General features: G+C 72.1%; 53 protein-coding genes (2 of these 53 only partly in view). 25 read left to right on the forward strand and 28 right to left on the reverse strand.

Features of this window, described 5'->3' with window-relative positions; all coding sequences use genetic code 11:
* The 3 genes from QSK39_RS46010 to QSK39_RS46020 form a co-directional block, all read left to right on the forward strand.
* On the forward strand, nt 1-137 hold the final stretch of the coding sequence (locus QSK39_RS46010) for a DUF6223 family protein (RefSeq protein ID WP_285484133.1). 235 nt of this gene lie to the left of the window's left edge; the window shows 137 of its 372 coding nt (coding positions 236-372); its start codon lies beyond the left edge, outside the window; the stop codon is at nt 135-137.
* A 79-nt stretch (nt 138-216) separates the two neighbouring features.
* The gene (locus tag QSK39_RS46015) at nt 217-1,398 is read left to right on the forward strand and encodes an NAD(P)/FAD-dependent oxidoreductase (protein ID WP_285484134.1); all 1,182 of its coding nucleotides are present in this window, start codon (nt 217-219) and stop codon (nt 1,396-1,398) included.
* Nucleotides 1,399-1,408: 10 nt separating this feature from the next.
* Nucleotides 1,409-2,347 (forward strand): sigma-70 family RNA polymerase sigma factor, encoded by a 939-nt coding sequence (locus QSK39_RS46020; RefSeq protein ID WP_285484136.1) that lies wholly within the window; start codon nt 1,409-1,411, stop codon nt 2,345-2,347.
* Between the two features lie 31 nt (nt 2,348-2,378).
* On the opposite strand, the gene QSK39_RS46025 is transcribed toward QSK39_RS46020, so the two are convergent.
* Both QSK39_RS46025 and QSK39_RS46030 read right to left on the reverse strand, forming a co-directional pair.
* Entirely contained in the window at nt 2,379-2,540 is a 162-nt protein-coding gene (locus QSK39_RS46025; protein ID WP_285484137.1) for a hypothetical protein, read from the reverse strand.
* Nucleotides 2,537-3,988 (reverse strand): DNA-binding protein, encoded by a 1,452-nt coding sequence (locus QSK39_RS46030; RefSeq protein WP_285484138.1) that lies wholly within the window; start codon nt 3,986-3,988, stop codon nt 2,537-2,539. Before QSK39_RS46030 ends, QSK39_RS46025 begins: the two co-directional genes overlap by 4 nt.
* Nucleotides 3,989-4,309: 321 nt before the next feature.
* Here QSK39_RS46030 and QSK39_RS46035 point away from each other — a divergent pair, with 321 nt between their 5' ends.
* Nucleotides 4,310-5,704 (forward strand): DNA-binding protein, encoded by a 1,395-nt coding sequence (locus QSK39_RS46035; RefSeq protein ID WP_285484139.1) that lies wholly within the window; start codon nt 4,310-4,312, stop codon nt 5,702-5,704.
* A gap of 8 nt (nt 5,705-5,712) precedes the next feature.
* Here QSK39_RS46035 and QSK39_RS46040 read toward each other — a convergent pair whose 3' ends face one another.
* The 11 genes from QSK39_RS46040 to QSK39_RS46085 form a co-directional block, all read right to left on the reverse strand.
* Nucleotides 5,713-5,886 carry a recombination activating protein 1 gene (locus tag QSK39_RS46040; protein ID WP_285484140.1) on the reverse strand — a complete coding sequence of 58 codons (174 nt, stop codon included), beginning with the start codon at nt 5,884-5,886 and terminating at the stop codon, nt 5,713-5,715.
* 75 nt (nt 5,887-5,961) lie between these two features.
* Complete coding sequence (locus QSK39_RS46045; RefSeq protein WP_285484141.1) at nt 5,962-7,644, reverse strand: PQQ-dependent dehydrogenase, methanol/ethanol family; 1,683 nt, start codon at nt 7,642-7,644, stop codon at nt 5,962-5,964.
* Nucleotides 7,645-7,660: 16 nt separating this feature from the next.
* Nucleotides 7,661-8,116: an MSMEG_3727 family PQQ-associated protein gene (locus tag QSK39_RS46050; protein WP_285484142.1), complete on the reverse strand. Its 456-nt coding sequence runs from the start codon at nt 8,114-8,116 to the stop codon at nt 7,661-7,663.
* A 137-nt stretch (nt 8,117-8,253) separates the two neighbouring features.
* The gene (katG, locus tag QSK39_RS46055; RefSeq protein ID WP_285484143.1) at nt 8,254-10,461 is read right to left on the reverse strand and encodes a catalase/peroxidase HPI; all 2,208 of its coding nucleotides are present in this window, start codon (nt 10,459-10,461) and stop codon (nt 8,254-8,256) included.
* A 23-nt stretch (nt 10,462-10,484) separates the two neighbouring features.
* The gene (locus tag QSK39_RS46060; RefSeq protein ID WP_285484144.1) at nt 10,485-11,033 is read right to left on the reverse strand and encodes a manganese efflux pump MntP; all 549 of its coding nucleotides are present in this window, start codon (nt 11,031-11,033) and stop codon (nt 10,485-10,487) included.
* A gap of 89 nt (nt 11,034-11,122) precedes the next feature.
* A complete protein-coding gene (gene pqqA, locus QSK39_RS53205) occupies nt 11,123-11,197 on the reverse strand; it encodes a pyrroloquinoline quinone precursor peptide PqqA (RefSeq protein ID WP_353051126.1) in 75 nt (24 codons plus the stop codon).
* Nucleotides 11,198-11,318: 121 nt separating this feature from the next.
* Nucleotides 11,319-12,428, reverse strand: a complete 1,110-nt coding sequence (gene pqqE, locus QSK39_RS46065; protein ID WP_285484145.1) for a pyrroloquinoline quinone biosynthesis protein PqqE — start codon at nt 12,426-12,428, stop codon at nt 11,319-11,321.
* The gene (pqqD, locus tag QSK39_RS46070; RefSeq protein WP_285484146.1) at nt 12,425-12,700 is read right to left on the reverse strand and encodes a pyrroloquinoline quinone biosynthesis peptide chaperone PqqD; all 276 of its coding nucleotides are present in this window, start codon (nt 12,698-12,700) and stop codon (nt 12,425-12,427) included. The genes pqqE and pqqD overlap by 4 nt, the downstream gene beginning before the upstream one ends.
* Nucleotides 12,700-13,395, reverse strand: coding sequence for a pyrroloquinoline-quinone synthase PqqC (pqqC, locus tag QSK39_RS46075; protein WP_285484147.1), 696 nt, complete (start codon nt 13,393-13,395; stop codon nt 12,700-12,702). Before pqqC ends, pqqD begins: the two co-directional genes overlap by 1 nt.
* A gap of 138 nt (nt 13,396-13,533) precedes the next feature.
* Complete coding sequence (locus QSK39_RS46080) at nt 13,534-13,956, reverse strand: YkvA family protein (protein ID WP_285484148.1); 423 nt, start codon at nt 13,954-13,956, stop codon at nt 13,534-13,536.
* Entirely contained in the window at nt 13,953-14,531 is a 579-nt protein-coding gene (locus tag QSK39_RS46085; RefSeq protein ID WP_285484149.1) for a Chromate resistance protein ChrB, read from the reverse strand. The genes QSK39_RS46080 and QSK39_RS46085 overlap by 4 nt, the downstream gene beginning before the upstream one ends.
* 284 nt (nt 14,532-14,815) lie before the next feature.
* Here QSK39_RS46085 and QSK39_RS46090 point away from each other — a divergent pair, with 284 nt between their 5' ends.
* Genes QSK39_RS46090 through QSK39_RS46105 form a run of 4 tightly spaced genes read left to right on the forward strand, consistent with a single transcriptional unit; the run spans nt 14,816 to nt 18,645 of the window.
* Nucleotides 14,816-15,754 carry an ABC transporter ATP-binding protein gene (locus QSK39_RS46090; protein WP_285484150.1) on the forward strand — a complete coding sequence of 313 codons (939 nt, stop codon included), beginning with the start codon at nt 14,816-14,818 and terminating at the stop codon, nt 15,752-15,754.
* Nucleotides 15,751-16,590 (forward strand): ABC-2 transporter permease family protein, encoded by an 840-nt coding sequence (locus QSK39_RS46095; RefSeq protein ID WP_285484151.1) that lies wholly within the window; start codon nt 15,751-15,753, stop codon nt 16,588-16,590. The genes QSK39_RS46090 and QSK39_RS46095 overlap by 4 nt, the downstream gene beginning before the upstream one ends.
* Nucleotides 16,591-16,639: 49 nt before the next feature.
* Nucleotides 16,640-17,971 (forward strand): sensor histidine kinase, encoded by a 1,332-nt coding sequence (locus tag QSK39_RS46100; protein ID WP_285484357.1) that lies wholly within the window; start codon nt 16,640-16,642, stop codon nt 17,969-17,971.
* Nucleotides 17,968-18,645 (forward strand): response regulator, encoded by a 678-nt coding sequence (locus QSK39_RS46105; protein ID WP_285484152.1) that lies wholly within the window; start codon nt 17,968-17,970, stop codon nt 18,643-18,645. The genes QSK39_RS46100 and QSK39_RS46105 overlap by 4 nt, the downstream gene beginning before the upstream one ends.
* Here QSK39_RS46105 and QSK39_RS46110 read toward each other — a convergent pair.
* Both QSK39_RS46110 and QSK39_RS46115 read right to left on the reverse strand, forming a co-directional pair.
* Nucleotides 18,606-18,893, reverse strand: a complete 288-nt coding sequence (locus tag QSK39_RS46110) for a hypothetical protein (protein ID WP_285484153.1) — start codon at nt 18,891-18,893, stop codon at nt 18,606-18,608. The genes QSK39_RS46105 and QSK39_RS46110 overlap by 40 nt on opposite strands.
* Nucleotides 18,894-18,909: 16 nt before the next feature.
* Nucleotides 18,910-19,374 carry a DUF1707 SHOCT-like domain-containing protein gene (locus QSK39_RS46115; RefSeq protein WP_285484154.1) on the reverse strand — a complete coding sequence of 155 codons (465 nt, stop codon included), beginning with the start codon at nt 19,372-19,374 and terminating at the stop codon, nt 18,910-18,912.
* Between the two features lie 162 nt (nt 19,375-19,536).
* Here QSK39_RS46115 and QSK39_RS46120 point away from each other — a divergent pair, with 162 nt between their 5' ends.
* From QSK39_RS46120 to QSK39_RS46155, 8 genes are all read left to right on the forward strand, one after another.
* Complete coding sequence (locus QSK39_RS46120) at nt 19,537-20,232, forward strand: response regulator transcription factor (protein WP_285484155.1); 696 nt, start codon at nt 19,537-19,539, stop codon at nt 20,230-20,232.
* Nucleotides 20,229-21,632, forward strand: a complete 1,404-nt coding sequence (locus QSK39_RS46125) for a HAMP domain-containing sensor histidine kinase (protein WP_285484156.1) — start codon at nt 20,229-20,231, stop codon at nt 21,630-21,632. Before QSK39_RS46120 ends, QSK39_RS46125 begins: the two co-directional genes overlap by 4 nt.
* A 56-nt stretch (nt 21,633-21,688) precedes the next feature.
* A complete protein-coding gene (locus QSK39_RS46130) occupies nt 21,689-22,312 on the forward strand; it encodes a DUF998 domain-containing protein (RefSeq protein ID WP_285484157.1) in 624 nt (207 codons plus the stop codon).
* Complete coding sequence (locus QSK39_RS46135) at nt 22,309-24,312, forward strand: glycosyltransferase family 4 protein (RefSeq protein ID WP_285484158.1); 2,004 nt, start codon at nt 22,309-22,311, stop codon at nt 24,310-24,312. The genes QSK39_RS46130 and QSK39_RS46135 overlap by 4 nt, the downstream gene beginning before the upstream one ends.
* Before the next feature lie 78 nt (nt 24,313-24,390).
* Nucleotides 24,391-25,464 carry a LacI family DNA-binding transcriptional regulator gene (locus QSK39_RS46140; RefSeq protein ID WP_285484159.1) on the forward strand — a complete coding sequence of 358 codons (1,074 nt, stop codon included), beginning with the start codon at nt 24,391-24,393 and terminating at the stop codon, nt 25,462-25,464.
* Between the two features lie 431 nt (nt 25,465-25,895).
* Entirely contained in the window at nt 25,896-29,657 is a 3,762-nt protein-coding gene (locus QSK39_RS46145; protein WP_285484160.1) for a GH92 family glycosyl hydrolase, read from the forward strand.
* An 18-nt stretch (nt 29,658-29,675) separates the two neighbouring features.
* Nucleotides 29,676-30,779, forward strand: coding sequence for a DUF5005 domain-containing protein (locus tag QSK39_RS46150; RefSeq protein WP_285484161.1), 1,104 nt, complete (start codon nt 29,676-29,678; stop codon nt 30,777-30,779).
* Between the two features lie 11 nt (nt 30,780-30,790).
* Nucleotides 30,791-34,384, forward strand: coding sequence for a discoidin domain-containing protein (locus tag QSK39_RS46155; RefSeq protein WP_285484162.1), 3,594 nt, complete (start codon nt 30,791-30,793; stop codon nt 34,382-34,384).
* Between the two features lie 12 nt (nt 34,385-34,396).
* Here the strand turns inward: QSK39_RS46155 and QSK39_RS46160 are convergent, their stop codons facing one another.
* Nucleotides 34,397-35,419, reverse strand: a complete 1,023-nt coding sequence (locus QSK39_RS46160; protein ID WP_285484163.1) for a LacI family DNA-binding transcriptional regulator — start codon at nt 35,417-35,419, stop codon at nt 34,397-34,399.
* A gap of 208 nt (nt 35,420-35,627) precedes the next feature.
* On the opposite strand from QSK39_RS46160, the gene QSK39_RS46165 reads away from it, so the two are divergent.
* The 6 genes from QSK39_RS46165 to QSK39_RS46190 are packed head-to-tail and all read left to right on the forward strand — an operon-like array spanning nt 35,628 to nt 43,331.
* Nucleotides 35,628-37,277, forward strand: coding sequence for an ABC transporter substrate-binding protein (locus QSK39_RS46165; protein ID WP_285484164.1), 1,650 nt, complete (start codon nt 35,628-35,630; stop codon nt 37,275-37,277).
* Nucleotides 37,278-38,276, forward strand: a complete 999-nt coding sequence (locus tag QSK39_RS46170; RefSeq protein WP_285484165.1) for an ABC transporter permease — start codon at nt 37,278-37,280, stop codon at nt 38,274-38,276.
* Nucleotides 38,273-39,169, forward strand: a complete 897-nt coding sequence (locus QSK39_RS46175) for an ABC transporter permease (protein WP_285484166.1) — start codon at nt 38,273-38,275, stop codon at nt 39,167-39,169. The genes QSK39_RS46170 and QSK39_RS46175 overlap by 4 nt, the downstream gene beginning before the upstream one ends.
* On the forward strand, nt 39,166-40,152 hold the full coding sequence (locus QSK39_RS46180) for an ABC transporter ATP-binding protein (protein WP_285484167.1): 987 nt from the start codon (nt 39,166-39,168) through the stop codon (nt 40,150-40,152). Before QSK39_RS46175 ends, QSK39_RS46180 begins: the two co-directional genes overlap by 4 nt.
* Complete coding sequence (locus tag QSK39_RS46185) at nt 40,149-40,898, forward strand: ABC transporter ATP-binding protein (protein WP_285484168.1); 750 nt, start codon at nt 40,149-40,151, stop codon at nt 40,896-40,898. Before QSK39_RS46180 ends, QSK39_RS46185 begins: the two co-directional genes overlap by 4 nt.
* Nucleotides 40,899-40,928: 30 nt before the next feature.
* Nucleotides 40,929-43,331, forward strand: a complete 2,403-nt coding sequence (locus tag QSK39_RS46190; RefSeq protein ID WP_285484169.1) for a glycoside hydrolase family 2 protein — start codon at nt 40,929-40,931, stop codon at nt 43,329-43,331.
* A 6-nt stretch (nt 43,332-43,337) separates the two neighbouring features.
* Here the strand turns inward: QSK39_RS46190 and QSK39_RS46195 are convergent, their stop codons facing one another.
* The 3 genes from QSK39_RS46195 to QSK39_RS46205 form a co-directional block, all read right to left on the reverse strand.
* Nucleotides 43,338-43,727 (reverse strand): MmpS family transport accessory protein, encoded by a 390-nt coding sequence (locus tag QSK39_RS46195; protein WP_285484170.1) that lies wholly within the window; start codon nt 43,725-43,727, stop codon nt 43,338-43,340.
* 72 nt (nt 43,728-43,799) lie between these two features.
* The gene (locus QSK39_RS46200) at nt 43,800-44,789 is read right to left on the reverse strand and encodes a glycoside hydrolase family 26 protein (protein WP_285484171.1); all 990 of its coding nucleotides are present in this window, start codon (nt 44,787-44,789) and stop codon (nt 43,800-43,802) included.
* 181 nt (nt 44,790-44,970) lie between these two features.
* On the reverse strand, nt 44,971-45,426 hold the full coding sequence (locus QSK39_RS46205) for a MarR family winged helix-turn-helix transcriptional regulator (RefSeq protein WP_285484172.1): 456 nt from the start codon (nt 45,424-45,426) through the stop codon (nt 44,971-44,973).
* A gap of 91 nt (nt 45,427-45,517) precedes the next feature.
* Here QSK39_RS46205 and QSK39_RS46210 point away from each other — a divergent pair, with 91 nt between their 5' ends.
* Nucleotides 45,518-46,735 (forward strand): amidohydrolase family protein, encoded by a 1,218-nt coding sequence (locus QSK39_RS46210; RefSeq protein WP_285484173.1) that lies wholly within the window; start codon nt 45,518-45,520, stop codon nt 46,733-46,735.
* Here QSK39_RS46210 and QSK39_RS46215 read toward each other — a convergent pair whose 3' ends face one another.
* The 6 genes from QSK39_RS46215 to QSK39_RS46240 all read right to left on the reverse strand — a co-directional run bounded on the left by QSK39_RS46215 (nt 46,736) and on the right by QSK39_RS46240 (nt 52,825).
* Nucleotides 46,736-47,359 (reverse strand): TetR/AcrR family transcriptional regulator, encoded by a 624-nt coding sequence (locus tag QSK39_RS46215; protein WP_285484174.1) that lies wholly within the window; start codon nt 47,357-47,359, stop codon nt 46,736-46,738.
* Nucleotides 47,356-48,621 carry a cytochrome P450 gene (locus QSK39_RS46220; protein WP_285484175.1) on the reverse strand — a complete coding sequence of 422 codons (1,266 nt, stop codon included), beginning with the start codon at nt 48,619-48,621 and terminating at the stop codon, nt 47,356-47,358. Before QSK39_RS46220 ends, QSK39_RS46215 begins: the two co-directional genes overlap by 4 nt.
* Before the next feature lie 99 nt (nt 48,622-48,720).
* The gene (locus QSK39_RS46225; RefSeq protein ID WP_285484176.1) at nt 48,721-50,136 is read right to left on the reverse strand and encodes a dihydrolipoyl dehydrogenase family protein; all 1,416 of its coding nucleotides are present in this window, start codon (nt 50,134-50,136) and stop codon (nt 48,721-48,723) included.
* Nucleotide 50,137: 1 nt separating this feature from the next.
* Nucleotides 50,138-50,698, reverse strand: coding sequence for a hypothetical protein (locus QSK39_RS46230; RefSeq protein WP_285484177.1), 561 nt, complete (start codon nt 50,696-50,698; stop codon nt 50,138-50,140).
* A gap of 457 nt (nt 50,699-51,155) precedes the next feature.
* Nucleotides 51,156-51,749, reverse strand: a complete 594-nt coding sequence (locus QSK39_RS46235; protein ID WP_285484178.1) for a TetR/AcrR family transcriptional regulator — start codon at nt 51,747-51,749, stop codon at nt 51,156-51,158.
* Nucleotides 51,750-51,790: 41 nt separating this feature from the next.
* Nucleotides 51,791-52,825: an aldo/keto reductase gene (locus QSK39_RS46240; RefSeq protein ID WP_285484179.1), complete on the reverse strand. Its 1,035-nt coding sequence runs from the start codon at nt 52,823-52,825 to the stop codon at nt 51,791-51,793.
* A 73-nt stretch (nt 52,826-52,898) separates the two neighbouring features.
* On the opposite strand from QSK39_RS46240, the gene QSK39_RS46245 reads away from it, so the two are divergent.
* On the forward strand, nt 52,899-53,435 hold the full coding sequence (locus QSK39_RS46245) for a TetR/AcrR family transcriptional regulator (RefSeq protein ID WP_285484180.1): 537 nt from the start codon (nt 52,899-52,901) through the stop codon (nt 53,433-53,435).
* Nucleotides 53,436-53,448: 13 nt separating this feature from the next.
* On the opposite strand, the gene QSK39_RS46250 is transcribed toward QSK39_RS46245, so the two are convergent.
* Complete coding sequence (locus tag QSK39_RS46250; RefSeq protein ID WP_285484181.1) at nt 53,449-54,324, reverse strand: helix-turn-helix transcriptional regulator; 876 nt, start codon at nt 54,322-54,324, stop codon at nt 53,449-53,451.
* Nucleotides 54,325-54,425: 101 nt separating this feature from the next.
* Between QSK39_RS46250 and QSK39_RS46255 the strand changes: the two genes are divergently transcribed.
* Entirely contained in the window at nt 54,426-55,205 is a 780-nt protein-coding gene (locus QSK39_RS46255) for an SDR family NAD(P)-dependent oxidoreductase (RefSeq protein WP_285484182.1), read from the forward strand.
* Here QSK39_RS46255 and QSK39_RS46260 read toward each other — a convergent pair.
* Nucleotides 55,180-56,157, reverse strand: coding sequence for an alpha/beta hydrolase fold domain-containing protein (locus tag QSK39_RS46260; RefSeq protein WP_285484183.1), 978 nt, complete (start codon nt 56,155-56,157; stop codon nt 55,180-55,182). The two genes, QSK39_RS46255 and QSK39_RS46260, sit on opposite strands and share 26 nt — an antisense overlap.
* A 14-nt stretch (nt 56,158-56,171) precedes the next feature.
* Nucleotides 56,172-57,013: the 3' portion of an oxidoreductase gene (locus QSK39_RS46265; RefSeq protein WP_285484184.1), read on the reverse strand. 55 nt of this gene lie beyond the right edge of the window; only the last 842 of its 897 coding nucleotides appear in the window; the start codon falls outside the window, past its right edge; its stop codon occupies nt 56,172-56,174.

The following is a 57,013-nucleotide window of genomic DNA, read 5'->3' on the forward strand; positions in this document are numbered from 1 at the left end:
TCGACCTGGCCCTCGCCGACGGTGGTCCCGGCACCGGCAACGGCGTCGTCGGGGGTGCCGTGGCCGTGGTCGCGGGTCTCCTGGCCGGCGTTCTCGGCGGGCTGGCACTGTCGCCGGGCCGTCGCGGCCCAGCGTGACCCACGTCACCGGCCGATGCTGTCAGGGATTCGGGAGCTGTCTCGTTCAGGGGGCACGCGAACGTGACAGGAGCGAACCATGCCGCACCGCATCGTCGTCCTCGGGGCCGGCTACGCCGGGGCCTTCTCCGCCGGTTACCTGGCCCGCCGGCTGCACCCCGGCGATTTCGAGATCACCGTCGTCAACGCCGAACCCGACTTCGTCGAGCGGCTGCGCCTGCACCAGCTCGCCGCCGGGCGGGAACTCCGCCACCGGCCGCTGACCGGGGTGTTCGCCGGCACCGGGATCCGGCTGCGCGTGGCGCGGGTGACCGCCGTCGACGCCGCGCACCGGACCGTCACCGTCGCCGACGGCGAGCGCATCGACTACGACACCCTCCTCTACGCGCTCGGCAGCACCGCCGCCGACCACGGCGTTCCGGGCGTCGGCGAGCACGCCTTCGCCGTGGCCGCACGGCCGTCCGCGCTCCGCCTGCGGGCTCGCCTGGACGAGCTGGGCGAGGACGGGCAGGTGCTGGTGGTCGGCGGCAACCTCACCGCGATCGAGACCGCCACCGAGATCGCCGAATCCCGGCCGGGACTTCGGGTCGGCCTCGCCACCAGCGGCGAACTGGGCGGCTGGCTGGGTGCGAAGGCCCGCCGTCACCTGCTGCGGGCCTTCGACCGGTTCGGCATCGCGGTCCACGAGCACACCACCATCGCGCGTGTCGAGGAGAGCACGGCAGTCGCCGCCGACGGGACCGCCTTCGCCGCCGACGCGACCGTGTGGGCCGCCGGGTTCGCCGTGCCCCCGATCGCCGCCGCCGGTGGCCTCGAGGTGGTGGCCGACGGCCGGATCACCACCGACCGGCAGCTGCGGTCGGTCTCGCACCCGGACGTCTACGTCGCCGGGGACAGCGCTTTCGTCCTCGGCGAGAACGGGCAGCCGCTGCCGATGTCCTGCGCCTCCGCGGGGTTCACCGCGCTGCAGGCGACGGCCGCGATCATCGGCGACCGGACCGGGCGCAAGATCAAGACGACCGCGCTGAGCTACCTCGGCAACCACATCAGCCTCGGCCGCGACGACGGGATCTTCCAGCTGGTCGACGGGGAAGCGCGCGCGAGGCCCGGGGCCCTGTGCGGGCGGCCGGCCGCCCGCGTCAAGGCGGCGGTCCTGGCGGCCAGCGGCTGGGCCATCAGCCGCCCGGGCTTCGGCAGGCCAGGTCACCGGTACCGCTTGGCCACCACCGGAAAGCACTCCCCCGATGTGGTCGCCGCCTAAAGTCGTGCTCATGGACACCGCCGCCGTGGCGCGTTTCGAGGCCAGCCGGGACCGGCTGGCCTCGCTCGCCTACCGCCTGCTCGGCTCGGCCGCCGACGCGGAGGACACGGTGCAGGACGCCTTCCTGCGGTGGCAGGCGGCCGACCGCGGGTACGTCGAGGTGCCCGAGGCGTGGCTGACCAAGATCGTCACCAACCTGGCCCTCGACCGGCTCCGTTCGGCGAAGGTGCGGCGCGAACGCGCGGTCGGCACCTGGCTGCCCGAACCGCTCCTCGACGGCGACCCGATGCTGGGCCCGGCCGACACCGTCGAGCAGCGTGAATCGGTGACCCTGGCGGTGCTGACCCTCATGGAGCGCCTGTCGCCGGCCGAACGAGCCGCTTACGTGCTGCACGAGGCCTTCGCCTACAGCCACGCCGAAATCGCCGGCATCCTCGGCATCAGCGAGTCCGGGAGCCAGCAGCACCTGCACCGGGCCCGCCGCCGGATCGCCGCCGGCCGCGGCACGGACATCGACCACGCCTCGGCGCGCCGGATCGTCGAGGCGTTCGTCGAGGCCGCCTCCTCGGGCCGGACCGAGCGGCTGGTGGCGCTGCTGACCGACGACGCGACCGGCATCTCCGACGGCGCCGGACTGGGGCTGGCGGAGCGGCTGATCCGGTATCCGACCCCGGAACGGATCGCCGGCGCGGTGCGCGCCGGCTTCAAGCCGTCTCCGGCCAAGCGGAGGCTCGCCGGTGGCTCCCCGTCGATCCACGCCGTCGTCGTCAACGCCTGCCCGGCCATGCTCGCCACGCTCGAGGACCGGGTCCTGGGTGTCGTGGTCCTGGAGGTCCGGGCCGGCAAGATCGCCGTGATCCGCGGCATCGCCGCCACGGACCGGCTCGGCCGCCTCACCGGGCAATGGCGGCGGCAGGAACGCGACGCCCCCCTGATCGAATCCTGGTGACCCGCCGGTCTGTCCACTGTGTCCGGTGGGGTCACCAGTAGCGCACCGAGCAGATCCGGCACGGCGCCGACTTGTCGTCGTGCTCGCACAGCGCGCGGCACGCGGCGTCCGACCGCCGGATGTCCGCCAGCCGGCCGCGCAGCCATTCGCGCACGGTCGGCCGGCGGCCGGGAAACGCTTTCCTGGTGGTCACACCCCGAGCAGGCGCCGCAGGTCCGGGGCGTGGCGGCGGGAAACGGGCACGAACTCGTGGCCCCGGGAATCCAGGATCAGGAACAGCTCGCCCTTGATACCGCGCTCGATTTCCGCCACCCGGCGCAGATTGACCAGGAAACGCCGGTGCACCCGGCGGAATCCGCAGGACGCCAGGGAGCGTTCGACGTTGTCCAGGCCGCGGGTCGCGGCCTGGATCCGGCCGCGTTCGGTGACCAGCCAGACGATGTTGCGGTCGGCCTCGGCGTAGCGGATCTCCGACGGCGCCAGCAGGACCAGCCGGTCGTTGCGCATCCCGATGACGCTCCGGGGCAGCGGCCCGAGCTCGTCGTCGGCGCCTCCCCCGTAGGCTTCGCCTTCCCGCACCCCGAACGCGCACAGCATGCCCACGACGTGGTTCGCGTCGACGACCGCCCGCACGGTCACCGGCGTAGGCTCCTCACCGGGGCACACCGGCAGCAGCGCGTACCCGCTCCACTCGGCGCTCCCCCGGACCCGGTCCTTCGCCCACCGCAGCACTTCCGGCAGCCCCGCGATGTCCGGGGTCCACCGCCGCGCCGGTTCGATCGCACCCGCGACGAACGGGGCTTCACCGGCCAGCCCGAGCATCGCGACCGCCGATTCGGTGGCGGCGAGCACGTTTCCCCCGCGATCCATCGCCAGGAACGCACCGCCGGAGTGCGCGCACTTCCGGGTGAACTCGGCGATGACCTTGTCGGCTTCGTGGATGGCGCGCCGGTAGATCTCCTGTTCCACGAAGGCCGCCGCCTTCGTCAGCCACGGGGGCACGAGCTCGGACAGCGCCGCGTTCCACCGCGAAATGTTGATCGACGCGACCGGCGCGCCGGTCACCACGTCGCGGACGGAAGTGCCCGCGCACGCCCAGTGGTGGAACGCTTCGCACCAGTGTTCCGGCCCCGTCACGGTCACCGGGCCGGCCACCTCGAGCGACGTGCCCATCCCGTTGGTGCCGGTGCACTCCTCCGACCACGACGACCACGGCGCGAGGTTGTGCAGTTCGGCGCGCCGTTGCGCGGAGGGGTCGCCCCAGGAGCCGAGGACGCGCCCGTCCCCGTCCGTCACGGTGACGACGGCGCCGTCGCGCTCCACTTCCCGGCCCGCCAGGGCGCCGAGTCCGCCGAGCGCGGTGAAGATCACGCCGTCGTCGCTGCGCCGGTCCTCGTCGCCCTCGGCCCCCGGTGCGACGTCCAGCGTGCGGTCGACGTCGTAGCGGTCCCGGCACCGGTACCAGGAAGCCAGGATCTCGGGCCGCACACCCGTTTCGACGTTTTCGCCCGCCGCGAAGTTCTCCCACGCACGGGCCACTTCCTTCGCCGACGAGGTGGCTGCCAGGGAGCCGGCCGGGACGCGCTCGCGTCCCCCGGGCCGGCGCGGTGCGATCACCAGTGGCGGCACTCTCCCGGTCATCGCGACCTCCTTGTCGCCGGGCGAAGCGTCTCACGACATGTTCACACCGTTCGACCACTTCGCTGTAGAACTACCTGAACGGACGGGTAGGCTGGGAGCAGCAAATCCGGGCCGGCTTCGAGCATATGCCCGGCTGGTGGCGAAACGCCGTCCCGACCGCTGGTGGGTGAATGGCCGCCGCCCGTCATCGCCGCACCACCGTTCGTGGGACGTTCGCCCGCGGTCAGCACGCGCCGCTTGCCCTCGGTCCGATGCCCGGTTTAGCTTGCTACGAAGGCCAATCGCCGCGCCCGGGCCCGACAGACCAAAGGCGGTCTAACCATGGCACAGGTACGCCGGCTCGACCCGCACTCCCGGGGGAGCGGCGGCGCGACGGTGTACCAGGCGTGGGAACGGTTCGCGCGGGGCGGCGACGACCTCAGCGGGGTGCGGCCCGAGATAGCGATTTCCTGGCAGCGGTGCCGGGACCAGTACCGGGTCGACCCGGGCCTGACCGAAGCCCCGGCGGCCGTCGCGGACGTCGGTCACGCGCTGGAGCACGACGTCGTGTTCGCCGAACTCGGCTTCCGCGCCGCTTCGCTGGCGCACGAGGTCGGCACCCTCGGCGGCATGGTGACCATCACCGACGGCACCGGCCGGGTGCTGGCCCAGTGGGGTGACCAGGCCACGCAGGACGTCGCCGCCGAAGCCAACCTGGCGCGGTGGTTCTGCTGGTCCGAGGGCGCCACCGGGACGAACGGCATGGGTACCGCGCTGATGTCCTACGCCCCGGTGCTGATCCGCGGCGCCGAGCACTGGTGCCGGGCGTTCCAGGACTGGACCTGCGCCGGGGTGGCGGTGCGGGACGTGGTGACCCGGGAACCGGTCGCGGTGCTCAACATCTCGTGCTGGCGCGGCGATCTCCCCGGCACGGTGGGGGCCTGGCTCGGCAACGCCGCCACGATGACCCAGCGCATCCTGCGCCGGCGCGCCAAGGACGACGGCGCCGAACTGATGGCCGCCTTCAGCCACGTCCGGTCGGGCTCGAGCGCGGCGCTCGCGGCCGTGGACGCCGCGGGCCGGGTCGTGCTCGCCGACGACACGGCGGGTGTGCTCCTCGGCATCCCGGGCTCCACACCGGCGCCCGATCCCGCGGTGCGGTGGAAACCGGAACTGCCGGAGTTCATCCGGGCCGCCCGCTACGCCGCCGAACAGGCGATGCGCAACCCGGACTGGGCCGGTTCGACGCAGATCTTCACCCGGTTGGCCACCGAACCGACGTCGATCAGCTTCCAGCCGGTGTTCCTGTCCGGGCACCTGGTCGGCAACGTCGTTTCGTTCGGCGTGGCCGAAGGGGATCCGTTGCCCCGGGCGAAAGAGGACGTGCCGCCGCACGTGCAGCCGCACCGGATGGTGGCGACGCGCGAGAACCGCATGGTCCTGCTGTGGCTGCCCGAAGTCTCCTTCGCGCAGTCGGACGGCAACGACGTGTGGCTGTCCACCGACCAGGGACTGCTGCGCTCCGCCTCGCCGGGCCTCGACCGGCTCGAGGCCGAGCTGACCGACTCGGGGTTCCTCCGGGTGCACCGCCAGTACGTGGTGAACCTCAGCCGGATCCGGGAGGTCGAGCGACGGCACAAGGGCGAGCTGTTCCTGGTCATGGACGACGACGCCCAGACCATGGTGCCGGTTTCCCGGCGCAACGCCCCGTCCGTGCGCCGGGCGCTGGAGATCTGACCCGCTGCTCAGCCGCGGTACCGGTGCACGTCACAAACGCAGTACATGAGCCGGCAGGCGAAGCACGCGGGCTTGTCGACGCACGTGATGCAGCGCCCGCAGTGCACCGGCTCGGTGTGCCGCGCGACGTCGTCGGGCCCGTAGCGTTCCCCGCAGTACAGGCACGGCGGCGGCTGGTCCATCACATCACCTCCGGTCCGGTGGCCGAGCCGTCGCCGGGACGACGACGGCTCGGCCACGTCAGCGGCGGTTTCCCGTCACAGGGAGAACACGATCAGCGCGGCCCCGTGTCCCTGACCGGACATGCCGGGGACGATGCCCTCGAGCCAGCCACCCCAGCCGACCGGCACCGCGATGTACTGCTTGCCCTCGACGGTGTAGGTGCTCGGGCTGCTGTGGTGACCGCTGCCGCACTGGAAGCTCCAGAGCTTCTCCCCCGTTTCCGAGTGCAGCGCCAGGAACTCGCCCGCGGGCGTGCCGGCGAACACGACGTTCCCCGCGGTGCTGAGGGTCGACGCGGCCATCGGCATGCTGTTCAGCCGGTGGCGCCACTTCTCTTCACCGTGGGAGTCGAACGCGCTGACCGAGCCGGCCATGTTGTCGATGTCCACCTCGACGGCGGCACCCCAGTAGGGCATGCCCTCCTTGAACTCGCGACGCCGCCGGGTGGCGGTGGCGCCCACGTCGGCCACCGGGACGTAGAACAGGTCGTGGTCCGGGTTGTACGACGCGTGCGTCCATTCCTTCGCGCCGGCCGGGCCGGGGAAGAAGTGGCAGGGTTCGCCTTCCTTGTCCGGGTACTTCCGCGCGGTCACCTTGCCGTCGCGGGTGATGACGCCCCAGTCGATCCGGTCGACGAACGGCGTGACGTGCTGCAGCTCGCCGTCGGTGCGGTCGAGGACGAACATGTACCCGTTCTTGTCGAAGTGGGCCAGCAGCTTCTTGCCGTCCCGCTCGAACAGGGTCATCTCCATCGTGGAGTCGTAGTCCCACAGGTCGTGCGGGGTGAACTGGTAGTGCCACTTGATCTCGCCCGTGTCGACGTCCAGCGCGACCACGCTGTCGGTGTAGAGGTTGTCGCCCTCGCGGACCTCGCCGTCGAAGTCCGGCGCCGGGTTCCCGGTGCCCGCGTAGTAGAGGTTCAGCTCCGGGTCGAAGCTGCCGGTGACCCAGTGGTTCGCGCCGCCGCGCTGCCAGGCCTGGCCGTCGGCGGGCCAGGTCTCCGAACCGGGCTCCCCCGGCTTCGGCACGGTGTAGGTGCGCCAGCGCTGCTCGCCGGTTTCGAGGTCCCAGCAGTCGATGTGGCCGCGGACGCCGTACTCGCCGCCGGAGGAGCCGGTGATGAGCGTGTCCTTGATGACCAGCGGCGCGATCGTGGCGCTCTCGCCCGCCCGCACGTCGCCGATGGCCTTCTGCCAGACCTTCCGCCCGGTGGTGGCGTCGAGCGCGACCAGCTGGGCGTTCTGGGTCACCATGTAGACCTTGCCGTTCGCCACCGCGCAGCCGCGGTTGACGTTGGCGCAGCACAGGGTCACGTCGATCGGGATCGCGTGCTTGTACCGCCACAGCTGCTCGCCGCTCTTCGCGTCGAGCGCCCAGAGCCAGCCGTCCCAGCCGGTGACGAACATGACGCCGTCGACGACCAGCGGGCAGGCCTCGAACGCGTACGTCGAGGTGGAGGCGATCATGCCGCTCGCGCTCGCCTGGAAGATCCAGGCCACCTTCAGATCCTTGACGTTCCCGGCGTTGACCTGGTCGAGCAGGCTGTGCCGCTTGCCGTCGTAGTCGCCGTAGTAGGTGATCCAGTTGTGGGATTCGCCGCGTGCCTGCAGGATGCGCTCGTAGCCGAGGCCGCGCGTCACGTCCGGCGCGCTGTGCGGCAGGTTGGACAGCTTGCTGTGGTCGAACGCCTTGCCGGCGTCGACGTATTCGAGTGTCATGGTGTCTCCTGCCTTTCTACGGCCGCGGCTGGGCGGGTCGGTCGAGCTTGGCTTCCGGCGGCACTTCGCCGGTCACGACGATGGCGGCGGTCAGGCCCCGGCCCTCGTCGTTGCCGGCCGGCGAGCCGTACCAGTAGCAGCCGGGACCGTCCAGTTCGAGGGTCGCGGTGCCCTTCGAGTGGTTCAGCAGTCCGATGAACTGCCGGTCCCCGTTGCTGGGCAGCAGGCAGGCGTGGGTGTTCTTGTCGTCGTTGATGATCGTCAGTTCGAGGACGCCGGAGTGCGGCATGATCAGCACCCCCGGTTCCCACGCCATCGCGTCCTCCCGGATCCGGATGGTCGCTTCCATCGTCCCGTCGGCACGCTCGGTCGCCTTGGCGATCGTGCCGGACCCGAGCACGGCACCGATGGTCGCCTTGTTCTGTCCGCGCAGTTCGGCCAGGAGGTCTTCTCGTTCCTGGGTAGTCGTCATCGGACCTCGCCTCCAGGTGCTGGTTCGCACTCTTGTTGTCCTGCAACGCGTCCGGACTCTACCGCCGGGGACGCCGGCCCGATATCCGTTGCCACAGAACAGCCGTGGTCCACCGTTCGCCCGGCGAGAGGTACCGTTCAGCGCAGGTCGAACCGGTCGAGCTCCATGACCTTCACCCAGGCGCCGACGAAGTCCCGGACGAACTTCCCGCCCGCATCCGCGCTCGCGTAGACCTCCGAAAGCGCTCTCAGCTCGGAGTGCGCACCGAAGAGGAGATCGACCCGGCTCGCGGTCCACTTCACCTCCCCGTTTCTCCGGCCTTCGTAGCTCGCCGTCCAGCGGCGTCCGTCGCCTTTCGGCACCCAATCCGTGGCCATGTCCAGCAGGTTGACGAAGAAGTCGTTCGTCAACGACCCCGGCGCCGCGGTCAGCACTCCCACCGGAGAACCCCCGTGGGTGGCACCGAGCACCCGCAGCCCGCCGACCAGCACGGTCATCTCGGGCGCGCTCAGGTTCAGCAGGCTCGCCCGCTCGACCAGCAGGTGCTCCGGAGGCATCCGGACGCCGTCGCCCAGGTAGTTCCGGAAGCCGTCCGCCCGCGGCCGCAACGCGCCGAACGACTCGACGTCGGTCCAGTCCGGGGTCGCGTCGGTGCGCCCGGGCCGGAACGGAACGCCGGCCTCGTGGCCACCGGCCGCGGCGGCGTGCTCCACCGCGGCACACCCGCCGAGCACGATCAAGTCGGCCATCGAAATCCGTTTGCCGCCTTGCTGGGATGCGTTGAAGCGCTCCTGGATCGCTTCCAGCGCGGGCAGGACGACGTTCAGCTGCCCGGGTTCGTTGACCGGCCAGCCGCGCTGCGGTTCGAGCCGGATCCGCGCGCCGTTGGCCCCGCCGCGCTTGTCGCTGTGGCGGTAGGTCGAAGCCGATGCCCACGCCGTGGCCACGAGCTGCGCGACCGTCAGGCCGGAGCCGAGGATCTCGCGCTTGAGGGCGGTGATGTCGCCGGCGTCGACCAGTTCGTGGTCCACCACCGGCACCGGGTCCTGCCAGAGCAGCCGTTCGGCCGGGACGAGCGGGCCCAGGTACCGCTCGATCGGGCCCATGTCGAGGTGCGTCAGCTTGAACCAGGCCCGCGCGAACGCGTCCTCGAACTGGTCCGGGTGCTCCAGGAACCGCCGCGAAATCGCCGCGTAGACCGGATCCTCCTGCAACGAGAGGTCCGTGGTGAGCATGACCGGGTGGTGTTTCGTGTCCGGGTCGAAGGGGTCCGGCACGGTGCCTTCACCCCGGCCGTCGCTCGGGATCCACTGCCACAGCCCCGCCGGGCTGAGCTCGACGTCCCATTTGTACTCGAAGAGCGTCTCGAAGAACGTGTGGTCCCACTCGACGGGCGTGCGCGTCCACATCCCCTCCAGTCCGCTGGTGACCGTGTCCGCCGCGATGCCGCTGCCGTGCCCGCCGCGCCAGCCCAGGCCCTGCGCGGTGACCGGCGCGGCCTCGGGTTCGGGACCGCAGACGACGTTCGGGTCCGCCGGGCCGTGGGTCTTGCCGAAGGTGTGCCCGCCCGCGATGAGCGCCACCGTTTCCTCGTCGCCCAGCCCCATCCGCTTGAACGTCTCCCGGATGTCGCGGGCCGCGAGCCGCGGGTCGGGGTTGGTGGCCGGGCCCTGCGGGTCGACGTAGATCAGCCCCATCTCGGTGGCCGCCAGCGGCTCGTCGAGATCGCGCAGGCCGCTGTAGCGCTCTTCGGCCAGCCACTTGCGTTCCGGGCCCCAGTACGTCTCGTCGGGCTCCCACACCTCGGCCCGGCCGCCGCCGAACCCGAACGTCCGGAAGCCCATCGACTCCAGGGCCCGGTTGCCCGCGAAGACCATCAGGTCCGCCCAGGAGATCCGGCGCCCGTACTTCTGTTTCACCGGCCACAGCAGCCGGCGTGCCTTGTCCAGGTTGCGGTTGTCCGGCCAGCTGTTCACCGGGGCGAAGCGCTGCATCCCGGCACTGGCACCGCCCCGGCCGTCGCTGACGCGGTAGGTGCCCGCGGCGTGCCAGGCCATCCGCAGCACGAGCGGGCCGTAGTGGCCGAATTCGGCGGGCCACCAGTCCTGTGACGTCGTCAGCACCTCGTCGACGTCCCGAGCCAGTGCGTCGAGATCCAGCGTCGCGAACTGCGCGGCGTAGTCGAAGTCCGCGCCCAGCGGGTCGATTTCGTTCCCGCGCAACGCTTTCAGGTCGACCCGGTGCGGCCACCGGTCGCCGATCCGGTTCCGCCGCCGGGCCGGCCGGCGCTCGCCCAGGACCTGGTCGTAGGTGCGGTAGACGTGGGTGTCGGGATTCTCGGGCATCCGGTGTCCTCGTCACCCGCGGTTCAGCCGAACACCAGGGGCAGCAGGATCGCCGCGCCCAGCAGCGAAATCCCGCTGAACAGGTCGGACCGGACCCGGACGACCCTGGCGGCCATCCGCCCCACGTACAGGCCGGCGAACGACATCACCACGGTCATGGCGCCGAAGACCAGCATCGGGACCACGAGGGAGAACCCGGCGATGCCCAGGCCGGCGCCGGCGATGAAGTTGTCGATGGTCAGCGAAAGCGGCATCCCGAAGAGCGTCACCCAAGGGTGGTCCATGTCTTCCGGCTCCGGGTTCCGGATCGCCCCGACGATGAAGTAGACCCCGTACAACCCCAGCGCGGCCGCGCCGATGTACTCCGCCGAGTCACCGAGGAAGTCGCCCAGGTACCGGCCGAGGAATCCGCCGAGCAGCGGCCCCACGGCGTCCCACACCCCGAAGACGAGCGCCACCTGCACGGCGCGCCGCCAGCCGAACGGGATGGTGCCGATGGCGATCGACGAACGGAAGTTGTCGAGGCTGAGGCCGAAGGCGAGGGCGATCAGCGGAAGGAATTCAAGCGTCACTCGAACCACCTCGGGACAGTGATCAGGGTGGCGCAAGGCCCCGGCCCGGTCGGGTTCCGGGGTCCTGCGCCGACGCGGGGACTCGGCTGTCAGTCCCGGTAGAAGTAACCGGTGACCTCAGCGCACACCTCGACGATCGTGTACTCCGGGGTTTCCCACTTCATGTCTTCCTCCTATTTCGCGGACATCGAAGAGCATCTTGGATGTGCCGGAGGCGCTACAACCGATCTTGGACCAGCGGTCGGCAACCGGTGCCGAACGGTGCCCCGGAACCCACGAGTGGGACTACCCTTCGCGCGCCGGAACCGTCGGTCTGCGGTGGACGAGGTCTCCGCCGGCCGCCGCATCTTCATCGTTGGCCCGGACGAGGGCGTCCTGCACCAGGTGGTGGTCCGGCGAGTGCCGGCACACCGGGTCGGTGCGTCCCGCGTCGCCGGTCAGCGCGAAGGCCTGGCACCGGCAGCCGCCGAAGTCCAGCTCCTTGCGCGGGCAGCTTCGGCACGGGTCGGGCATCCAGTCCGTGCCGCGGAACGCCTCGAACGCCTCGGACTCCGCCCAGATCCACGCGAGGTCGTGCGCGCGCACCGAAGGGAACTCCATCGTCGTGATCTCCGCGGCCACCGGGCAGGGGTAGACCGTGCCGTCCGGGGCGACGGTCAGCGCCGTGCGCGCCCAGCCGCCCATGCACGGCTTGGGGTAGGTCTCGTAGTAGTCCGGGAGGATCCACAGCAGCTCCAGCTGCTCGGCCAGCTCGGCCTTCCGGCGTGCGTAGACGCCGACGGCCTCGTCCAGCTGGGCCTTGCTCGGCATCAGCCGTTCCCGGTTGCGCAGCGCCCAGCCGTAGTACTGGGTGTTGGCGAGCTCCAGCCGTTCGGCGCCCCACTTCACGCAGACGTCGATGATCGCGTCGAGCCGATCCAGGTTCAGCCGGTGCAGGACCACGTTCATGTTCAGCGGCAGCCCGGCGTCGCGGATGATGCGCGCGGCCGCCTCCTTGCGGTCGAAGCGCTTGCTCGCCGCGATCAGGTCCGTCGCCTCGGCGGCGTCGCCCTGGATGCTCAGCTGAGCGCTGTTGAGCCCGGCCGCGACGAGCGATTCCGCCCGGCGCTCGGTGAGGCCGAGGCCGCTGGTGATCAGGTTCGTGTACAGGCCGAGGCGGCGGCACTCGGCGACCAGCGTCTCCAGATCCCCGCGGACGAGGGGTTCCCCGCCCGAAAAGTGGACCTGCAGGACACCGAGCCCGGCCGCCTCGCCGAGCACCCGCAGCCAGTGCTCGGTGGCGAGCTCGTCCTGCCGGTCGAGCAGCGCCAACGGATTCGAGCAGTAGACGCAGTGCAACGGGCACCGGTGGGTGACCTCGGCCAGCAGGCCGTAGGGCGGCGGCGGGCCGCTCACTTGACCACCACCCAGCCCCGGCCGCTGGCGTCCTGGAGGAACGCCATGACGTCGTTCGTGAGATCGGTCGCCTCGAAGTCGTGCTCGAGCCGCTCGACCAGCTGCCGCACGGTCCGGCTGCCGTCGCAGAGCCCCAGGATCGCCGCGCCGGACTTGTTCAGGAGCACGACCCGTTCCGGCAGCAGGAGCAGTTCCACGTCCCGGACGCTGTCGTGCTTGAGCATCGCCTTGGTCGCCAGCCGGGGAGTGGCGGTCAGGTCGTCGCTGTCCATCAGGAGCTCTTGCTGTACGCGAGTTGCACGGCGTCGAGCAGGCTCCAGAGGACGTCGCACTTGAACTCCAGCGCCCGCGCGCAGGCGTCCTGCCGCTCCCGGGTCGTCGCGTGGGTGAGGACCAGTTCGAGCAGGTGCGCGATGTCCTTCGGCTGCTGGGTGAGCCGGGCCCGGAAGTAGTCCAGGCCTTCCGTCGCGATCCACGGGTAGTGGTGCCGGACGTCGGTGATCCGCCGGCTGAGCAGGTCCGGCGCGAACAGCTCGGTCAGCGCCGACGCCACGGACTCCAGCCACGGCCGCCGTCGGCAGAAGTCCACGTAGGCGTCCACGGCGAAGCGCACGCCGGGCAGGACCGTGTCGTCGTCGAACAGTTGCTCGCGGGTCAACCCGACGGCTTCGCCCAGGCGCACCCACTTCTCGAGGCCACCCTCGTCCCCCGTGCGCCCGTCGTGGTCGATGATGCGCTGGATCCACCGGCGCCGGTCGTCCCGGCCGGGGAGCTTGGTCAGGATGAACGCGTCCTTCACCGGCAGGTTCAGCTGGTAGTAGAAGCGGTTCCGCACCCACCCGCGGAATTCGTCTTCGCTCAGCGTGCCCGCGTGCATCCGTTCGTTGAACGGGTGCAGGTGGTGGTACCGCTTTTCCCCGATCGACCGAAGCCGCGCTTCGAACTCTCCGGCGGTCCAGGCGTCCATCCGTCCACCTCCCACAGCTCGGCTTGCTCCCGCAACCTTCTTCGCCTCGCGCCGGGCCTGGCAACCGATCGGGAACGACCGGCACCGGATCCCGGACGAACGGCGGCGGTCCCCGCACGAGCGGATCGCGCGGCCGGGTCAGCTCGCCGGGGTCCGGATGCCGGCCAGGCGGGCCGCGGCGGCGAAGCCGTCGTCGGTGCCGGGCCAGTGGGCGCGCACAGCCTCGAGCCCCGCGCGGCGGACGACGCCGCGCAGGACGGCCGTGACGATGATGGCGTCGTCGGCGTGGCCGAGCACCGGGATGAAGTCGGGGATCAGGTCGATCGGCATGGCGAGGTAGACGAGCAGGAGCCCGAGCCGGATCCGGACGCCGCGGGGCAGAGTGGGGTCCGCGGCCAGGCGCCGGATGAGCCGGAGCACGTCGGGCAGCAGCCGCAGGGCCTCGCGCAGGAGCCCGCCCTTCGGCCGGACGAGGACGAGCGCGACGATCAGCACCAGCCACGCCACCACGAGCGCCGCGGCGAGGCCGATCAGCAGGTCCGCCCAGAACGAGCCGGTCACCGCTGGTCGACGGCGCGCAGCCGGGGCGCCGGGCGGTCGGGCGATTCGGCGTGCAGGGCGGCTTCTTCGAAGGCGGCGAGTTCGGCGGCGGCCTCCTCGACGGCGTCCCGGGCGTCCTGGCCACCGGGCGCGCCGAAGTAGTCGCGGGCGGCGATCTTGGTCATCCAGCTCCGGAACCGCAGCAGGTCGGCCTCGGACTCCTCGACTTCGGCGTAGGTGAGGTTGCCGCGCGCCCGTTCGTCGGCGAGTTCCCGGCGCAGCGCGGGAAGCCGGTCGAGGACTTCGCGGTACTCGACGTCCCGGGCGGCATCGAGCTCGGCGACCACGGCCGCTTCCTCGGCCGGATCGGTGAAGGTCATCGGCAGCACCCGCGCGGTGCCGCCCTGGTGGCGAACCCGGTCGGCCAGCCGCCGGATCTCCCGCACGACCTCGGGCCGGGCGGGCAGCAGGCACACGGACTGCTGCAGGTAGAGCGCACCGAGCGACCGCAGCTTGCGCCACACCTGCACCCGCAGCGAGTCGGGAGCACCGGCGGTCGACACGCTGATCACCAGCCAGCCCCGGTCGAGGTCCATCCTGGCATGTTACGCCCGTAACAACGGAATGATCCAGGTGTAACAGGGGTGGCCGCCCGGCCCCGGCGAACCGGGCCGCGCCTTGCTGACGCACCGGCGCGAGAACCGCCGCGAACGGCGCGCGAACCTCGTCGCCGGCCGGAGCGGGCGCGCCGTCGTACCGCGGTACTACCCGCCCCAGCGGATTCCCTCCTCCGGTACCACCATCCGCCCGTGCCCCGTCCCTAACGTCGGAAGCGAACGGCCCGGGTGGTCCGGGCCGGGGGACTTCCAGGGGATGAGCGATGATCGAGGCACACCAGCTGACCAAGCGGTACGGGGAAAAGACCGCGGTGGACGCCGTGGACTTCACCGTCCGGCCGGGGACCGTCACCGGGTTCCTGGGGCCCAACGGCGCGGGCAAGTCGACCACGATGCGGCTGATCGTCGGGCTCGATGCGCCGACCAGTGGGTCGGTCGTGGTCAACGCCCGCCGCTACGCCGAGCACCGTGCGCCGCTGCAGGAGGTCGGGGTTCTGCTCGAAGCGAGGTCGATACACCCGGGCCGGTCGGCGTTCGACCACCTGCTCGCGCAGGCGCAGACCCACGGCATCCCCCGCCGGCGGGTCGACGAGGTGATCGAACTGACCGGGCTGCAGTCGGTGGCGAAGAAGCGCGCGGGGAACTTCTCGCTCGGGATGGGCCAGCGGCTGGGGATCGCCGCGGCCCTGCTGGGCGACCCGGCGACGGTCATCCTCGACGAACCGGTCAACGGCCTGGACCCCGAGGGCGTCCTCTGGATCCGCACCCTGCTCACCGAGCTCGCCGCCGACGGCCGGACCGTCTTCGTCTCCTCGCACCTGATGAGCGAGATGGCCCTCGTGGCCGAGCACCTCATCGTCGTCGGCCGGGGGCGGCTGCTCGCCGACACCACCGTGCGCGACCTCGTCCGCGACGCCGGCGGCGACACCGTCCACGTCGTCACGGCCGAGCCCGGCCGGTTGCGCGACCTCCTGGCCGGACCCGGTGTCGAGATCGCCGGCCGCACCGGATCCGAAGAGCTCCAGGTGAGCGGCCTTTCGGCCCGGGCCATCGGGCTCAAGGCCGCGGAGCACGGCATCGCCCTGTTCGAACTCTCCCCCCGGACCGTCTCCCTAGAGGACGCCTTCATGGACCTGACCCGCGACGCCGTCGAGTACCACGGCGCCACCACCGGCATCGACACGCTCGGGAGCGCGGCATGAGCACTCTGACGACCCCCGCCGTTCCCACCGCCCGGGCCACCCGCCCGGCCTACCGCGTGACCGGGCGCCACGTCCTGCGCTCGGAGTGGACGAAGCTCTGGTCCCTGCGCTCCACCTGGATCACCCTCGGCCTCGGCCTGGTCTTCCTGGTGGCGTTCGGGCTGATCTCCGCCGCGCGGTACAAGTCCAACATCAACTCCGGCCAGCCGCTCGACCCGGACTTCGCCGACGCCACCGCCCTCAGCCTCTCGCTCTTCGGCACGAACTTCGCGCAACTGGCACTGGGCGTGCTGGGGGTGCTGGTCACCGCCGGCGAGTACTCCACCGGCATGATCCGCTCGACGCTGACCGGGGTCCCGCGCCGGCTGCCCGTGCTGTGGTCCAAGTCGGCGGTGTTCGGCGTCGTCGCGCTGCTCGTGGGTTTGGCCGGCGCGTTCCTCGCCTTCGTGTTCGGCAGCGGCATCGTGGCCGGGACACCGGCGGCGATGACGCTGTCGGACACCGGTGTCCTGCGCAGCCTGCTGGGCACCGGGCTCTACCTGGGCCTGGTCGGCGTGATCGGCGTCGCGCTCGGGGCGCTGCTGCGTTCGGTCGCGGGCGGCATCTCGGTCCTGGTCGGGGCGCTCATGCTGATCCCGGGCCTGGTCTCGCTGCTCCCGAAGTCCTGGCAGGGCGACATCAGCCCGTACCTGCCGAGCAACGCGGGCCAGTCGATGTTCGCCCTGACCCACGACGCCACCAGCCTGTCACCGGGCGCCGGGCTGCTGGTCTTCCTCGGCTGGACCGTCCTGCTGCTGGCCGGAGCCGCCTACCGGCTGGCGCGGTCGGACGCCTGACTCGCGTGCCGCCGGGCAGGCTTTCCTCCACGATGGACAGGTGACGCACATGCGCGGTGACGACCAGGCCGGCTCCGGGGTGCTCCCCGGGCCGGCCTCGTCGTGGGCCGCTCCCCCGCCCGCGCACCCGCTGGTCACCCGGCTGACGCGGCTCGGCCAGTCGGTCCGGCAGGCGGACCGGCGGCACCCGTGGGTCCTGGACCTGGCCGTCGTCGCCGCGCTGGTCGTCATGTTCTGCTTGCCGGACCTGTTCCCGCACCACGAAGACCGGGGCCCGGACGAGCTGCTGCTCACCTTCCGGCAGCTGCCGGCCGTGGGCACCGTGGCCCTGCAGGCCGGGCTGCTGCTGCCCTTGCTGTGGCGGCGGCGGGCACCGTCGGCCGCGCTGGCCCTGACCGCGGCGGCGTTCCTGGTCCAGTGGTCGCTCGGGGCCTTCCTGCGCGCCGACGTCGCGCTGCTCGTGGCGCTCTACAGCGTCACCCTGCACGGGCGCCTGCGGCACGTGCCGTGGGCGTGCGCGGCCGAGATCGCGCTCCTGATCCCGGTCGCCGCCCGGGTTTCCGGGTTCGTGTCGTTCTGGGAGGCGCTGTTCTTCCTGCTCACCGCGATCACCGCGGCCGTCGCGCTCGGGCTGGCCGTCCGGATCCGCCGGGCCCAGCTCGCGAGCCTGCGCGACCGCGCGACCCGGCTGGAGATCGAACGCGACCAGCGCAGCCGGCTGGCCGCCGCGACCGAACGCGTCCGGGTGGCCCGGGAGATGCACGACATCGTCGGCCACAACCTGTCGGTCATCATCACCCTGGCCGACGGCGGCGTCTACGCGGCCGACGTCGCGCCGGAGCGCAGCAAGGAAGCGCTCCGGCTGGTGGGCGACGCCGGCCGCCAGGCGCTGGGCGAGCTGCGGCGCATGCTGGGCGTCCTGCGCGAGAAGGCCGACGCACCCGAGCTGGATCCCCAGCCGGGGATCGCCGACCTCGGCGCGTTGTGCGCGCGGATCCGCGCGGCCGGACCGGAGGTCGTCTACCGGACCGGCGGCGAACTGGACACGCTCGACCGGGGCGTGCAGCTGATGGCCTACCGCATCGTCCAGGAAGCGTTCACGAACACGCTCAACCACGCCGGTCCCCGCACCCGGATCGACGTCCTGATCGCCGCCGACGGCCGGGAGCTGCGCATCCGCGTCCGGGACAGCGGGCGCGGCGACGGCCCGGCGCACCCCGAAGTCCCGCCGGAGAAGGGAAACGGGCTCGCGGGGATGCGGGAGCGGGCCGCCCTGTACGGCGGCACGGTCGACGCGGGCCCCACTCCCGGCGGCGGCTGGGTCGTCATGGCCGTTCTCGATCTCGCGCCGCTGCCCGGCGCACCGGGCGGGACACCGTGACGACCATCCTCATCGCCGACGACCAGCCGTTGCAGCGCTTCGGTTTCCGCATGCTGCTGGACGCGACGCCGGACACCGAAGTCGTCGGCGAAGCGGCCCACGGCGCGGAAGCCGTGCGCCGGACGGCGGAACTGCGGCCCGACGTCGTCCTGATGGACATCCGCATGCCCGGCATGGACGGCATCGAAGCCACCCGCCGCATCCTCGCGACCGGCGGCCGCTCCCGCGTCCTCGTCATGACCACGTTCGACATGGACGAGTACGCCTACGCCGCCCTTCGCGCGGGAGCCAGCGGGTTCCTCCTCAAGGACGCCCACCCCGAGGAACTGCTGGCCGGCATCCGAGCCGTCGCCGGCGGCGACGCGGTCATCGCCCCCGCCCTGACCCGGCGGCTCCTCGACACCTACGGCCACCGGCTGCCCGACGGCGGAGCCACGCCGGAGCACCCCGCGGACCCTCGCTGGCAGTCCTTGACCGCGCGCGAGCAGGACATCCTGGTGGCGATCGGGCAAGGGTGGACCAACGGGGAGATCGCCGAACGCCTCGTGCTGTCGGAGTCGACGGTCAAGACACACGTCGGGCGGGTGCTCGCGAAGGTGGGTGCCCGCGACCGCATCCAGGCGGTGATCCTCGCCTACGACCTCGGCCTGACTCGCCCGAACCCGCCCGCCTGAGCCGCTTTCCGGGCCTCGGCGGCGAAGCCCAGCACACTCACGACGGGCGCCACCACGGCGACCGCGCGCAGGCAGATCACCGGGACACCCGGGCGCGGGGTCACCGTCACCCCGGGCGGCGGGTCGGGCGCCCGGAAGCGCAACGTCTTCGTCATGTGGTGCCAGACGAAGATCTCCTTCCAGACCAGGTACCAGCTGACGGGCCAGGCCACCAGCGCGACGATCCGCAGCATCCGCACGACCGCCATCGTCCTCCGGTTTCCCTCACCCTCGACCGTGTTCACCGGCTTCGATCCCGTGCGGCTCGAAGCCGTCCCCGCCGAAGCCGTGCACCGCCGCGACGACGACCGCCGCGGCGACCAGCAGTCCGATGAGGACAGTCACGATCAGGAGCAGCCGCCGTCGGCCGGGTGCCGGTTCGGGCGACCGGCCGAGCAGCACCGCCAGGTCGGCCGCGAGGGCGCGGCGGACGCCCGCGACGATCGGCCGCCAGCCCGGCGCCGCCGCCGGTTCGGGGCCCGGCAGATCCGCCGTCAGGCCGGCGAGTTCGTGGCGGAAGCGGACCTCCTCGATCCGCGCCAGCCGTTCTTCGACCTCGTCCATCGTCAAGCGGCCTTCGCCGGCCGCCGCGTAGAGCGCGGCCCGGACCTGCTCACGTTCCGCATCCGAGCAGCGGATTCCGTCCGCGGTGTCCGTGGGCAGCGTCGTGCCGGGCGCGTTCTCGTTCATCATTTCCTCTTTCACTCCGGGAAAGCACTTCTCCCGAGGCTAACCGCGAAAAACCGAAGCCCGGGCCGGCGAACGTTAATGTTCGATGAGAGTTGCCCGCCCCCGCCGCGTCCTCAACTACAGTTACCCAGTGTCATCACCACCGCGACGAAGGGACGCCGAGTGCACTTGGTGATCGTCGACGACGAGACGGCCCTGCAGGACTCGCTGTCACGCACCCTGCGCTTCGAGGGCTACACCGTCTCCGTCGCCGGCGACGGCGCGGCCGGGCTCGCGCTGGTCCGCGGCGAAGCGCCCGACGGCGTGCTGCTCGACGTCACCATGCCGGTGCTCGGCGGGCTGGAGGTGTGCCGCGTGCTGCGCGCCGAAGGCAACACCGTGCCCGTCCTCATGCTGACCGCGCGGACCGCCGTGACCGATCGCGTCGCCGGTCTCGACGCCGGCGCCGACGACTACCTCGTCAAACCCTTCGCGCTGCAGGAACTCCTCGCCCGCGTGCGTGCCCTGCTGCGCCGCACCGAGTACCACGCCCCACCCGCGCCGTCGGCCCCCGCGGCACTGCGGTTCGCGGACGTGACCCTGGACCCGGCGACGCGGGAGGTGTTCCGCGGCGACCGGCCCGTGCACCTGACCCGGACCGAGTTCGCCATGCTCGAGGCGTTCCTGCGCAACCCGCGGATCGTGCTGACCCGGACCGTGATGTTCGAGAACGTGTGGGGCTACGACTTCGGCACCGCGTCCAACGGCCTCGACGTCTACGTGAGCTACCTGCGGCGCAAGCTGGAGGCCGAAGGCGAACCCCGGCTGCTGCACACGGTGCGCGGGGTCGGCTACGTGCTGCGCGAGGAACCGCTGTGAAACGCCCCCGGTGGAAGCGGCTTTCACTGCGCGCGCGCCTCGGTGTCCTGGTCGCCGCCGCCGTCGCGATCGCCGTGGTCCTGGTGTCGGCGATCTCCTTCAGCATCACCCGCGCGGACCTCTTCGACCAGTTCGACGCCCGGCTGCAGTCCTACGCCCAGCTGGCGGCGAAGACCGCGTCCCCGGCCGAAGCGCTGGAAACCCTCCGCTCCGCGGACGACCACGGTTCCGGCGTGGGCTCCGGTCACAACGGCGGGCTGACCGTGCAGTTCCTGTCCCCCACCGGCGAGGTGACGGGCACGGCGGGCGCCAAGCCCGTCATCCCGCCCCTGCCGGCGGAAGCGCCGGTGGCCGCGGGCGCGCTCGGCCGCACCTCCGACACCCGCCGGATCGACGGCGACCGGTTCCGGGTGTGGACGGCCCAGCGCGCCGACGGCGGCACGGTCGAGGTCGCCCAGGACTCCGAAGACGTCGAGGACACGCTGGCCCGGCTGGGTTTCTGGCTCATCGTCGTGTCGCTGGCCGGGGTCGTCGGGGCGACGCTGGTGGGCCGGGTGATCGCCCGGTCGGCGCTGCGCCCGGTCGACGACCTGACCGCGGCGGCCGAGAACGTCGCCCGCACGCAGGAGCTGTCGGCGGCGATCGAGGTCACCGCCGCCGGCGAGATCGGCAGGCTCGCCAGCGCGTTCAACGCGATGCTGGGCGCGTTGAGCCGGTCCCGCGACGAGCAGCGGCGGCTCGCCGAAGACGCCGGGCACGAGCTGCGCACGCCGTTGACGAGCCTGCGCAACAACATCGAGCTGCTCATCCACGCCGAGGCGAACCCGCAGCGGCAGCTGTCGGCCGAGGACCGCTCGCGGCTGCTGGCCGACCTCGACACCCAGGCCGTCGAGCTGACGGCGCTGATCGGCGAGCTGGTCGACCTCTCCACCGGGGAACGGCCCAGCGAGGTGGCCGAGCGGGTGGCGCTGGCCGACGTCGTCGGGTCCGCACTCGAACGCACCCGGTCGCGGTGGCCGAAGGTGTCCTTCACCGCCGAGCTGACCGGCGCCGAGGTGCTCGCCCGGCCGACTGCCCTCGAACGCGCCGTGCTGAACGTCCTGGAGAACGCCGCCAAGTGGTCACCGCCCGGCGGGACCGTGCGGGTGACGATGGCGGTGACGCCGGAGGCGGTGCGCGTCCGCGTCGACGACGAAGGCCCGGGCATCGCCGACGCCGACCTGCCGCACGTGTTCGAGCGCTTCTACCGGGCCGACGCCGCCCGCGCGCTGCCGGGCTCGGGCCTCGGGCTGGCGATCGTCGACCAGGTGCTCACCCAGCACGGCGGCCACGCCGAGGCCGGCCGGGCCGAGACGGGCGGCGCGCGGTTCGACCTCGTCGTCCCGCCCGCCGCTTCTTAACCAAACCCCGCGCGATCTTCATCGAACTCTCATGGACGGGCACCACCGTCTGAAGGGTGACTCCACGGTCCGCGCTCTCGCCCGCTCGGCCAGCGACCCTGACGCTGGTGATGGCCGCCGTCGCCCAGGCGATCATCGCCGGGCTGACCTTCGGCTTCGCCGGCAACGTCAGCCCGTGGCACGACCCGGTCAGCGACTACGCCTGGCACCGCGGCGGCCGGTTCCTGTTCGCGGCGGCCGTCGTCCTCCTGCTCGCGGCCGCCGCGGCCCTCGCCGTCGCCGCGCACCTCGCCGCGCTGCCCCGGACGCCCCTCGTGAGCGCCCTGTTCCTGCTGTGGACGGCCGGGCTGGTCGTGGTCCTGCTGTTCCGCAGCAACGTCGGCACCGCGGACCCGACGGCGTCCGGGGAGATCCACCGGCTGGGCGGGGCCGTGCTGTTCGCGAGCCTCCCGCTGGCCGCGTGGACGCTGAGCACCCGGCTGCGGGCCGACACCCGCTGGCTCGCCGCGGCGGCCACGCTCCGGCGGGGCGCGGTCGCGGGCGTCGTGACCGCGGCGGCGTTCGGCCTGGCGCAGGTCGTCGGCTGGCTCCCGGCCGGCCTGCTCGAACGCGTCGCGCTGCTGGCCGAATTCCTGATCATCGCCACCTTGGCGACCGCGCTGCGGCGGGCCGCCCGGTGACCGCCCTCGCGATCGCCTGCGCCCTGCTCGCCGCCGTCCTCTTCGCCGCGGCGGCCACCCGGCAGCACGACGAGGTCGCCGGCCTGGCCGTCGAGGGCACCCCGCGGCTGCGCACCCTCGCCCGGCTGCTGCGGTCGCGCGGGTGGTGGACGGGGACGTCCCTGGCGGCCGGCGGGAGCCTGCTGCACGTCGTCGCCCTGTCCCTCGCCCCGCTTCCGGTGGTGCAGCCGCTGGGTGTCTTCAGCCTGGTGCTGACGGTCGTCTTCGCCCGGCGCGCCCGCGATCGCCGGGTCCTCGGCGCCGTCGTCCTGGTGCTGCTCGGCGTCGCCGGTTTCGTGGCGCTGGCGGCGTCCACGACGACGGACCCGGCGATCGGCTGGACCACGGCCGAGTCGGTCGCGCTGGCCGGATTCGCGCTGGCCGCGGTCGTCTGGTTCGCCCGGGCGAGCTGTGCCGTGCTGGCCGGGGCGGCGGCTGTCCTCTTCGGACTCGGTTCGGCGGTCGTGCACGCCGCCGTCACCCAGCCGTTCGCGACAGCCGTCCTGCTGGGTGCGCAAGCCCTGCTCCTGCTGGGCGCCGGTGGCGTGGTCCTGCACCGCGCCTACGCCGCCGGGCACACCGCCGTCGTCGTCGGCACCACGACCGTGCTGGACCCGCTGACCGCCGTCGCCGTGGCCGCGCTGGCCTACGGCGAGGCCCCGCACCTCACCACGGCCACCGCGGTCCTCGCGGCCGCGGCCGCTTTCGTCGCTCTCGCCGGCGTGCGCGTGCTCGCCGGTGCCCTTCCGCCCGACCCGCCCCGAGCCAAGGAGAACCCCGTGCCCCCTTCCGGCCTTCGCGTCCTGATCGGCGCCGACACCTTCCCGCCCAACGTCAACGGCGCGTCGTTCTTCGCCGAGCGGCTGGCCCGGGGCCTCGCCCGGCGCGGGCACGACGTCCACGTCGCCTGCCCGTCCGACGACGGCCCGTCGCGCACCGAGGAGCGCGACGGCTACACCGTCCACCGGATCCGGTCCCGGGCCATCCCGTTCCACGGCGACTACCGGTTCTGCACCCCGGGCGGCGCCCGCGCGGAGGCCGGGCCGCTGCTGGAGCGGCTGCGTCCCGACGTCGTCCACGTCCAGGCCCACTTCGGCGTCGGCCGCGCCCTGCTCGAAGCGGCGGCCGAACGCGGGCTGCCGGGCATGGCCACGAACCACTTCATGCCGGACAACCTGCTCGGCTACACGCCCTTCCCGAAGCGGGTCAAGGACGCGCTCGCCCGCTGGGCCTGGCGGGACCTGCTGCGCGTCTACCGCGACGCGCGCCTGGTGACCACGCCGACACCGCGCGCCGCCGAGGTCCTCGCGGGAATCGGGCTGGACCGGGCGGTGCAGGTCGTCTCCTGCGGCATCGACCTCGCGCACTACGCCGCGCCCGCCGCACGCCCCGCCGACCGGCCGATGTCGGTGCTGTTCGTCGGCCGCCTGGACGCGGAGAAGAACATCGACCAGCTGCTGCGCGCCCTCGCGCCGCTGCCGCACGTGCGCGCGGACCTCGTCGGCGACGGCACCCGGCGCGACGAGCTCGAGTCCCTCGCCGCCGGGCTGGGCATCACCGATCGCGTGACGTTCCACGGCTTCGTCCCCGACGCCGAGCTCGTCCACCGCTACGCCGAGGCCGACGTGTTCTGCATGCCCGGCACGGCCGAGCTGCAGAGCCTCGCCACGATGGAGGCGATGGCCGCCGGGCTGCCGGTGATCGCCGCCGACGCGCTCGCCCTGCCGCACCTCGTGCGCCACGGCGTCAACGGCTACCTGTTCGAACCGGGCGCGATCACCAGCATCGCGCGGTGGATCGCCGACCTGGCCGCGGATCCGGCCGCCCGGGTCCGGATGGGAGCGGAGTCCCGGGCCATCGTCGCGCACCACGACATCGACGGCGCTTTGACCGCTTTCGAGGCGCAGTACCGGATCCTGCTCGGCCTGCCCGCGCCGGCGATGATCAGCCAGACCGCGTAGCACCGCCGCGCGGGCCGGGCCCGGCTCGGCGAATCCTGTTGCCCGACAAAGGCTCCGGGGCTGAGGTAGGGTGCCGCCGTGACGCGAGCCTCGGATGCGCAGCGCCCGGCGGGCGGCCGGCGTGGACCGGCGCCCACCGGGCGGCCCACCATGCGCGACGTCGCGTCGGCCGCGTCCGTGAGCGTCAAGACCGTGTCGCGGGTGGTGCACAACTACCCGTTCATCAGCGACGACGTGCGCGGGCGCGTCCAGGCCGAGATCCGCAGGCTCGGGTTCCGGCCCAACGGCAACGCCGTGGGCCTGCGGCGGACCGACCGGCCCGCCGGCGGCATCGGCGTGCTCGCCGCGGACCTGGCCGACCCGTTCTACGCGGGGATGCTCAGCGCGATCGAGCAGGTCAGCACCGCGCGGTCGTTCACCACCCTGGTCGCCAGCTCGGACGAGGACCCGGCGCGGGAGCGCGGGCTGCTCGGCACGTTCGTCGAGCGCCGCCTCGACGGGCTCATCGTGGTGTCGGCCGACCTCCGGCACGACCACCTGCGCCCGGAACTGGACGTCGGCACCCGGATGGTGTTCGCCGACCGCCCCCCGCGGCGGCTGCCGGTGGACTGCGTGCTGGCCGCGCACGCCGAGGGCGCCGGGCAGGCCGTGACGCACCTGCTCGGCCAGGGGCATCGGGCGATCGCGTACGTCGGCCACTCCCCCGTGATCCACACGGCACGGGAACGGCTGCGCGGGTTCCGCGCCGCACTGGCCGAGGCGGGTCTCGAACCACGCGCGGTCCGCACGGACGCGGTCGACGCGGCGGCCGCCCACCGGGCCGCCGCCGAGCTGCTGGCCGCGGACGACGCCCCGACGGCGCTGTTCGCCGACAACCCCCGCCTCGTCGGCGGAGTGGCCCGGGCGATCGCCGAGTCGGCCGCGCCGCGCACGGCACTGGTGGCGTTCGACGACTCGGAGCTGGCCCAGGTGCTGGGCGTGACGGTGGTGGCGCAGGACCCCCGCGAGCTGGGCAGGCGGGCGGCCGAGCTGCTGTTCGCCCGCCTCGACGGAGAGCGTTCCCGGCCACGCCGGGTGGTGCTGCCGACCACGCTGGTGCCGCGCGGCTCCGGCGAAGGTCTCGGGGTCGCGTTGCGCTCCAGCGGAGCCTGAGCCGCCGGCCACCACCACGCCACGCGGTCGCCCCCGGGCCGCGGCGGTCGCCCCCGGGCCGCGGCGGTCGCTCGTCCTGGCGGGCACTTCCCACCCCGCGGAGTCGCCCCCCCGCTCCCGGCCCGAAGCACGCACGCCTCCCGCCGGGCACCCCAAACCCGCGAACCCACCCGAACCCGCTCCCGGCCCGCAGCGCGCACCCCTCCTGGCAGGCACTCCCACCCCCGCGGACCCACCCGAAACCCCGTCACAAACCCGCGCCAAGGCACTCGGCCGGTCGGCGAAACCCGCGCCGGGCAGCGGTTCTGTCCAGTCCTGGCCATTGACAACGCTGACAATGCCGTCCGAGACTGGGCCGCGTTGCCAACGTTGTCAATCCGCACCCGGACACACGTCGGCGCCTGCCCCGCCCGATCTCCGAGGGAGCTCCCGTGGCCGTCCTCCGCCGCCGCCTGGTTCCGTTCGCCGCCGTTCTCGCGATCGCCGCCGCGGCGACCGCCGCTCCGCCCGCCGGTGCCGCGCCGTCGTCGTTCCGGACCTCCTTCGAGGCCGCCGACCCCGCGCCGACCTGGCAGAACACCCCCGACACCCCCGCGCGCGGCGTCGCCCCGGGCGCCGGGTTGCCCGGCGAGGTCACCCCGACCGCGGTCACCGGGACCGGCACACCGGACCACGACGCCGCCAAGGCGACCGACCACAACCCCGCCACCACCTGGCAGGCCCCCGCACCCCACGGCACCCTGACCGCCGACCTCACCGGCACCATCACCACCTACACCCTCACCGCGGCAGCCGACAGCCCCGCCCGAGACCCGCGCGCCTGGACCCTGCAAGGCTCCGACGGAACGCACTGGCAGACCGTCGACGACCGCCGCGACCAGGACTTCACCCAGCGCGGCCAGACCCGCGTCTTCACCGTCGCGCACCCCGGCGCCTACCGGCACTACCGCCTCGCCGTCACCGCCGACCACGGCGACGGCACCCTCCAGCTGGCCGAGATCGCGTTCGGCATCCCGGCAGAACCGGGTATGACGGCCGAGGTAGGCGACGGCCCGGCGTCAGGCCCCACCGTCAAGCCCCACCTCGGCTTCAGCGGCACCCACTCGCTGCACTACGAGGGCTGGCAGCCCGGCGCCCGCGGCACCGCGACCGACAAGCTCTACGACGTCGACGTGCCGGTCCGCCACACCACCCGACTGTCCTATGTGGTCTTCCCCGAGTTCACCGGCAACGACACCGCCTATCCGAGCACGTACGTCGCCCTCGACCTGGCCTTCACCGACGGCTCACGGCTCAGCGGGCTGCCCGTCACCGACCAGAACGGCGTCCGTCTCACCGCCGGCGAGCAGGGCGCGGCGAAGACCCTGCACACCGGGCAGTGGAACCAGGTGACCGCCGACCTCGGCGCGGTCGCGGCGGGCAAGACCGTCGACCGCGTGCTGCTGACCTGGGCCGGTCCGGGCGCACCCGCGCACTTCGCCGGCTGGGTCGACGACGTCGCGATCGCCGACGCCCCCGCCGGCTCGTGCGCCGACCGGCACCTGACCGAGTGCGCCGTGACCACCCGCGGCACCAACTCCTCCGGCGACTACTCGCGCGGGGCCACCATCCCCGCCACCGCGCTGCCGCACGGCTTCAACTTCTGGTCGCCGGTCACCGACGCGTCGTCCACCGGCACGATCTACCAGTACCTGCGCGACAACACCCCGGCCGGACGTCCCGCGATCCAGGCGTTCTCGGTGAGCCACGAGCCGAGCCCGTGGGTCGGCGACCACCAGACGTTCCAGGTCATGCCGTCCACTTCGGACACTCCAGCGTCGGCGGACCGGGCCCGACGCGCGCTGACCTTCAGCCACGACAACGAATCCGCGCGGCCGGACCGTTACGGCGTCACCTTCGACAACGACCTGAGCACCGAGATGACGCCCACCGACCACGCCGCCGTCCTCCGGTTCACGTTCCCCGCGGGCGGCGACAGCCTGATCTTCGACAACGTCGACAACCGCGCCGCCGTCACGGTCGACCCGGCGAAGGGCACAGTCACCGGCTACTCCGACGTCAGCGGCTTCTGGGGCGCCCCAAGGATGTTCGTCTACGCCACCTTCGACCGCCCGATGACCACGTCCGGCCCGCTGACCGGTGGCAGTGGGACAGGCGCCTTCGCGGGCTTCTCCCTCGGCCGCGACCGGACGCTGACGATGCGCGTGGCGACGTCGTTCCTGAGCGTCGACCAGGCGAAACACAACCTCGAGCTGGAAGTCAACGGCCGCGGCTTCGACCAGGTCCGCGCCGACGCGCAGCGGACGTGGGACCGGCAGCTGGGCGTGATCACCGTGGACGGCGCCACCCAGGACCAGCTGACCTCGCTGTACTCGAGCCTCTACCGGCTCAACCTCTACCCGAACGAGCTGGCCGAGAACACTGGCACCGCCGCGAAGCCGGACTATCGCTACGCCAGCCCGTACTCCCCCAACGCCGGCGCGAACACGCCCACGACCACCGGTTCCACGATCAAGGCCGGCCAGCCGTACGCCAACGAGGGCTTCTGGGACACCTACCGCAGCGCCTGGTCGCTGAACTCGCTGCTCTACCCGGGCCAGACCGGCAAGATGGTCGACGGGTTCGTGCAGCAGTACCGTGACGGCGGCTGGCTCGGCCAGTGGACCGCGCCCGGCTACCTCGGCTTCAGCGGCACCAGTTCCGACGTCGCGATCGCCGATGCCTACCTGCGCGGCGTCACGAACTTCGACGTCGCCTCGGCCTACGAAGCCGCGGTCAAGAACGCGATGGTGCCGTCGTCCGGGCTGACCGGGCGCCCCGACGTCCAGCGCACGACGTTCCTCGGGTACACGCCGTCCGAGACGGGGTCGAGCGCGTCGGCGTCGCTGGAGGACTGGATCGCCGACCACGGCATCGCGCAGATGTCGCAGAAGCTCTACCAGACGAGCAAGCCGAACGATCCGAAGCGCGACGAATACCTGACCAACTACCACTACTTCACCGACCGCTCCGGCAACTACGAGAAGCTGTTCGAGCCGAAGACGGGGTTCTTCCAGCCGAAGACCGCCGCAGGTGACTGGGCGCACGCGGCCGGGACGTACAACCCCCTGGACTGGAACGCGGGCGACTACACCGAGGGCAACGGCTGGACGTACGCGTTCTCCGTGCCGCAGGACGGCGCCGGCCTCGCCGCGCTCTACGGCGGCCGCGCGGGACTCGCGACCAAGCTCGACCAGTTCTTCGCGACTCCGGAAACCGCGCAGTACGGCGGCGGCTGGGGCGGGCCGTACCACGAGATGTTCGAGGGCCGCGACGACCAGTTCGGCCAGTGGGCGTTCAACGACCAGCCCGCGATGCACGTGCCCTACACGTACGACTACGTCGGGCAGCCGTCGAAGACCGCCGCACTCACCCGAGCGGCACTCGCGCGGTCGTTCACCGGCAGCGCCATCGGGCAGGGCTACCCCGGCGACGAGGACAACGGCTCGATGTCGGCCTTCTACGTGATGAACGCCCTCGGCTTCTACCCGCTGCAGAGCGGTTCGCCGACGTTCGCGGTCGGCTCGCCGCTCTACGACCGCGCGACGCTGCACCTGGAGAACGGCCGCACGCTCGTGATCGACGCGCACGGCAACTCCGCGCGCAACGTCTACGTCCAGGCGATGAGCGTGAACGGGCGCCCGACGAGCCGCACCTGGGTGAGCCACGACGACCTCGCGCGCGGCGGCCGGATCGACTTCGTGATGGGTTCGCGGCCGTCGGCCTGGGGCACCGGGCCGCAGGACGCTCCGCCGTCCACGACGGGCGACCCGCAGCAGGACTTCACCGGACCGGGGACGTCCACTGTGGACGCCCTGGTGGACAACACTTCCGCCACCGTCGCCGATCTGCCCGCAACCGGGAGCGTCACCTTCACCTTGCCCGCCGCGCACCGCGTCGAGCAGTACACGGTGACCGCGGGAACGGCGGCCGGGAACGACCCGGCGGCGTGGACGCTGTCCGGGTCGGCCGACGGCACCCACTGGACCACGCTGGACCGGCGGCAAGCGCAGACGTTCGCGTGGCGCCAGGAAACGCGAGTCTTCACCCCGGCGCAAACCGGCGCTTACCAGTACTTCCGCCTCGACTTCGCCGCCGCGCCCGGCGCGGCCAAGACGTCCGTCGCCGAAGTCGAACTGCTCGGTCACCGCTGACCACGAAAGGATCGGCTCATGAAGTTCCGCCGCACCCTGGCACTGTCCGCTGCCGTCACCGCCTCCCTCGCCGTCGCCGGGCCCGCCGCGGCGACCGACCGTCCACTTCGGATCGTCGGCGCGACCGCCGACACCGCGCTCACCCAGCGCTGGCAGGACTTCGGCCGCCGTCCCGGCGTCGGCTGGGCCGCGGCCGACGGCACCTACTCGACCCGGCTGCCGTCCGGTTTGGACGTCTGGCTGTACAACGACACCTTCTTCGGTCCCGTGCGGGCCGACGACAGCCTGCCCGAGTCGTCGCCGTTCACGCACAACTCGGCCGTACTGTCCACACCGGACGCGAAGCACATCCTCACCACGATCGCGCCCGGGCCGCCCGGACACCCGAAGTCCTTGGTCGGGCCGACCCCGAACAGCCCGGGTGAGCCGAACGACTACTGGTACTGGAACGGCGACGGCATCGTCGACGGCGGCAAGCTGCGCGTCATCGAGTTCGAGCAGGCACCGACCGACGACCCGCCGCCGTTCAACTTCGCCTGGACGAAGACCAAGCTCGCGACACTCGATCCGTACACGTTCCGGCTGGAGAAGCTCACCGACGTGGCTTCGGTCGGCAACGTGCAGTGGGGCACCGAGCTGATGCGCGACGGCGCGTGGACCTACATCTACGGCGTCGAGGGCGAAGGCTTCACGAAGTACCTGCACGTCGCCCGCGCCCCGATCGGCCGGCTCGACGGGCCGTGGCAGTTCCGGACCGCGACCGGCTGGACGGGCGACCCGGCGGCGTCGGCGCGGCTGCTCGGCAACGTCGGCAGCTCGTTCGGCGTGACGCCCGTCGGCGGCGAGTACCTGCTCACGACGTTCGGCTCGGGCCTGGAAAGCACCATCCACGCCTACCACGCGACCAGTCCGGTCGGCCCGTTCACCGGCGGCGAGACGATCTACACCGCCCCCGAAGCCGGGAACGGGCGCTACACCTACAACGTCGCAGCGCACCCCGAGATCAGCAAGCCCGGGGAGCTCGTCATCTCCTACAACACCAACAGCGAGAAGCTGGCCGACCTCTACGCGAACATCGACAACAACCGCCCCCGGTTCGTCGACCTCAAGCTCTCCCGATAGAAGTCCCGGCCGTGAGCGGTCTGTCCCGTCGTACGTTCCTGCAGTCCAACGCCGTCCTGCTCGCCGCGCTCGGGGTGCCGGCCGCGCTCCCCGCCGCGGCCGAGGCCCAGCAGGCGACCGACCTGGCCCGGTACCGGCCGGTGACGGTGTCCTCCACGGCGTACGCGCCGACGCCGGCGTGGTTCGCCGTGGACGGCCTGGCCGAGACCGGCGTGAAGGGTTCAGGGTGGCGAGCGGGCGCGGGTGATCCACAATGGATCGCCGTGGACCTGCAGGCCGCCTGCCGGATCGAGTCGGTGGTGCTGGTGTTCGAGGCGACCGCCACGGACCCGGTGTTCACCCCGGCGTCCGGGATCAACCCGTTCCTGAACACCACCGGCTGGGAGGTGCTGTCCAGCTGCGCGGTCGCGTTCGACCTCGACGTCTCGGCCGACGGGCACACCTGGCAGACCGTCCACACGGCCACCGATTCCCCCGGTGGCCGGGTCGAGATCGCGTTGCAGAAGCCGATCACGGCCCGCTGGGTCCGGCTCACCGCCAAACAGCAGGCGAACGCGAACCCCTTGGGAGTCAACGCTTTCGAGGTGTACGGCCGGTCCGACCGCCCGCGGCCGGACGCCACCGGCTGGACCGACTGGGGCCGCCACACCACCCGGCCACCCGGGCTGGTCACCGCTGCCGACGGCACGGTCGCGCTCGAGTCGGGCTGGACGCTGACCATGGACTCGCGACTGCCGTCCGCCGACGGCGCCACGCTCGCCCGCGCCGGTGTCGACACGTCGACCTGGCTGCCCGCGACCGTACCCGGCACCGTCCACACAGCACTGGTCGAGCAGGGCAAGCTGCCGGAGCCGACGTCCGGGTTCGGCAACATGCGCGCGCCGGAAGCGCTTTCGCGGCACAGCTGGTGGTACCGCCGCGAGTTCACGCTGCCCCGCGGGTTCGACGCCGGCCGCCGCGTCTGGCTGGAGTTCGACGGGATCGACCACCACGCCGAGGTCTGGGTCGACGGGACCGCCGTCGGCTCGCTCACCCACCCCGTGGCGCGCGCCGCGTTCGACGTCACCACGGCGTTGCGCGGGAAGGACGCGCACGCGCTGGCCGTGCGGATCGACCCGATGCCGCACCCGGGCAACCCCGGCGACAAGGGCCCGGACGGTGTCTCGACGTTGAACTCCAACGCCGAGCAGCAGGACCTGCCCGGCTACATCTCGATCAGCGGCTGGGACTGGATGCCCGGGGTCCGCGACCGCGGCGCGGGCATCTGGAACCACGTCCGGCTGCGCTCGACCGGCGACGCCGTGCTCGGCGAACCGCGCGTCGACACCCGGCTGCCGAACCTGCCGGACACGTCGGTCGCCGAGGTGACGCTGGTCGTGCCGGTGCGCAACGCGTCCTCGGCGGCCCGGACCGTGACCGTCGGCGCCGAGCTGGCGGGTGCGCGAGTCAGCCGGCGCGTGAACCTCGCGGCGGGCGCGTCGCTCGACGTCACGTTCAGCCCGGCGACCGACCCGGCGTTGCGGCTGCGGCGGCCGGAACTGTGGTGGCCCAACAGGTACGGCGACCCGAAGCTGCACCCGCTGACGACCACGGCTTCGATCGGCGCGCAGGTCAGCGACCGCCGGACCGTCCAGGTGGGACTGCGGCAGTTCGGCTACACCGCGACCCAGCCGATCGTGATCGACCCGGCCACGAACCACTCCGCACCCCAGACGGTGGAGTTCGACCGGACGACCGCGCGATACCTGCGGATCCAGGGCGGGAAACGCGCGACCGGGTACGGCATTTCACTGTGGACGCTGTCCGTTGCGGACGGCTCCGGGCCGGACCTGGCCCAGGGCAAGACCGCGACCGCGTCGTCGGAGGACAACGCGAACGACCAGGCCGGCAACGCCGTGGACGGGCGCGACGACACGCGCTGGTCGTCCGGCTACTCCGACAACCAGTGGATCCAGGTGGACCTGGGCGCGGCGGTGGCGTTCGACCACGTCGTGCTGACCTGGGAGACCGCGTACGCACTGACGTTCACCGTGCAGGTCTCCGACGACGGCGCGACCTGGCGCGACCTCAAGAAGGTCAGCAACTCCGGCACCCCGCTGCAGATCAGCGTCAACGGCGTGCGCGTGCTGGCCAAGGGCGGCAACTGGGGCTTCGACGAGCTGCTGCGCCGGGTGCTCCCCCACCGGATGGCCGACGCCGTCGCGCTGCACCGCGACATGAACTTCACGATGATCCGCAACTGGGTCGGGTCCAGCAACCGCGAGGAGTTCTTCGCCGCCTGCGACGAGAACGGCATCCTGGCGTGGAACGACTTCTGGGCCGGGGACGCGATCTTCCCGCCGGACAACGACGTCTTCCTCACCATCGCGACGGACACGGTCGTGCGCTACCGGCACCATCCGTCCATTGTGGTCTGGTGCGCCACCAACGAGAGCGACCCGCCCGCCGCGATGGACGCCGGGCTGCGGAAGATGCTCGCGGTGCAGCAGCCGGAGCTGTGGTACCAGGGCAACTCGGCAGGCGGCGTCGTCACCGGGCACGGGCCGTACTCGTGGATCGACCCCGCGCGCTACTTCGACGGTGACACGTACTCGATCGGCAGTTACGGCTTCCACAGCGAGATCGGCCTGCCGACCGTGCCGGTCGCGGAGAGCATGCGGCGCCTGGCCGGCGACCAGCCGTCGTGGCCGATCGGCGACGTCTGGTTCCACCACGACTGGTGCACCCGCGGCGGCCAGAACCCGGACACCTACCGCGGCGCGATCGAGGACCGCTTCGGGCCGGGGACGTCGCTCGACGACTTCTGCGCGAAGGCCCAGCTGGTCAACTACGAGAGCATGCGGGCGATCTTCGAGGCCTACAACGCGGCGCTGTGGGACGACGCGTCGGGCGTGCTGCTGTGGATGTCGCACCCGGCGCACCACAGCACGGTCTGGCAGACCTACGACTACGACCTCGACACCAACGGCAGCTTCCACGGGGCCCGCAAGGGCTGCGAGCCGCTTCACGTGCAGGCGAGGCTGTCGGACTGGCAGGTGCACGCGGTCAACCAGACCGCACGGAACCTCGACGGCGCCACGGTGCACGCCGAGCTGTTCGACCTGCGCGGACGCCCGCTCGGCACCCCGGTGACCGCCGCGGTCTCGGTGCCCGCGTCCTCGGTCGCGACGGCCTTCACGGTCCCGTTCACCGCTGCCCTGCCCGCCCTGCACCTGCTGCGCCTGCGCCTGGTCGGCCGGGACGGCGCCGAGCTGTCCCGCAACGTCTACTGGCGCTACCGCACCCCGGCGGACGCCCGGGAGCTGACCAGGACGCCGGCCGACATCTCCCTGCACGCCGGCCCGGTCCGGCGCGACGGCGACCGGAGCGAGGCCGTGGTGACCCTGCGCAACACGGGCCGCGTGGTCACCGCGGGCGCCCGCGTCTCGGCCCGCGACGCCCGCACCGACGACCGGATCCTTCCGTTGCGCTGCAGCGAAAACTACCTGTGGCTGCTCCCCGGCGAGACGGCCGCGGTGACGGTGTCGTGGCCGTCCCGCGCCCTCCCGTCGGGCCGCCCGCGGTTCGTGGTGGAAGGGGTGAACGTCCCGCGCCGCACCAGCTGACGCCGAGGACCGTCACGAATCCAGCGGCGCCCGGGCGGTGCTGGCGCGGGGCATCAAGATCGGCGCCGGCGCCTGGACGTGCTCGGCCGCGCCCACCGCCAGGACCTCGTTCAGCGTCTCGATCGCCAGCACGCCGTGCTGGGTGATGTGCCGGTCCAGCGCGGTCACGGCCGGGCGGACCAGCCGGCACAATGCCGAGTCGTCCCAGGACACAATGGACAGCTCCGCCGGCACCGAGATGCCCATCTCCTGGGCCGCGGCCATCGCCGAGAGCGCCATCACGTCGTTGTCGAAGATCACCGCCGTCGCCCGGTTGCGCTCCGACAGCAGGCGCCGCGCGGCCCGGGCGCCGCTGTCGCCCGAGTAGTCGCCGTGGACGGTCTTCGACCACTCCAGCTGGTGCGTCCCGGCCGCCTTGGTGAACGCCTCGTCGCGGCGGAGCGTGTGCGCGAACCGGTCCGGGCCGGCCACCCGGGCGATCCGGCGGTGCCCGAGCGCCGCGAGGTAGCCGACTGCCTCCTCCATCGGGGCCGCGTCGTCGGCCCACACGCACGGCACCTCGGCCGACTCCGGGTAGCCGAGCGCGACGGCGGGCAGCCCGATCTCGGCCAGCACGCCGGTGCGGATGTCGTTCTCGTGCAGGTCGACCACGATGACGCCGTCGACCCGCCGCTCGGCCCACCAGCGGCGGTAGGTCTCGATCTCGGCGTCCCGGTCGTCGGTGACGGCCAGCATCAATGCCGTCGACGGGTCCGAGCGCAGCGCCATCTCGATGCCGGAGACCAGCTGCATGAAGAACGGCTCGATGCCGAGCACCTGGGCGGGCCGGTCGACGATCAGCCCGATCGCGCCGGATCGGGAGCGGGTCAGCGCGCGGGCGGCGGTGCTGGGCCGCCAGCCCATCCGGTCGGCGATCTCCAGCACGCGCTCGCGCGTCGCCGCCGACACCCCGGGCTTCCCGTTGAGCGCGTAGGACACCGCCCCCGTCGACACCCCGGCCGCGTCCGCGATGTCCGAGATGGTCAGCCGCTTCATCGCGCTCCTTCACTCAATCGCTTCACCACGCACGAGGCTACCCGGAGCTCGCCGCCGTCCATTGACATGACGTGACCGAGGTTACAAGATGTGAAGCGCTTAACCCAGGCTTGCCCCCGATCGCCGCCTGACGACACCGAGCTCTCCCGGCGCCCAGTCAGCGTGGCCGCCCGTGACGTTAACCGCTTAAGCACCTCCTGGAGTCCCCATGAAGGCCGGAAGGCACCGCCGCCTGCTCGCCCCCGCCGCCGTCGCCGTCGCGCTCGGCCTCGCCCTGAGTTCGTGCTCCAGCACCGCGACCGGCACCGACGGCGTGATCATCACGGCCAACACCGGCGCGTCGGGGGCGTTCGTCCGCAACTTCAACCCGTTCCTGCCCAACCAGGCCCAGGCGGGGTACGGCGGCACGATCTACGAGTCGCTGCTGTTCTTCGACATGGCCGAGCGGCGCCCGCCGGTGCCGCAGCTGGCCACGTCCGCGACCTTCTCCCCCGACGGCCGGACGCTCACCGTCACCACCCGCGACGGCGTCAAGTGGCAGGACGGCCAGGCCTTCACCGCCCAGGACGTCGCCTTCACCTTCGACGCCATGATCAAGCACCCCGAGCTGAACACCAACGGGCTGACGCTCGCCGCCGCGACCGCGCCGGACGACCACACCGCGAAGATCACCTTCGCGCAGCCCGCGTTCAACCAGCTGTGGGGCGCGGCGGGCCGCACCCTGATCGTGCCGAAGCACGTCTGGGAGAAGATCGCCGACCCCGCCACGGAGCTCAACCCGAACCCGGTCGGCACCGGGCCGTTCACCCTCGACTCGTTCTCCCCGCAGACTTTCCTGCTCAAGAAGAACCCGAGCTACTGGGAGCCGGGCAAGCCGGCCATCGACGGCGTCCGGTTCATCTCCTTCAGCGACAACACGAGCGCGAACCAGTCGCTGCTGGCCGGGAAGATCGACTGGGGCAACACCTTCGTGCCCGACCCGCAGAAGAACTGGGTCGCCAAGGACCCGAAGACCCACCTCGTCCCGTCGGCCGGGATCTACCAGACCAGCCTCGTGCCCAACCTGACGAGCTGGCCGACGAACGACCTCGCCGTGCGGCAGGCGATGAACCTGGCGCTGGACCGCAAGCGGATCGTCGACACCGTCTACTTCGGAATCGCGAAGGTGCCCAGCCCCGAACTGCTGCAGACCCCGCGGGACGACGGCTTCCGGATCACCGGCCCGGTCACCCGCGACCCCGCCGCCGCGCGGGCCGCGCTGGAGAAGGCCGGGTACACCCGCGGCGGAGACGGCGTCTACGTCGACCAGGGCGGCCGCCGCCTCGAAGTCGCGATCAAGGTCGTCACCGGCTACACCGACTACATCCAGGCCCTGCAGCTGATGCAGCAGCAGCTCGCCGAGGCCGGGATCGCGCTGACCGTGCAGCAGGTGTCCAGCGCCCAGTTCAACTCCGACCGCTCCACCGGCACCTTCCAGCTCCTCATCGACGGCCTCGGCGGCAAGCCCGACCCGTACCAGCTCTACAACCAGGTGCTCGCGACCGCGACCACCGCGCCGATCGGGCAGAAGGCCGCGTCGAACTGGTCGCGCTTCTCCGACCCGCAGGTCGACGCCGCGCTGAGCGCGATGGCCGGCACCGACGACCAGGCCGTGCTCAAGCAGCGCGCCCAGGAGATCGCCCGGGTCATGCTCGACAAGCTGCCCTACGTCCCGATCTTCCAGAACAGCCCGAACGCGACGTTCCTCGCCACGAAGGTCACCGGCTGGCCGACCGACGACAACGCCTACGCGCTCTCGCGGGCCGACAGCTTCCCCGACACCGGGTTCGTCGCCAAGAACCTGAAGCCGGTCAAATAGATGCGGTTCCTCGGCAAGAAGCTGCTGTTCTACGCGGTCGCGCTGCTCGCGGCGCTGTCGCTGAACTTCCTCATCCCCCGCCTCGCGCCGGGCAACCCGGTGGACGCGGTGCTGGCCCGGCAGTCGTCGATGGCGCCGGTCTCCCCGGAGGCGCGGCATTCGCTGGAACTGCTGCTGGGCGTGAACGACCAGCCGCTGTGGCAGCAGTACCTGCGCTACCTCGGGCAGATCTTCTCCGGCGACCTCGGCCGTTCGGTGACGTTCTTCCCGGCGCCGGTCGGCGACATCATCGGCCAGGCCCTGCCGTGGACGCTGGGCCTGGTCGGCGTCGCGACGGTCGTGTCGTTCACGCTCGGCATCGCCCTCGGCGCGCTGGCCGGGTGGTTCCGCCGCGGGGTCGTGGACTCGCTCGTCGCGGGCTCCACGATGCTCGCCGCCATCCCCTACTTCTGGCTCGCGCTGGCCGCGTTGTACTTCCTGTCGGCCGGCCTGGGCTGGTTCCCGCTCGGCCTCGGCTACGACGTCGAGATCGAGCCCGGCTGGTCGGGCGAGTTCGTCGGCAACGTCGTCTACCACGCGCTGCTGCCGGCGCTCACGATCGTCGTCAGCTCACTGGCCGGGTGGCTGCTGGGGATGCGGAACATGATGGTGTCCACGATGGGCGAGGACTACGTCGTCACCGCGCAGGCGAAAGGCCTCAGCCTCCGCCGGGTGATGGTCACCTACGCCGCCCGCAACGCCGTCCTGCCGAGCGTCTCCGGGGTCGCGGTGTCGCTCGGGTTCGTCGTCGGCGGCGCGATCGTCACCGAAGCCGTGTTCTCCTACCCCGGCATCGGGTTCACGCTGCTGCAGGCGGTCCGCAACAGCGACTACCCGCTGATGCAGGGCATCTTCCTGATCATCACCCTCGCGGTGCTCGGCGCGAACCTCCTGGTCGACCTGCTCTACGCGGTCATCGACCCGCGCGTGCGCACCACGGCGAAAGCAGGTGCCCGATGACCCAGGCCGTCATCACGCCCGTCCGCGCCACCGGGCGCGTCTCCGCCCTGACCCGGCGGCCGAAGTTCCTGCTCGGGGCGGGCATCGTGGGGCTCTACGCGCTCGTCGCGGTCGTCGGGCCGCTGCTGGTCGGCGACCCGCACGCGACCGGCGACGACCTCCTCGCCGGGCCGTCGGCGGCGCACCTGCTCGGCACCACCAACAACGGCCAGGACGTGTTCGCCCAGCTGATCGTCGGGTTCCGGTCGTCGCTGCTGGTCGGGTTGCTCGCCGGTACCGTCACGATGGTGCTGGCCGCGCTGGTCGGCGTGGTCGGCGGGTACGCGGGCGGCTGGGCCGACGAGGTGCTCAACCTGGTCGGCAACGTCTTCCTCGTCATCCCGGCGCTGCCGCTGATCGTGGTCGCCGCCAGCTACCTGCACTCCAGCGGGATCGCCGTGATCGCGCTGCTGATCGCGGTCACCAGCTGGGCCGCCTCTGCGCGGGTGCTGCGCGCCCAGACGGCGTCGCTGGCGCACCGGGACTACGTCGACGCCGTGCGCGCGTCGGGCGAACGCGCGTGGCGGATCGTCGTCGTCGAGATCCTGCCGAACCTCTATCCCATCCTGATCTCGCAGTTCGTGTTCGCGATGATCGGCGCGATCCTCGGTGAGGCCGGGCTGTCGTTCCTCGGGCTCGGGGACCTCAACTCCGTCACCTGGGGCACGATGCTGTTCTTCGCCCAGAACGGCGAGGCGCTCTCGCAAGGCGCGTGGTGGTGGTTCCTCCCGCCGGGCCTGTGCATCGCCGTGCTCGGCGCGGCCCTGACGCTGCTGAACATCGGCGTCGACGAACTGATCAACCCGCGGCTGCGCGTGCGGCGTCGCGGTGCTGTCCAGGGGGACATCCGATGACGCCGGTGCTCCAGGTACGCAACCTGCACGTCGACTACGAGACCGCCGCCGGGCCGGTGCACGCCGTCCGCGGGGTCGACTTGGACGTCCACCGCGGCGAACTCGTCGGCATCGTCGGTGAAAGCGGTTGCGGCAAAACGACGCTGGCCTACGCGATCACGCGGTTGCTGCGCGCTCCCGCCCGCCTGACCGCCGGCAGCGTCACCTTCCAAGGCGTGCACGACAGCACGCCGGTGTCGGTGACGGCGTTGACCGGCGCCGCGCTGCGGAAGTTCCGCTGGGACCGGATGTCCATGGTGTTCCAGGGCGCGATGAACGCCCTCAACCCGGTTCAGCGGGTGTCGGCGCAGCTGCAGGACCTCTTCCACGCGCACCGGCCGCAGCTGACCAAGGCCGAACGCCGGACGCGGGTGGGTGAGCTGCTGGACCTGGTCGGGCTGCCCGACCGCGTCGCCCGCTCGTACCCGCACCAGCTGTCCGGCGGGATGCGGCAGCGGGTGATGATCGCGATGGCCCTCGCGCTCGCCCCCGACGTCGTCGTGATGGACGAGCCCACCACCGCCCTCGACGTCCTCGTGCAGCGGGAAATCCTCGACGCGCTCTCCGAGCTGCGGCGGCGGCTCGGGTTCGCGGTCGTCTTCATCACCCACGACCTGTCCCTGCTGCTGGAGATCAGCGACCGCATCGCGGTGATGTACGCCGGGCGCGTCGTCGAACTCGGCGACAGCGTGAAGCTGCGGGAGAACCCCCGGCACCCGTACACCGCGGGTCTGCTGAACGCGTTCCCGACGCTGCGCTCGGAACGGCGCGACCGGCACGGCATCCCCGGCCACCCGCCGGACCTGTCGGTGCCGATCGCCGGGTGCGCGTTCGCCGACCGATGCGGGTTCGTCCGCCCGGAGTGCACCACGACCGACGTCACACTGCGGCCGGTCGGCGGCACCGACGTCGCCTGCCACCTCTACCAGGAGGTCTCGGCATGACCGAGCTGAGCGCGCACGACCTCGTGCGCGAATACTCCGGGCTCCGCGCGGTCGACGGGGTCAGCTTCACCGTGACGTCCGGGCAGACCCTGGCGCTGGTGGGCGCGAGCGGCAGCGGGAAGTCCACCATCGCGCGCATGCTGAGCGGGCTCGACCGGCCGACTTCCGGGACCATCACGATCGACGGCGAACCCCGCCGCCCCGGCTACCGGGCGTTGCGGGAGTATCGCAAGCACGTGCAGATGGTGTTCCAGGACCCGTTCGCCTCGCTCAACCCCGTCAAACCAGTGCACCACCAGCTGGCGCGGCCCCTGCGCGTCCACGGGCTCGACGGCGGCCGGCGGGCCGTGCTGGACCTGCTCGACCGCGTCCACCTGCGACCGGCCGACCGGTTCGCGGGCAAGCTGCCGCACGAGCTGTCCGGCGGGCAACGCCAGCGCGTCGCCATCGCGCGGGCCCTCGCACCCCGGCCGAAGGTGCTGCTCGCCGACGAACCGGTGTCCATGCTGGACGTCTCCGTGCGCCTGGACATCCTGAACCTGCTGGAAGAACTCAAGCGGGACAACGACCTCGCCGTCCTCTACATCACCCACGACCTCGCCACCGCCCGGCACTTCTCCGCCACGACGATGGTGCTGAACGCCGGGCGCGTCGTCGAGATCGGCGACTCCGACCAGGTCATCTTCCACCCGGCCGACGACTACACCCGCCGGCTCGCCGCCGCCGCGCCCGACCCGTGGCGCTGACCCCTCCCATCCACCAGAAGGGACCCACCCGTGCGGATCGACCTCGGCGCCCGCGACTGGACGCTGCGCGCCTGCGGACCTCTGACCCACGTCCCGATCGAGCTGGCCCGCCGGCTCGCCGAAGGGATCCCGGCGACCGTGCCGGGCACGGTGCACACCGACCTGCTCGCCGCCGGGCTCATCCCCGACCCGTACCTCGACCGCACCGAGAACGACCTGCAGTGGATCGGCCTCACGGGCTGGCGCTACGAAACGACGTTCGACCGCCTGGCCGAACCCGGCGTGGCCGAGCTGGTCTTCGACGGCCTGGACACGATCGCCGAGGTCGAGCTGAACCACCGCGTCATCGCCACCACGGCCAACATGCACCGCTCCTACCGCGTCCCGGTGACCGGCCTGCTGGCCGACGGCAACACCCTCGCGGTCACCTTCAGCTCCGCGGTGCGGTACGCCCGCGCGGAACGCAGTCGTCTCGGGGACCTGCCCAACCTGGGCAACGACGAGCCGTCGAACTTCATCCGCAAGATGGCCTGCAACTTCGGCTGGGACTGGGGTCCGAAGCTCGTCACCGCGGGTCTGTGGAAGACGGCGGCGATCGACGTCTGGGACGTCGGACGGCTGCGGCAGGTCCGGCCGCTGGTGACCGTGACCCCGTCGGGCGACGGTGTGGTCGAGATCCACGCCGACGTCGACGGCTCGGACGGTCTCGTGCTGCGGGCCCGAGTGGCCGGGGTTGAAGTGACCGGAGCCGCCGGGTCGCCGTTGTCGGTGCCGGTCGAGCAGCCGCGCCTGTGGTGGCCGCACAGCATGGGCGAGCAGCCGCTGTACCCGCTCACCGTCACCCTCGAGACGGCCGACGGATCCATTGTGGACACCTGGTCGCGGGAGATCGGCTTCCGCACGATCGAACTCGACGAGCGGGGTGGCGCGTTCACCTTCCGCGTCAACGGCGTCCCGCTGTTCGTCCGCGGCGCCAACTGGATCCCCGACGACTGCTTCCCGCACCGGGTGGACGCCGCCCGCTACGACCGCCGCGTCCGGCAGGCCACCGACGCCCGGATCGACCTGCTGCGCGTGTGGGGCGGCGGGATCTACGAGAGCGACGACTTCTACGCCGCCTGCGACCGGCGGGGAGTGCTGGTGTGGCAGGACCTCCTGTTCGCCTGCGCCGGTTATCCCGAGGAGGAGCCGTTGCGCGGCGAGGTCGAGGCCGAGGCCCGTGAGGCGGTCGTCCGGCTCGCGCCGCACCCGTCACTCGCGTTGTGGTGCGGCAACAACGAGAACTACATGGGCTGGTTCCACTGGGGCTGGCAGACCGAGCTGGCCGGCCGCGACTGGGGTGCCGGCTACTACGAGCACCTGCTGCCGGGCATCGTCGCCGAACTCGACCCGACCCGGCCCTACATCCCCGGCAGTCCCTGGTCCGGCGACCCGGCGCGGGACACCCAGGACGACGACCACGGCTGCGTGCACATCTGGGACGTCTGGAACGAGCGTGACTTCAGCGGCTACCTCGAGCGCGTCCCGCGGTTCGTCTCGGAGTTCGGCTGGCAGGCCCCGCCCGCGTGGTCGACGCTCACCGCCGCCGTCCACGACCACCCGCTGACCCCGGAGTCGCCGGGCCTCCTGCACCACCAGAAAGCCCGGGACGGCAACGGAAAGCTCGCCCGCGGCCTGGCGCACCACTTCGCGGCGCCGACGTCCACGGACGACTGGCACTACCTCACGCAGGTGACGCAGGCCCGCGCCATCCGGACCGGCATCGAGCACTTCCGCAGCCACCGGCCGCGGTGCATGGGCACGATCGTCTGGCAGCTCAACGACTGCTGGCCGGTGACGTCCTGGAGCGCGATCGACGGCGCGGAGCGTCGCAAGCCGCTCTGGTACGCCCTGCGCGACGCCTACGCCGACCGCCTGATCACCATCCAAGAGCGCGACGGCGCCCTCGTCGCGATCCTGGTCAACGACTCGGCTTCGGTGTGGGACACCCCCGTCGAACTGCGCCGGATCACCGTGGACGGCGAGATCCTCGCCAAGACGAGCACGACGGTTGCCGTGCCTCCGCGCGACACCATGACGCTGCCGTTCGGCGACGTCGCCGGGAGCCCGGCACAGGAACTGCTGGTCGCCGACACCGGCGCCGAGCGGGCGATCCGGTTCCTCGCCGACGACCTCGCCATCGCCTACCCCGAGCCCCGGTTCGCCACCGACGTCACCCGGACGGCAACGGGCTACGACCTCACGGTCACCGCCCGGACGCTGGTCCACGAGCTGGCCGTGTTCGCCGACCGGCTCGCGCCCGACGCGGAAGCGGACCACTGCCTGCTGACACTGCTGCCCGGGGATCACGCGACGATCAAGGTGTCGACGCGCTACCGGCTCGATCCGGCGAAGCTGACCGCTCCCCCGGTGCTGCGCTGCATCAACGACTGAAGGCGCTCACGAGTCGGTGGTCTTGGCGCACGACACGGGTTTCCCGGGCCCCGGCGCGGTGGCCCGGGCCAGCTCCTTCTGCGCGTCGAGCAGGATGCGGCAGGTGAGGGTGAGGTCCCCGGTCGGCGTGGCGGTGATCTCCGCCTTCTGGCCGGCGGTCACGACCACGTCCTGCTTCCACGGCACGCCGACCGGGCCCTGGACGGTCTGCTGCTTGATCTCGTCGTCGTAGCGGTTCGGCGAGTCCGCGTAGCCGACGTTCGCCAGCGTCCCGGCGCTCTGCCCGGTCACCTCGTAGGTGATGGCCCACGACTTGCCGCTCGGGTTGGAGCACGCCGCGACCCCGGCCAGCGCGCCGCAGAGAACCACCGTCCCGAGCACTGCGTTGATCTTCATACCCGGAACGGTAGAGGCCGCGCGCCGGCCCGGCATCGCACCGAAGACCGATCATCCGATAGTGCGATGGTCTTAGCCGCGCTGCATCTCGCCGAGCACCAGGACTCGCCCGTCGAAGTACGTGCGCTGGATGGCCGCGTTCGAGTTGCTGCCCTGCAGGTACTCCGACCACTCCATGAAGTACGTCCACTTCGGCTGCGACGCCAGCAGCTCCGGCGACGGGATGGTCCCGGTCTCCCCCAGCGCGATGGGCTTGCCGTGCGCGACGTTCAGCATCGCCTGGTAGTCCGACGCCGACGAGTTCGCCTTCATCCAGACGTCCAGCGCCGCGACGTCGACGTACGCGTCACCCGGGTAGTAGCTCGCGATCGAGCCCATGTTCACGTCCTTGACCGCCCAGTCCCAGACGATGCTCGTGAGTCCCTTGCCCACCAGGTAGTCGTGGGTGATCCGGTAGAGGCCGGCGCTGCCGCCGAGGCCCGGGCGCCCGCCCCACCACGCCCAGCCGTCGTTGAGCTCGTGCAGCGGCCGGAACAGCAGCTGGACGCCCGCGTTCTGCAGCTGCTGCAGGTACGGCACGACCTCGTCGAGGCGCGCCTTGTAGCGGTTGTTGAGGTTCGAGCCGTTCGTCATCAGCTCGCTCCACTGGGCGTCGCCGAGCTTGCTCAGCACCCCGGACGACCAGTCGCACGAGCTGCCCTGCGTGGGCGGGCACATGTGCCAGGTCATGGTGACGATCGCGCCGTGGCTCCACTCGAGCTTGGCCTGGTCGATCACCGCCTGCCGGTTGGCGACGTCCGAGCCGCCGAAGAAGAAGTCGCCGCCCCACAGACCGGGGTACTGGCCGGTGATGTCGTGCACTTTGCCGGTGTAGAACGACGGCTGGTTCGCGGGTTCCTTGTTGTGCTGCCCGGCGATCGTGTACTGCCCGGAGATCTGCTCGAGGTAGTTCAGGGTGCCACCGGCTCGGGGAGCGGCGACGGCGCCGGGCGCCGCCAGGGCCGTGGCGGCGAGCGCGGCCGAAGCGAGAGCGAGGCAGGTCTTGCGCAGACGTGGGGACACGGGCTGGCTCCTCTGCGTTGAGGATCGTATTAAGCGCTTAAGTCTGCCAGTGCACCTGTGCTGCCTGTCAAGAGATCCCGTGATGGTCCGTCAACCTTGTCCGGCTCGGTGACAATCCCGCTCGTCGGCAAGCGCCTGGGACTTAAGCGGTTGACAGCGCCGCGCGGCGCTGGCCCGCGGCTCAACGGCTTTCGTCGTCCTCGACGGTCTTCCGGCGGCGGGACCACGCGCCGGCGTCGGCGGCGTAGCGGACGAGCAGCCGCGCGAACTGCGCGCGATCCTCCGGCGACCAGGCGGCCGTGATGTCTTCGAACGCTTCGCGCTGCTCGGCGGCGAACCGGATTCGCTCGGCCTCGCCGCGTTCGGTCAGCTCGAGCACCGTCCGGCGGCCGTCCGCCTGGGACGCCGCCCGCCGCAGCAGGCCCTCGGCGATGCCGGCCGCGACCGTCCGGCTGGCCACCGGCTGCGCGACGCCCATCTCGGCGGCGAGCCCGCCGACCGTCAGCTCGCCCGGGGCGTCGGCGACCACGTTCAGCACCAGGTTGCGCGACAGGTCACGGCCCGAGGCCGGGGTGCGCCGGCGCAGCCGGGACAGGGCCGGCCCGATCCGGTCGAGCAGAAGGTCGTCACCACTCACCCCGTGGATCGTAGTACGCGGCGCATTTGCATACCAGTCGTCAACTGCATAGCATTAGGTATGTAACTGCGAACGAGAAAGCGAGGCCGCCATGGCCACCACCGCCATCACCGGCGCCCGGGTGTTCGACGGGGAGAAGCCGCTGGGAGTGCGGACCGTCGTCCTCGACGGCCCCAAGATCAGCCAGGTCGGCGGCGAAGTACCCGAAGGCGCCGAGGTCGTCGACGGCCGGGGCGCGACCCTGCTGCCCGGGCTGATCGACGCGCACGTCCACTCCGGCCCCGGCACCCTGGCGCTGGCCCTGCGGTTCGGCATCACCACCGAGCTGGAGATGCAGGGCATGAACACCCGCGAGAACCGCGGTCACCTCACCGAGGACGACACGGTCGCCGACGTGCGGTCGGCGGGCTTCGGCATCACCCCGCCCGGCGGTCACCCCAGCGAGCTCATGCCGGCAGGGTTCCGGCCGCCCGGAAACCTGCCGCGGACGATGCCGCTGATGCCGTTCTCCACCACGCCGGAAGAGGCCGCCGCGTACGTCCCGCAGCTCTTGGCGCGGGGCTCGGACTACATCAAGTTCATGATCGACGACGGCAGCGTCGAAGGGCACCCCGGCCTGCCGATGCTCGACCAGGCCACGCTGAACGCCGGCGTCGCCGAGGCCAAGAAGTACGGCGCCCTCACCGTCGCGCACACGCTGACCCTCGACGCGACCCGGATGGCCGCCGAGGCCGGTGTCGACGGCGTCGTCCACGTGTTCATGGATCGGCCGCACACCACCGAAATCGTCGACCTCATCGCCGGGGCGGGGATGTTCGTCGTGCCGTGCGTCTGCCTCGACGCGTCGATGATGGGCATCACCGGCAGCGCGCTCGCCGACGACCCCCGCGTCGCCCGCCGCCTCGACGCGAAGTGGGAGGAAACCCTGCGCGCCAGCTACAACCGGTACCCGCAGGGCAAGCTCGAAGACGTCCTGGAGACCGTGCGGGCGCTGGCCGCCGCGGGCGTCGACGTGCTGGCGGGCACCGACGCCTCCATGGCCGAGACCTTTTTCGGCGGCCTGGCGCACGGAGCCAGCCTGCACCACGAACTGCAGTACCTCGTGGCGGCCGGCCTGACTCCCGCGCAGGCGCTGCGCGCGGCGACGGCGACCACGGCCCGCCGGTTCGGCCTCGGCGACCGGGGCCGCGTCGCCGAAGGGCTCCGCGCCGACCTGCTGCTCGTCGACGGCGACCCGACGGTGGACATCGGCGACACGCTCGACACGCGCGCGATCTGGCGGCGGGGCACCCGGCTCACCGAGTCGTGATCACCGCCGTGAGGTGGTCAGCAGGGCCGTGATGCCGTCGACCAGGATCTCGCCGGTCTCGGCCCAGCCGGGGATGCCCGAACGGCCCTCGGCCAGCTCGGCTTCCCGCTCCGCGCAGGTGTGGACGATGGCGTGCCGGGCCATCGCCGACCGGGTGAAGAGCGCGGGATCGGCGGGATCACCGGCGTGCGCGGCCACCGCCCGCAGGGCCCGGTGCATGACCGGCGTCGACGTGGTGACCGACAGCGCCGGCGCGCGCAGCACGGGATCGCTGACGACGTGTGCGGCGAAGCGGGCGTAGTGGCTGGGGACGCCGAGCTCCGCGAGGTGCAGGGTCGTCGGCAGCACCAGCGCCTCCACGTGGTCGCGCAGCCGCGTCGAGCCTTCGGCCGCGTCCACCATCGCGGCCCGGATGCGGTCCATCGCCTCGCCGTGCTCGCGCAGCACGGCGAGGATCACCTCCGCCATCGTGCCGACGTGGTAGGCGACGGCGGAGTTGTTGGCCTGCCCGGCTTCCTGGCCGAGCCGGCGGCTCGACACCTGGGCGACGCCGTCTTCGGCGATCAGCCGTTCCGCCGTCGCCAGCAGCCGGGCGCGGGTGGCGGCCGACCTCCCGCCCGTCACCACCGCACCAGGACCCGGTCGATCCCGCCGACGATCAGCCCTTGCCGGGCACGCAGGTCCGCGGCGTCCCCGACGAGCTCGAGGGTGGGCAGTCGCCGCAGCAACACGTCGAGGACGGTCTGCAGCTCCACCCGCGCGAGCTGCTGGCCGACGCACGAATGCGGGCCGGCGCCGAAGGCCAGGTGCGGGTTGGGCCGGCGGGCGAGGTCCATGGCGTCGGCACCGTCGAACGCGCCCGTGTCGCGGTTGCCCGAGGCCATGCTGCACACCACGGTCGTGCCGCGCGGCAGGGTGGTGCCCCCGACTACGGTCTCTTCCGAGACGTAGCGCGGCATCCCGAACCCCGGGTTGGCGTCGAACCGCAGCGCCTCTTCGACGGCCGACGGCACCAGCGACGGGTCGGCCAGCAGCCGCTCCCAGCGGTGCTCGCGGTCCGCCAGCAGCATCGCGAGCATCTTGCCGATCATGTTCGCGGTGGTTTCGTGGCCGGCGATGAGCAGGCCCTGCCCGGTCATGACCAGCTCGGTCGCGGTCATGTCGGCGGCGAGGTCACTGAGCAGGTCGTCACCGGGCTCGGCTCGCTTGGTGGCGACCAGCTCCGTCATGTACTGGTGGAATTCCCGGCCCGACCGGTCGATTTCGTCCTGGGTGAACCGGGTCATGTTCAGCATCGTGTCCGACCAGTGCGCGAACCGGCCCCGGTCGGCTCGCGGCACCCCGAGCAGGTCGCAGATCACGAACACCGGCAGCGGAAACCCCAGCGCGGGACCGAGGTTCGCGGGCGCACCGGCCGCGACCATGTCCGTGATCAGCTGCTCGGCCAGCTCCGCCATTCCCGGCCGCAGCGCCTGGACCCGCTTGACGGTGAACGCTTTCCCGACCAGCCGCCGCCAGCGCCGGTGCCCGGGGCCACCGAGCATCGACGCCTCGGGCTCGTCCGCGTCCGCCGCGCCGCCGGTCGACGACGAGGGCCTGCTGAACACCCCGCCGTCGTCGCTGGCGGAGACCCGCGAGGCGTCCGCGGCATCGAGCTGCCGGGTGAACCGGGGATCCGACAGCATCGCCCGGACGTCGTCGTAGCGGGTCAGCAGCAGCGCTTCGTCGCCACTGGCCAGTTCGATGCGCGCCACCGGGCACTGCGAACGCAGCCGCGCCCATTCCGGCGGCGGCTCCAGCGCGGTGGGGTTCGGGAACGGGTAGGGCGGCAATCCCGCCAGCACCGCGGCCTGGTCGTCCCCCGCGTGCGCGCTGTCGTCGGCCATGTCCGCAGCCTAGGTAAGACAGGTGCCTTAATCAAGACACCTGTCTTAATCTCGGCCCTCGAGATCCGCGACCGGCTCCTCGTCGAGCGTCGTGGCCGATCAGCGGCCGTAGGCCTCGAGCAGCCGCAGCCACACCTCGCTGACGGTGGGGAACGCCGGGACCGCGTGCCAGAGCCGGTCCAGTGGCACCTCGCCGGCCACCGCGATCGTCGCCGCGTGCAGCATCTCCGCGACGTCCGGGCCGACGACCGTGAAGCCGACGACCACCTTGCGGTCCTCGTCGACGACCATCCGGGCGTGCCCCCGGTAGCCCTCGGCGTGCAGGGCGGATCCGGCGGTCGCGGCCAGGTCGTGGTCGACGACCCGGATCCGCAGCCCGGCGGCCTCGGCGCCGGCCGCGGTCAGGCCCACCGACGCGATTTCCGGCTCGGTGAAGACCACCTGAGGCACCGCGCGCTCGTCGGCGGTCGCCGCGTGGCGGCCCCATTCTGCGTCGTCGACGGGCTCCCCCTTCGCGCGCGCCACGATGACGTCGCCGACCGCCCGGGCCTGGTACTTGCCTTGGTGCGTCAGCAGAACGCGCCGGTTGACGTCGCCGGCGGCGTAGAGCCAGCCGTCCGCCCCGGCGACCCGCATCGTGCCGTCGACCGTCAGCCAGGCACCCGGCTTCAAGCCGACGGTGCCGAGGCCGATGTCCTGGGTGTTCGGGGTCCGGCCGATCGCGACGAGCAGCTCGTCGGCTTCGATCTGCTCGCCGTCGGTGAGCGTGATCGACACCGTGCCGTCGTCGTTGCGCTTGACGGACCCGGCCTCGGCGCCGACGCGGACCGAAACTCCCTTGTCCCGCAACGAAGCCGTCACCAGCTCGCCGGCGAACGGCTCGGCGAGGTGCAGCACGCCGTCCCGGGCCAGCATCGTCACCGACGACCCCAGCTCGGTGAACGCGGTCGCCATCTCCGAGGCCACCACCCCGCCGCCGATGACGGCGAGCCGGGCCGGGATCTCCTTCGCCGCAACGGTTTCCCGGCTCGTCCACGGCTTCGCGTCGCGGAGACCCTCGATGTCCGGGACCAGCGCGCCGCTGCCGGTGGCGACGACGACCGCGTGCCGCGCGGTCAGCGTCGTGGTGGTGCCGTCGGCGCCCGTCACCTCGACGACCCGCTCGCCGCCGATGCGGCCGTGGCCGCGGAAAAGCGCGATGCCTGCCGAGTCGAGCCAGGACACCTGGCCCTCGTCCTGCCAGTCCGAAGCGAAGGCGTCACGACGGCGGAGCACGGCGGCCACGTCGAGCTCGCCGGTCACCGCCTCCCGCGCGCCGGGCACCTGCCGGGCGGCCCGCAGCGCCGCGCCGCTGCGCAGCAGCGCCTTGGTCGGCATGCAGGCCCAGTAGGAGCACTCGCCCCCGACCAGCTCCCGCTCGACGATCGCGGCGGTCAGCCCGCCCCGCACCACCCGGTCGGCCACGTTCTCCCCGACCGGGCCGGCGCCGAGGACGACGACGTCGTAGGTGGTCACGTCAGTTCCCCTTCGCGGCGCGGCCGAGCCGGATCGCCGAGACGAGGAAGAAGATGCCGCCGAGAACCGCGTAGCCGGCGACGTTGGCCAGCGACGGGTTCGCCGCGGAGGCGCCGATGACGAAGTTGGCCCCGGCCAGCACGGAGATGCCGCCGCTGAGGATCATCGGCCACTGGCCGCCCATCTTGCGGCGGGTGACCCCCACGATCAGCTGGACCAGCCCGGCGACGATCGCCCAGGCACCCCACACCCGCAGCACCCCCGGGACACCGGACGCGGCGGCGACGCCCACGCCGATGGTGGCGAGCAGGCTGATCGCCATGTTCACGTACAGCCCGCGCACCGACCCGGCGCCCTTCGCCGACCGAGCGTCCACAATGGCCGCTCCCACGTCGAACAGCGGGTACACGACGACCAGGGCGACACCGGCCGCCCCCAAGCCCGACTTGGTCGTCAGGAACACCAGGACCGCCCACACGATGGCGAACGCGAACCGCACGAAGTACAACCGGCGCAGCGCCGGGGCGAACCCACCGATGGCGGGCGAGTCGACAGTGGTCACGATGATCCCTTCAGCATGAGGGAAGCCCCTCGGTAGACCGAACGTTCTATCTCAATTGAGCATGGCCGTGCCGCCGCGCAGTGTCAAGACAGAACGTTCTATCCAAAGTCTTACGCCCGGCTCGGGCACTCGTCGGCCGGGACGACGCGGGAGTGGACCGCCGTCAGGCAGCCGGGGCAGCCCGCAGGGCAGCACCTCGATGTCCCCGCCCAGGTGGCCGGGGATGGTGACCGCCCGGGCGAGCTGGGGTTCGTGCACCCCGCGCACGATGCCGGGGACAACCGCCGGCCAGGCCGCTGCCACCCCCCGAGCCGCCGGGCGGCCGCCGGTGTCGAGGCCGTCGTGGTACACCTGCGCGCCACAGTGGACGATGACGAGCTTGCCTGGTCAGCGCATTGCTCCGGCACGGCGACATCGCACCGTGCTCACGAAAGCCCTGCCGGGCGCCGGAAAACCGCTACTCGGCCGCCGCGTCGAGGCGGAACCGCACGATTCCGTCGACGCCCTGGAGGAACGTGTCGCCGACCTCGGCCGGGTCCGCCAGGCAGCCGGACGCCATCGCGCCGTCCCGCAGCATCACGAAGTGACGCCCCGCGGCCTCCGGTGGCGTTTTGCCGACCTGCGCGAGCAAGTCCGTGACGGTGCGGAGGAACCACTCGCGGTGGGCGAGCACGGCCTGGTGCACGGGGTGCGCGGGATCCGGGTACTCCGCCACCGCGTTGAGGAAGGCACAGCCGCGGAAGTGCGCCGACCGGATGCCTTCGGCGATCGACTCGGCGACGGCCCGCAGGGTGTCGGCCGCCGGCAGGCCGCCGGCGAGCGCCTTGTCGAGACCTTCGCGCTCCATCTCGTGCACACCCTGCAGATACGCGACGACCAGGTCTTCCTTGCCGGGGAAGTGCCGGTACAGGGTGGCGCGGGTGACCTTCGCCTCCGCGACGATCCGGTCGATCCCCACGGAGTGCAGACCCTCGGCGTAGAAGATCCGGGTGGCCGTCGCGAGCAGCCTCGACCGCGCTTCGGACACCTGACCACGAGTGTTGCGCACCATCCGTCCGAGCGTAGCAGAGAGAACGGTCGGTATCTCAGCGTTCACGGCACGGGCACGGGCGCAACGTCGAGGAGGCTCCGGTCGCCGTCGATGCCGTGTGCCAGTGCGGCCGCCACGTCCTCGTGGGGCGTGCCCGGCCGGACGGCGCTGACCTCGTCGAGCAGCCGGTAGTGCTCGTCGGCGAGTTCGACGTCCAGCGCGTCGAGGTATCCCCTCAGGTGGGCCGGGGTGCGCGGTCCGACGATGGGGATCATCGAGGTCCCGGCCTGGGCGGCGCGGTGGCGCACCCAGGCCAGGGCGACCTGGACCGGGTTCGTCCCGGTCTTCTCGGCGACGGCGAGAACCGCGTCCAGCACGGCGGAGCCCTCGGCCGCCGTGGCCCGGGCGCTGAGCCGACCCTGCTCGCCGCGGCGGTACTTCCCGGTCAGCAGGCCACCCGCCAGCGGGGAGTACAGGACGACGCCGAGCCCGTGGGCCTCGGCCATCGGCAGGAGCTCCCGGTCCGCGGAGCGCTCGGCCAGGCTGTACTCGGTCTGGATACCGACCAGCGAGGCACGCCCGCCCAGCTCCGACCGGACCGCGGCGCCGGCGACCCGCCAGGCCGGGAAGTTCGACAGCCCGCCGTAGCGGATCTTGCCCGACCGGATCAGGTCCTCGAAGCCGGCCAGGATCTCCGGCACCGGGGTGACGCCGTCGGGGAAGTGCGGCATGAAGACGTCGACGTAGTCGGTCTTCAAGCGCCGCAGGCTTTCCTCCAGGGAGCGGATCATCGTCTTGCGGCTGTTGCCGGTGGTGCCCGGCCGGACCTCCGCCCGCCGGGTCCCGCTGTACTTGGTGATCAGCACGAAGTCGTCGCGCTCGCGGCCGAGGAGCTCGCCCAGGATGGTTTCGGCTTCGCCGTCCTGGTAGATGTTCGAGACGTCGAACGTGGTGCCGCCGGCCGCGACGAACGCGTCGAAGATCGTCTTGGCGCCCGCGACACCCGCGGCGGAGGGCGCCGAGCCGAAGGTGGCCGTGCCCAGCACGTACTCCGAGACGCGCAAGCCGCTCTGCCGCCCGAATGCCTGATAACGCACGGAAGTCTCCTGTCCGGCCGAGCTGTGGGGTATGGTCGGGACGCTACCACAAAAAACGAATGGTCGTTCTTTTATGCCGAGAGTCACCCAGGCCCACCTCGACGCCCGCCGCCGTCAGATCGTCGACGCGGCCCGCGCCCGCTTCGCCACGCACGGCTTCGCCCGGACGTCCATGACCGACCTCGTCGAAGCCTCCGGCCTCTCCGTCGGCGCGATCTACCGGTACTTCAAGGGCAAGGACGAGATCGTCGCCGCCATCTGCGAGCACTCGACGCAGGCGCTCCCCGCCGAGCTGACGACCAAGACCGTGCACGGGTTCCTCGAGCACATCCGCACCCTGGCGCGCGAAGAGGACCACGCCCGGCTGGTCGCGCAGATCTACGCCGAGGCCGCCGTCTCCCCGCCGCTCGCGGCCCTCGTCGACCGGCAACTGTCGGACCTGCGCACCGCGGTCGCCGCGTTGCTCCCCCACCGCGAGCCGGCCGCAGCGGCCCGGATCGCCGAAGCCTTCGTGGCCTTCTGCCACGGCTACACCCAGCAGCTCGCCGTCCGCGGCGACCTCGACCCGGCCCCCTTCACGGCGGCGCTGGTGGCGATCATCGAGTCGTGACGGCCGGCCGCGCTCAGCGGCCGGAACCCTCGCTCGCCGGGACGCTTTCCTGCAGCAGCCGCACTTTCGCCCAGGATTCCTCGTCCACCGGGGTGTAGGTGGCGAGCTTCATCCCCGAACGCTCGCCGAAGGACAGCTGCGTGTAGTCCAGCGTCAGCAGGCCCACCTCGGGGTGCAGGAAATGCTTCGTGAAGTTTTCCGGGCCCCGCACGTCGTGCCGCTCCCACAGGCGCCCGAAGTCCGGCGACTCCTGCCGCAGCCGCCGGACCAGCCCCTTCCAGCCGGACTCGGCGGCGTGGGCCGCCATCCCGGCCCGGAACCGGCCGACCAGGCGCGCGGCGGCGTCCTCCCAGTCGAGAACCTGGGCCCGCCACCTCGGCGAGGTGAACATCAGCACCAGCCAGTTGCGGTCCTCGGGCGGCAGCTCGTCCACTCCGCCGACCAGCCGCTCGTAGGTGCGGTTGCAGGCGAGCAGGTCGAACCGGGCGTTGATCACCGCGGCCGGAATCGGCTCGAGCTGACGCACCATCACCAGCAGGGCACGCGGAACGGCCGCGGAGTCCCGCTCGACCGGCGGCTCGGGGTGGCCGGCCAGCGTGTAGAGGTGGGCACGCTCGTACGGATCGAGCCGCAGCGTGGCCGCGATCGCGTCGAGGACCTGCTCGGAGACCTTGATGTCCCGGCCCTGTTCCAGCCACGTGTACCACGTCACGCCCATCCCGGCGAGGTGCGCGACCTCCTCGCGGCGCAAGCCCGGCGTCCGCCGGCGGCCCGTGGGCGGCAAGCCGGCCTGCTCGGGAGAGATGCGTTCGCGCCTGCTGCGCAGGAACGACGCCAGCTCCCGCCGTCGGGCCTGCTCGTCGGTCAATCCCCCCACGGACACCGTCACGGGTCCACTGTGCCACCGCGCGCAGCCGGTTACCAGGTGGTTCACATACCTGGATAAGCACGCTCTGGCACCCCCCTGGCTCGAGCCGCAGAGTGGGGGTCATGGAGACCATTCCGGCAGACACCACCACCCTCACCTCGACAGTCGCCCTGGTCACGGGCGCCAGCAGCGGCATCGGCCAGGCCACCGCCCGCCGGCTCGCCGACCGGGGCGCGGCCGTCGTGCTCGTCGCCCGCCGCCAGGACCGGCTCGACGTGCTGGCGAAGGAGATCACCGAGCAGGGCGGCCAGGCGGTCGCGCTGGCCGCCGACCTGACCGACGCCGACGCCGCGGCCGGCATCGTCGCCACCACTCTCGACCGGTTCGGCCGGCTGGACACCCTCGTCAACGCGGCCGGCGTCATGCTCACCGGCGACTCCGGCACGTCCCCGCTGACCGAGTGGCAGCGGATGGTCGACATCAACCTCAACGGGCTGCTCTACCTCACCAAGGCCGCCCTGCCGCAGCTCGTCGAGGCCGCCGCCACCAGCCCGCGTCAGGTCGCCGACGTGGTCAACATCAGCTCGATCGCGGGCCGCTGGGTCATCCCGCACGCCGCGGTGTACAACGCCACCAAGTTCGGCGTCACCGCCGCCACCGAGGCCTGGCGCCAGGAATACGCCCGGCGCAACGTCCGCTTCTCCGTCGTCGAGCCGGGTCTCGTCGAGACCGAACTCCTCGGCCACCAGCAAACCGCCGTCCGGGAACGCATGGCGGCCCGGTTCGCCGACGTCGAACAGCTGCCCGCCGACGACATCGCCGAAGCCGTCGCTTACATCGTCACGAGTCCCCGCCGCCGGGCCGTGGCCGAAATCGTCATCCGGCCCACGGACCAGGTCTGAGCGGAGTCCTTGCGAGCAGGGCCTTCACCCACGCATTGATCCGGCTCTGCGCCGGCACCCCGGACGGCGGCGTCATCCCGACGAACCCGTGCGGCGACTCCGGCCACACCGCCAGTTCGCTCGCCCCACCCGCCGCCCGCCAGCGCGCGGCCATGAACAGCGAATCGTCCAGCAGCGGGTCGCGGTCCCCGACCGTGAACAGCGCGGGCGGCATCCCGTGCAGATCGGCGTACAACGGGGAAACACCGCCGTCCCGCAGCTGTTCCCGGTCGAGCCCGGGGAACGCCATCCCGACGAACCGGTCGATCCACCGCGGCGGCAGCACCGGGGTGTCGGGCGCGGCCGAGCGCGAACTCGGCGTCCGCGCCAGGTCGTAGACCCCGAACACCAGGCTGGCCCCGACCACCCGCGCGAAAAGGTCGGGGAACTCGCCCCGCAGCCGCAGCAACGTCTGCACCGCCAGGTGTCCCCCCGCCGAATACCCGGACACCACGATCCGGTCGGTGCCGAATTCCGCCGCGGCCGCGCCGGCCAGCCACGCGGCCGCCGCGAGGCAGTCGTCGAGGCCGGCGGGATACGGGTGCTCCGGCGCGAGCCGGTAGCGGGCGGACACCACGGCGACGCCGGCCGTGCGGGCCAGCAGGTCGTTGACCGCGTCGTCGTCGGCAGGCGCGCCGAGCACGAAACCGCCGCCGTGCACGTGGAACACCACGCCGGTCACCGGGCCGGCCGGCCGGATGACCCGCACGGTCGCCGCACCCGCGGGCCCGGACACCGCCCGCTCGACCGGGGTCAGCTCGGTCGGCGCCGGCACCCGGAAGGTCGTCGCGCGCAGGGTCGCGAGTCCTTCGGCGGTGGCGGGGTCCGGAAGGTCGGCGGCGGCGAGCTGCGCGTTGATCTCCCGCATTCGGTCCAAAGTGGACTCGGGAACGGTCTCGAACTCGAAGGTCATGGCGGAAGGCCCTTTCACCGGAAGGAATAAGCGACGTGGGTCAGCTCTTCGGACAGCTCCCACAGCCGCCTGCCGGCCTCGGGGTCGGTGGCGGCGACGGGCGGTTCGGCGACGTGGGGAGCCCCGCGCAGTTCGCCGCGCCCGTCCGGCACGACGAAGTCGCCCGGCTTGATACCGGGATTCGTCGCGGCGTGCAGGGAAGGCCGGGCCGCGTCGGCCGGGCTCTGGCCCACGAACCGTTCGAGCAGCGCGGACGCGAGGACCTGCGCGTACTTCGGCAGGTGCTGCTGCAGCCCGGTCGCGCTCGTGCCGGGGTGCACGGCGACGGCGGTGATCCCGGTTCCGGTCGCCCGCCGGGCCAGTTCCAGCGTGAAGACGACGTTCGCCAGCTTCGACTTCGTGTAGGCGGCCATCCCCGCGTAGGACACCGCGCTCAGCGGGTCCGCCAGCGTCGCGCCCTTGTTCCGCGCCACCTTCGCGCTCACCGTCACCACCCGGGCCGCGGGCGCGGCCAGCAGGGCCGGCAGCAGGTGCCCGGTCAGCGCGAAGTGCCCGAGGTGGTTCGTCCCGAACGTCAGCTCGAACCCGTCCTCGGTCTCCCGGCGCTCCGGCACGGCCATCACGCCGGCGTTGTTGACCAGCAGATCCAGCGGCTGCCCGGTGGCGAGCACTTCGGCGGCGGCGCGGTCGATCGACGCCAGCGAGGCGAGGTCGAGCACCAGCCCGGTCACCTTGGCGGTGCCGACCGCCTCGCGCACCGCCACGACGGCGTGGTCGACCTTCGTCTTCGCGCGTCCGGCGACCACCACCTCGGCGCCCGCCCCGGCCAGGGCCAACGCCGTCTCCAGGCCGATTC

This window comes from Amycolatopsis sp. NBRC 101858, from assembly GCF_030269325.1.
In the GTDB taxonomy this organism is placed as follows: Bacteria; Actinomycetota; Actinomycetes; order Mycobacteriales; family Pseudonocardiaceae; genus Amycolatopsis; species Amycolatopsis ponsaeliensis.

Coding starts and splice junctions, on each gene's coding strand:
- QSK39_RS46040 (WP_285484140.1), bottom strand. CDS start 5,886: ATGGACCAGCCGCCGCCGTGCCTGTACTGCGGGGAACGCTACGGGCCC.
- QSK39_RS46165 (WP_285484164.1), top strand. CDS start 35,628: ATGAAGGCCGGAAGGCACCGCCGCCTGCTCGCCCCCGCCGCCGTCGCC.
- QSK39_RS46235 (WP_285484178.1), bottom strand. CDS start 51,749: ATGGTGCGCAACACTCGTGGTCAGGTGTCCGAAGCGCGGTCGAGGCTG.
- QSK39_RS46110 (WP_285484153.1), bottom strand. CDS start 18,893: ATGGCGGTCGTGCGGATGCTGCGGATCGTCGCGCTGGTGGCCTGGCCC.
- QSK39_RS46115 (WP_285484154.1), bottom strand. CDS start 19,374: ATGAACGAGAACGCGCCCGGCACGACGCTGCCCACGGACACCGCGGAC.
- QSK39_RS46170 (WP_285484165.1), top strand. CDS start 37,278: ATGCGGTTCCTCGGCAAGAAGCTGCTGTTCTACGCGGTCGCGCTGCTC.
- QSK39_RS46175 (WP_285484166.1), top strand. CDS start 38,273: ATGACCCAGGCCGTCATCACGCCCGTCCGCGCCACCGGGCGCGTCTCC.
- QSK39_RS46035 (WP_285484139.1), top strand. CDS start 4,310: ATGGCACAGGTACGCCGGCTCGACCCGCACTCCCGGGGGAGCGGCGGC.
- QSK39_RS46185 (WP_285484168.1), top strand. CDS start 40,149: ATGACCGAGCTGAGCGCGCACGACCTCGTGCGCGAATACTCCGGGCTC.
- QSK39_RS46015 (WP_285484134.1), top strand. CDS start 217: ATGCCGCACCGCATCGTCGTCCTCGGGGCCGGCTACGCCGGGGCCTTC.
- pqqC (WP_285484147.1), bottom strand. CDS start 13,395: ATGGACGCCTGGACCGCCGGAGAGTTCGAAGCGCGGCTTCGGTCGATC.
- QSK39_RS46220 (WP_285484175.1), bottom strand. CDS start 48,621: ATGGCCGACGACAGCGCGCACGCGGGGGACGACCAGGCCGCGGTGCTG.
- QSK39_RS46020 (WP_285484136.1), top strand. CDS start 1,409: ATGGACACCGCCGCCGTGGCGCGTTTCGAGGCCAGCCGGGACCGGCTG.
- QSK39_RS46090 (WP_285484150.1), top strand. CDS start 14,816: ATGATCGAGGCACACCAGCTGACCAAGCGGTACGGGGAAAAGACCGCG.
- QSK39_RS46150 (WP_285484161.1), top strand. CDS start 29,676: ATGAAGTTCCGCCGCACCCTGGCACTGTCCGCTGCCGTCACCGCCTCC.
- QSK39_RS46160 (WP_285484163.1), bottom strand. CDS start 35,419: ATGAAGCGGCTGACCATCTCGGACATCGCGGACGCGGCCGGGGTGTCG.
- QSK39_RS46030 (WP_285484138.1), bottom strand. CDS start 3,988: ATGACCGGGAGAGTGCCGCCACTGGTGATCGCACCGCGCCGGCCCGGG.
- katG (WP_285484143.1), bottom strand. CDS start 10,461: ATGCCCGAGAATCCCGACACCCACGTCTACCGCACCTACGACCAGGTC.
- QSK39_RS46100 (WP_285484357.1), top strand. CDS start 16,640: ATGCGCGGTGACGACCAGGCCGGCTCCGGGGTGCTCCCCGGGCCGGCC.
- QSK39_RS46195 (WP_285484170.1), bottom strand. CDS start 43,727: ATGAAGATCAACGCAGTGCTCGGGACGGTGGTTCTCTGCGGCGCGCTG.
- QSK39_RS46180 (WP_285484167.1), top strand. CDS start 39,166: ATGACGCCGGTGCTCCAGGTACGCAACCTGCACGTCGACTACGAGACC.
- QSK39_RS46085 (WP_285484149.1), bottom strand. CDS start 14,531: ATGGACCTCGACCGGGGCTGGCTGGTGATCAGCGTGTCGACCGCCGGT.
- QSK39_RS46050 (WP_285484142.1), bottom strand. CDS start 8,116: ATGACGACTACCCAGGAACGAGAAGACCTCCTGGCCGAACTGCGCGGA.
- QSK39_RS46045 (WP_285484141.1), bottom strand. CDS start 7,644: ATGACACTCGAATACGTCGACGCCGGCAAGGCGTTCGACCACAGCAAG.
- QSK39_RS46095 (WP_285484151.1), top strand. CDS start 15,751: ATGAGCACTCTGACGACCCCCGCCGTTCCCACCGCCCGGGCCACCCGC.
- QSK39_RS46210 (WP_285484173.1), top strand. CDS start 45,518: ATGGCCACCACCGCCATCACCGGCGCCCGGGTGTTCGACGGGGAGAAG.
- pqqD (WP_285484146.1), bottom strand. CDS start 12,700: ATGGACAGCGACGACCTGACCGCCACTCCCCGGCTGGCGACCAAGGCG.
- QSK39_RS46245 (WP_285484180.1), top strand. CDS start 52,899: ATGCCGAGAGTCACCCAGGCCCACCTCGACGCCCGCCGCCGTCAGATC.
- QSK39_RS46260 (WP_285484183.1), bottom strand. CDS start 56,157: ATGACCTTCGAGTTCGAGACCGTTCCCGAGTCCACTTTGGACCGAATG.
- QSK39_RS46255 (WP_285484182.1), top strand. CDS start 54,426: ATGGAGACCATTCCGGCAGACACCACCACCCTCACCTCGACAGTCGCC.